Origin of the sequence: Rhodococcus sp. NPDC057135 (genome assembly GCF_042670865.1) — a bacterium.
Lineage (GTDB): Bacteria > Actinomycetota > Actinomycetes > Mycobacteriales > Mycobacteriaceae > Rhodococcus_F.
Genome location: NZ_JBHUUU010000009.1, coordinates 230687 through 288163, shown reverse-complemented (window position 1 = coordinate 288163; position 57477 = coordinate 230687). Strand labels below are relative to the sequence as shown.

The 57477-nt window shown below is 61.8% G+C and carries 56 protein-coding genes (2 of these 56 only partly in view); 23 read left to right on the top strand and 33 right to left on the bottom strand.

What is annotated here, in order from left to right; translation table 11 throughout:
- Positions 1–638, bottom strand: partial view of a 3-hydroxy-9,10-secoandrosta-1,3,5(10)-triene-9,17-dione monooxygenase oxygenase subunit gene (gene hsaA / locus ACFT1A_RS19220; protein ID WP_039973406.1) — the 5' portion only. It extends 538 nt beyond the left edge of the window; the window shows 638 of its 1176 coding nt (coding positions 1–638); its start codon is at positions 636–638; its stop codon lies off the left edge, out of view.
- 195 nt (positions 639–833) lie between these two features.
- Here hsaA and ACFT1A_RS19215 point away from each other — a divergent pair, with 195 nt between their 5' ends.
- Together ACFT1A_RS19215 and ACFT1A_RS19210 are read left to right on the top strand one after the other, a co-directional pair.
- Positions 834–1994 (top strand): Rieske 2Fe-2S domain-containing protein, encoded by a 1161-nt coding sequence (locus tag ACFT1A_RS19215; RefSeq protein ID WP_378448259.1) that lies wholly within the window; start codon positions 834–836, stop codon positions 1992–1994.
- Between the two features lie 2 nt (positions 1995–1996).
- Positions 1997–2368: a hypothetical protein gene (locus ACFT1A_RS19210; RefSeq protein WP_007734099.1), complete on the top strand. Its 372-nt coding sequence runs from the start codon at positions 1997–1999 to the stop codon at positions 2366–2368.
- A 73-nt stretch (positions 2369–2441) separates the two neighbouring features.
- On the opposite strand, the gene ACFT1A_RS19205 is transcribed toward ACFT1A_RS19210, so the two are convergent.
- The 6 genes from ACFT1A_RS19205 to ACFT1A_RS19180 form a co-directional block, all read right to left on the bottom strand.
- Positions 2442–3275, bottom strand: coding sequence for a hypothetical protein (locus ACFT1A_RS19205; protein ID WP_378448258.1), 834 nt, complete (start codon positions 3273–3275; stop codon positions 2442–2444).
- A gap of 197 nt (positions 3276–3472) precedes the next feature.
- Entirely contained in the window at positions 3473–4099 is a 627-nt protein-coding gene (locus tag ACFT1A_RS19200; RefSeq protein WP_162113961.1) for a TetR/AcrR family transcriptional regulator, read from the bottom strand.
- Positions 4100–4173: 74 nt separating this feature from the next.
- On the bottom strand, positions 4174–5430 hold the full coding sequence (locus ACFT1A_RS19195; RefSeq protein ID WP_378448257.1) for an NAD(P)/FAD-dependent oxidoreductase: 1257 nt from the start codon (positions 5428–5430) through the stop codon (positions 4174–4176).
- The gene (locus ACFT1A_RS19190) at positions 5430–5621 is read right to left on the bottom strand and encodes a rubredoxin (RefSeq protein WP_007734094.1); all 192 of its coding nucleotides are present in this window, start codon (positions 5619–5621) and stop codon (positions 5430–5432) included. The genes ACFT1A_RS19195 and ACFT1A_RS19190 overlap by 1 nt, the downstream gene beginning before the upstream one ends.
- A gap of 30 nt (positions 5622–5651) precedes the next feature.
- Positions 5652–5822: a rubredoxin gene (locus ACFT1A_RS19185; RefSeq protein WP_314673806.1), complete on the bottom strand. Its 171-nt coding sequence runs from the start codon at positions 5820–5822 to the stop codon at positions 5652–5654.
- A complete protein-coding gene (locus tag ACFT1A_RS19180) occupies positions 5819–6994 on the bottom strand; it encodes an alkane 1-monooxygenase (protein ID WP_378448256.1) in 1176 nt (391 codons plus the stop codon). Before ACFT1A_RS19180 ends, ACFT1A_RS19185 begins: the two co-directional genes overlap by 4 nt.
- 220 nt (positions 6995–7214) lie before the next feature.
- Here ACFT1A_RS19180 and ACFT1A_RS19175 point away from each other — a divergent pair, with 220 nt between their 5' ends.
- Both ACFT1A_RS19175 and ACFT1A_RS19170 read left to right on the top strand, forming a co-directional pair.
- Positions 7215–7667, top strand: a complete 453-nt coding sequence (locus ACFT1A_RS19175; RefSeq protein WP_050655892.1) for an HIT family protein — start codon at positions 7215–7217, stop codon at positions 7665–7667.
- A 139-nt stretch (positions 7668–7806) separates the two neighbouring features.
- Complete coding sequence (locus ACFT1A_RS19170) at positions 7807–9414, top strand: FAD-dependent monooxygenase (RefSeq protein WP_378448276.1); 1608 nt, start codon at positions 7807–7809, stop codon at positions 9412–9414.
- Here ACFT1A_RS19170 and ACFT1A_RS19165 read toward each other — a convergent pair.
- Genes ACFT1A_RS19165 through ACFT1A_RS19140 form a run of 6 tightly spaced genes read right to left on the bottom strand, consistent with a single transcriptional unit; the run spans position 9401 to position 14980 of the window.
- A complete protein-coding gene (locus ACFT1A_RS19165) occupies positions 9401–9889 on the bottom strand; it encodes a VOC family protein (RefSeq protein WP_378448255.1) in 489 nt (162 codons plus the stop codon). The two genes, ACFT1A_RS19170 and ACFT1A_RS19165, sit on opposite strands and share 14 nt — an antisense overlap.
- Positions 9886–10638 (bottom strand): SDR family NAD(P)-dependent oxidoreductase, encoded by a 753-nt coding sequence (locus tag ACFT1A_RS19160; RefSeq protein ID WP_378448254.1) that lies wholly within the window; start codon positions 10636–10638, stop codon positions 9886–9888. Before ACFT1A_RS19160 ends, ACFT1A_RS19165 begins: the two co-directional genes overlap by 4 nt.
- Positions 10639–10641: 3 nt before the next feature.
- Positions 10642–11676, bottom strand: a complete 1035-nt coding sequence (gene dmpG / locus ACFT1A_RS19155) for a 4-hydroxy-2-oxovalerate aldolase (RefSeq protein ID WP_378448275.1) — start codon at positions 11674–11676, stop codon at positions 10642–10644.
- A gap of 5 nt (positions 11677–11681) precedes the next feature.
- Positions 11682–12584, bottom strand: a complete 903-nt coding sequence (locus ACFT1A_RS19150) for an acetaldehyde dehydrogenase (acetylating) (RefSeq protein ID WP_378448253.1) — start codon at positions 12582–12584, stop codon at positions 11682–11684.
- Positions 12585–12592: 8 nt separating this feature from the next.
- Complete coding sequence (locus tag ACFT1A_RS19145; protein ID WP_378448252.1) at positions 12593–13378, bottom strand: 2-keto-4-pentenoate hydratase; 786 nt, start codon at positions 13376–13378, stop codon at positions 12593–12595.
- Positions 13379–13381: 3 nt separating this feature from the next.
- The gene (locus tag ACFT1A_RS19140; RefSeq protein WP_378448251.1) at positions 13382–14980 is read right to left on the bottom strand and encodes an FAD-binding protein; all 1599 of its coding nucleotides are present in this window, start codon (positions 14978–14980) and stop codon (positions 13382–13384) included.
- A gap of 115 nt (positions 14981–15095) precedes the next feature.
- On the opposite strand from ACFT1A_RS19140, the gene kstD reads away from it, so the two are divergent.
- The 9 genes from kstD (at position 15096) to ACFT1A_RS19095 (ending at position 24987) form a co-directional block, all read left to right on the top strand.
- Positions 15096–16820, top strand: a complete 1725-nt coding sequence (gene kstD / locus ACFT1A_RS19135) for a 3-oxosteroid 1-dehydrogenase (protein ID WP_378448250.1) — start codon at positions 15096–15098, stop codon at positions 16818–16820.
- The gene (locus tag ACFT1A_RS19130) at positions 16810–17667 is read left to right on the top strand and encodes a MaoC/PaaZ C-terminal domain-containing protein (RefSeq protein ID WP_378448249.1); all 858 of its coding nucleotides are present in this window, start codon (positions 16810–16812) and stop codon (positions 17665–17667) included. The genes kstD and ACFT1A_RS19130 overlap by 11 nt, the downstream gene beginning before the upstream one ends.
- Before the next feature lie 69 nt (positions 17668–17736).
- On the top strand, positions 17737–19500 hold the full coding sequence (locus ACFT1A_RS19125) for a cholesterol oxidase substrate-binding domain-containing protein (RefSeq protein ID WP_378448248.1): 1764 nt from the start codon (positions 17737–17739) through the stop codon (positions 19498–19500).
- A 163-nt stretch (positions 19501–19663) separates the two neighbouring features.
- Entirely contained in the window at positions 19664–19972 is a 309-nt protein-coding gene (locus ACFT1A_RS19120) for a hypothetical protein (RefSeq protein WP_378448247.1), read from the top strand.
- Between the two features lie 381 nt (positions 19973–20353).
- Positions 20354–20641 carry a MerR family transcriptional regulator gene (locus ACFT1A_RS19115; protein WP_378448246.1) on the top strand — a complete coding sequence of 96 codons (288 nt, stop codon included), beginning with the start codon at positions 20354–20356 and terminating at the stop codon, positions 20639–20641.
- Between the two features lie 134 nt (positions 20642–20775).
- Positions 20776–21963, top strand: a complete 1188-nt coding sequence (locus ACFT1A_RS19110; RefSeq protein ID WP_378448245.1) for a serine hydrolase domain-containing protein — start codon at positions 20776–20778, stop codon at positions 21961–21963.
- Positions 21964–22199: 236 nt separating this feature from the next.
- The gene (locus ACFT1A_RS19105; protein WP_378448244.1) at positions 22200–22961 is read left to right on the top strand and encodes a PE-PPE domain-containing protein; all 762 of its coding nucleotides are present in this window, start codon (positions 22200–22202) and stop codon (positions 22959–22961) included.
- 32 nt (positions 22962–22993) lie between these two features.
- Positions 22994–24079 (top strand): hypothetical protein, encoded by a 1086-nt coding sequence (locus ACFT1A_RS19100; protein WP_378448243.1) that lies wholly within the window; start codon positions 22994–22996, stop codon positions 24077–24079.
- 59 nt (positions 24080–24138) lie between these two features.
- Complete coding sequence (locus ACFT1A_RS19095) at positions 24139–24987, top strand: sterol desaturase family protein (protein WP_378448242.1); 849 nt, start codon at positions 24139–24141, stop codon at positions 24985–24987.
- A gap of 18 nt (positions 24988–25005) precedes the next feature.
- Here the strand turns inward: ACFT1A_RS19095 and ACFT1A_RS19090 are convergent, their stop codons facing one another.
- Positions 25006–26313 carry an FtsX-like permease family protein gene (locus ACFT1A_RS19090; protein WP_378448241.1) on the bottom strand — a complete coding sequence of 436 codons (1308 nt, stop codon included), beginning with the start codon at positions 26311–26313 and terminating at the stop codon, positions 25006–25008.
- Positions 26310–27155: an ABC transporter ATP-binding protein gene (locus tag ACFT1A_RS19085; RefSeq protein WP_378448240.1), complete on the bottom strand. Its 846-nt coding sequence runs from the start codon at positions 27153–27155 to the stop codon at positions 26310–26312. Before ACFT1A_RS19085 ends, ACFT1A_RS19090 begins: the two co-directional genes overlap by 4 nt.
- On the opposite strand from ACFT1A_RS19085, the gene ACFT1A_RS19080 reads away from it, so the two are divergent.
- The gene (locus ACFT1A_RS19080) at positions 27130–27879 is read left to right on the top strand and encodes a helix-turn-helix domain-containing protein (protein WP_378448239.1); all 750 of its coding nucleotides are present in this window, start codon (positions 27130–27132) and stop codon (positions 27877–27879) included. The genes ACFT1A_RS19085 and ACFT1A_RS19080 overlap by 26 nt on opposite strands.
- Before the next feature lie 9 nt (positions 27880–27888).
- Here the strand turns inward: ACFT1A_RS19080 and zapE are convergent, their stop codons facing one another.
- A complete protein-coding gene (zapE, locus tag ACFT1A_RS19075) occupies positions 27889–28836 on the bottom strand; it encodes a cell division protein ZapE (RefSeq protein WP_378448238.1) in 948 nt (315 codons plus the stop codon).
- 127 nt (positions 28837–28963) lie between these two features.
- Between zapE and ACFT1A_RS19070 the strand changes: the two genes are divergently transcribed.
- The gene (locus ACFT1A_RS19070) at positions 28964–29530 is read left to right on the top strand and encodes a TetR/AcrR family transcriptional regulator (protein WP_378448237.1); all 567 of its coding nucleotides are present in this window, start codon (positions 28964–28966) and stop codon (positions 29528–29530) included.
- A 10-nt stretch (positions 29531–29540) separates the two neighbouring features.
- Here the strand turns inward: ACFT1A_RS19070 and ACFT1A_RS19065 are convergent, their stop codons facing one another.
- Entirely contained in the window at positions 29541–30701 is a 1161-nt protein-coding gene (locus ACFT1A_RS19065) for a lipase family protein (RefSeq protein ID WP_378448236.1), read from the bottom strand.
- Positions 30702–30912: 211 nt separating this feature from the next.
- Between ACFT1A_RS19065 and ACFT1A_RS19060 the strand changes: the two genes are divergently transcribed.
- Entirely contained in the window at positions 30913–31707 is a 795-nt protein-coding gene (locus tag ACFT1A_RS19060; protein WP_378448235.1) for a putative protein N(5)-glutamine methyltransferase, read from the top strand.
- A gap of 11 nt (positions 31708–31718) precedes the next feature.
- Here ACFT1A_RS19060 and ACFT1A_RS19055 read toward each other — a convergent pair whose 3' ends face one another.
- From ACFT1A_RS19055 to ACFT1A_RS19045, 3 genes are read right to left on the bottom strand one after another with little or no spacing between them, the layout of a single operon-like run.
- The gene (locus ACFT1A_RS19055; RefSeq protein ID WP_378448234.1) at positions 31719–32330 is read right to left on the bottom strand and encodes a TetR/AcrR family transcriptional regulator; all 612 of its coding nucleotides are present in this window, start codon (positions 32328–32330) and stop codon (positions 31719–31721) included.
- A gap of 30 nt (positions 32331–32360) precedes the next feature.
- Positions 32361–33161 (bottom strand): ABC transporter permease, encoded by an 801-nt coding sequence (locus ACFT1A_RS19050; protein WP_003945537.1) that lies wholly within the window; start codon positions 33159–33161, stop codon positions 32361–32363.
- Positions 33158–34114 (bottom strand): ATP-binding cassette domain-containing protein, encoded by a 957-nt coding sequence (locus tag ACFT1A_RS19045; protein ID WP_230814761.1) that lies wholly within the window; start codon positions 34112–34114, stop codon positions 33158–33160. Before ACFT1A_RS19045 ends, ACFT1A_RS19050 begins: the two co-directional genes overlap by 4 nt.
- A gap of 525 nt (positions 34115–34639) precedes the next feature.
- Between ACFT1A_RS19045 and ACFT1A_RS19040 the strand changes: the two genes are divergently transcribed.
- On the top strand, positions 34640–36115 hold the full coding sequence (locus tag ACFT1A_RS19040) for a glycoside hydrolase family 71 protein (protein ID WP_378448233.1): 1476 nt from the start codon (positions 34640–34642) through the stop codon (positions 36113–36115).
- A 30-nt stretch (positions 36116–36145) separates the two neighbouring features.
- On the opposite strand, the gene ACFT1A_RS19035 is transcribed toward ACFT1A_RS19040, so the two are convergent.
- The 6 genes from ACFT1A_RS19035 to ACFT1A_RS19010 form a co-directional block, all read right to left on the bottom strand.
- Positions 36146–37606, bottom strand: coding sequence for an MFS transporter (locus ACFT1A_RS19035; RefSeq protein WP_378448232.1), 1461 nt, complete (start codon positions 37604–37606; stop codon positions 36146–36148).
- Positions 37603–38451 carry a mycofactocin-coupled SDR family oxidoreductase gene (locus ACFT1A_RS19030; RefSeq protein ID WP_378448231.1) on the bottom strand — a complete coding sequence of 283 codons (849 nt, stop codon included), beginning with the start codon at positions 38449–38451 and terminating at the stop codon, positions 37603–37605. The genes ACFT1A_RS19035 and ACFT1A_RS19030 overlap by 4 nt, the downstream gene beginning before the upstream one ends.
- A gap of 103 nt (positions 38452–38554) precedes the next feature.
- Entirely contained in the window at positions 38555–39748 is a 1194-nt protein-coding gene (locus tag ACFT1A_RS19025; RefSeq protein ID WP_378448230.1) for a serine hydrolase domain-containing protein, read from the bottom strand.
- A 126-nt stretch (positions 39749–39874) separates the two neighbouring features.
- A complete protein-coding gene (locus ACFT1A_RS19020) occupies positions 39875–40285 on the bottom strand; it encodes a VOC family protein (RefSeq protein WP_047269632.1) in 411 nt (136 codons plus the stop codon).
- Between the two features lie 134 nt (positions 40286–40419).
- The gene (locus ACFT1A_RS19015) at positions 40420–41421 is read right to left on the bottom strand and encodes a helix-turn-helix domain-containing protein (RefSeq protein ID WP_378448229.1); all 1002 of its coding nucleotides are present in this window, start codon (positions 41419–41421) and stop codon (positions 40420–40422) included.
- A 31-nt stretch (positions 41422–41452) separates the two neighbouring features.
- Entirely contained in the window at positions 41453–42004 is a 552-nt protein-coding gene (locus tag ACFT1A_RS19010; protein WP_378448228.1) for a GNAT family N-acetyltransferase, read from the bottom strand.
- 85 nt (positions 42005–42089) lie between these two features.
- Between ACFT1A_RS19010 and ACFT1A_RS19005 the strand changes: the two genes are divergently transcribed.
- Positions 42090–43406: a DUF222 domain-containing protein gene (locus ACFT1A_RS19005; protein WP_378448227.1), complete on the top strand. Its 1317-nt coding sequence runs from the start codon at positions 42090–42092 to the stop codon at positions 43404–43406.
- 122 nt (positions 43407–43528) lie between these two features.
- Here the strand turns inward: ACFT1A_RS19005 and ACFT1A_RS19000 are convergent, their stop codons facing one another.
- The 6 genes from ACFT1A_RS19000 to ACFT1A_RS18975 all read right to left on the bottom strand — a co-directional run bounded on the left by ACFT1A_RS19000 (position 43529) and on the right by ACFT1A_RS18975 (position 50566).
- The gene (locus tag ACFT1A_RS19000) at positions 43529–44698 is read right to left on the bottom strand and encodes a lipid-transfer protein (RefSeq protein WP_317551625.1); all 1170 of its coding nucleotides are present in this window, start codon (positions 44696–44698) and stop codon (positions 43529–43531) included.
- Complete coding sequence (locus ACFT1A_RS18995; RefSeq protein ID WP_378448226.1) at positions 44695–45150, bottom strand: MaoC family dehydratase; 456 nt, start codon at positions 45148–45150, stop codon at positions 44695–44697. Before ACFT1A_RS18995 ends, ACFT1A_RS19000 begins: the two co-directional genes overlap by 4 nt.
- A 2-nt stretch (positions 45151–45152) precedes the next feature.
- A complete protein-coding gene (locus tag ACFT1A_RS18990; RefSeq protein WP_378448225.1) occupies positions 45153–46133 on the bottom strand; it encodes a bifunctional MaoC family dehydratase N-terminal/OB-fold nucleic acid binding domain-containing protein in 981 nt (326 codons plus the stop codon).
- A 10-nt stretch (positions 46134–46143) separates the two neighbouring features.
- Entirely contained in the window at positions 46144–47295 is a 1152-nt protein-coding gene (locus ACFT1A_RS18985; protein ID WP_378448224.1) for an acyl-CoA dehydrogenase family protein, read from the bottom strand.
- Complete coding sequence (locus ACFT1A_RS18980) at positions 47280–48320, bottom strand: acyl-CoA dehydrogenase family protein (protein WP_378448223.1); 1041 nt, start codon at positions 48318–48320, stop codon at positions 47280–47282. The genes ACFT1A_RS18985 and ACFT1A_RS18980 overlap by 16 nt, the downstream gene beginning before the upstream one ends.
- Positions 48321–48403: 83 nt before the next feature.
- Complete coding sequence (locus tag ACFT1A_RS18975) at positions 48404–50566, bottom strand: acyl-CoA dehydrogenase (RefSeq protein ID WP_378448222.1); 2163 nt, start codon at positions 50564–50566, stop codon at positions 48404–48406.
- 94 nt (positions 50567–50660) lie between these two features.
- Here ACFT1A_RS18975 and kstR point away from each other — a divergent pair, with 94 nt between their 5' ends.
- Positions 50661–51299 carry a cholesterol catabolism transcriptional regulator KstR gene (kstR, locus tag ACFT1A_RS18970; RefSeq protein ID WP_003945752.1) on the top strand — a complete coding sequence of 213 codons (639 nt, stop codon included), beginning with the start codon at positions 50661–50663 and terminating at the stop codon, positions 51297–51299.
- An 87-nt stretch (positions 51300–51386) separates the two neighbouring features.
- Positions 51387–53927, top strand: a complete 2541-nt coding sequence (gene otsB / locus ACFT1A_RS18965; protein ID WP_378448221.1) for a trehalose-phosphatase — start codon at positions 51387–51389, stop codon at positions 53925–53927.
- A 17-nt stretch (positions 53928–53944) separates the two neighbouring features.
- Here the strand turns inward: otsB and ACFT1A_RS18960 are convergent, their stop codons facing one another.
- The gene (locus ACFT1A_RS18960; RefSeq protein WP_214879757.1) at positions 53945–55033 is read right to left on the bottom strand and encodes a LacI family DNA-binding transcriptional regulator; all 1089 of its coding nucleotides are present in this window, start codon (positions 55031–55033) and stop codon (positions 53945–53947) included.
- A gap of 139 nt (positions 55034–55172) precedes the next feature.
- On the opposite strand from ACFT1A_RS18960, the gene ACFT1A_RS18955 reads away from it, so the two are divergent.
- The 3 genes from ACFT1A_RS18955 to ACFT1A_RS18945 all read left to right on the top strand — a co-directional run.
- Positions 55173–56123, top strand: coding sequence for a metal ABC transporter solute-binding protein, Zn/Mn family (locus tag ACFT1A_RS18955; RefSeq protein WP_378448220.1), 951 nt, complete (start codon positions 55173–55175; stop codon positions 56121–56123).
- Positions 56124–56242: 119 nt separating this feature from the next.
- Entirely contained in the window at positions 56243–57103 is an 861-nt protein-coding gene (locus ACFT1A_RS18950) for a metal ABC transporter ATP-binding protein (RefSeq protein ID WP_378448219.1), read from the top strand.
- Positions 57100–57477: the 5' end (the start) of a metal ABC transporter permease gene (locus ACFT1A_RS18945; RefSeq protein WP_003945811.1), read on the top strand. It continues 504 nt past the right edge of the window; only the first 378 of its 882 coding nucleotides appear in the window; its start codon is at positions 57100–57102; its stop codon lies beyond the right edge, outside the window. The genes ACFT1A_RS18950 and ACFT1A_RS18945 overlap by 4 nt, the downstream gene beginning before the upstream one ends.

Below are 57477 nucleotides of genomic sequence, written 5' to 3'. Positions count from 1 at the left end.
AGTTCGCTCATCGCCCGGAAGCTCAGAACGCGATGCTTGGGAACAAAAACATCCTTGACCACAACGGTATTGGAGCCGGTTCCACGCAGACCGACCACATTCCACACGTCGTCGATCTGGTAGTCCTCGCGAGGAATCAGGTAGCTCACGAAGTCGACCGCGCGGCCGTCCTTGAACACCGGACCACCGAGAACGGCCCAGCTGGCATGGTCACAACCCGAGGACCAAGCCCACGCACCGTTGACCTTGTATCCGCCCTCGACTACTTCACCCATACCCATCGGGGCGTAAGAGGACGAGATGCGAACGTCAGTGTCGTTGCCCCACACGTCTTCCTGTGCCTGCTGAGAGAAGAGGGCGAGGTGCCAGTTGTGTACGCCGATGATCGACGAGACCCATCCTGTGGAACCACACGCGCTGGCGATCTTCTTGACCGCGGAGTAGAACAGCACCGGATCGGCTTCGTATCCGCCCCACTGCTTCGGCTGCAGCAAGCGGAAGAAGCCTGTTTCCTGAAGAGCCTTGATGGACTCGTCGGGGATACGACGCAGATCCTCGGTCTCCTGTGCGCGCTCGCGCAGTGCCGGCAGTAGTGCGTCGAGCCTCTGCATCACCTCGTGGCTGTCATGGTTACCCACTTCGACGCTCCCGTCTTCCTCGATCGGTTGGTTCACTTACACTTGAGACTAGAACACGTTCTCTTTTCTGTCGAGACGCTGACAAAGGTCCCGTTTGTGGCCGCAATGCTGTAACAAGTGCCCCCAAAATCTGGCGGAACCGGATCGAGTTCTATAACGTGTTCTACTAACAGCTAGAAGGGATGTGAGGTCACAATGGCGCAGATTCGCGAGATCGACGTCGGAACGGTGCAGACTCGTTTCGCCCGCGGTTGGCACTGCCTGGGTCTACTGAAGACCTTCAAGGACGGCAAACCGCACGCGATCGAGGCTTTCGGTACGAAGCTCGTGGTGTTCGCCGACAGCAAGGGCGACATCAAAGTTCTCGACGGATACTGCCGTCACATGGGCGGTGACCTCACACAAGGCGAGGTCAAGGGCGATTCCATCGCCTGCCCCTTCCACGACTGGCGCTGGGGCGGCAACGGCAAGTGCACCGGCATTCCTTATGCCCGTCGCGTGCCCCCGCTCGCACGTACCCGTGCGTGGACGACCCTCGAGCAGAACGCTCAGCTCTTCGTCTGGAACGACCCCGAGGGCAATCCGCCGCCCGAGGAGATCGTGATTCCTCGTATCGAGGGCGCCTACAGCGACGAATGGACCGACTGGACCTGGAACTCCATGGTCATCGAGGGGTCCAATTGCCGCGAGATCATCGACAACGTGGTCGACATGGCGCACTTCTACTACATCCACTACGCCTTCCCGACGTACTTCAAGAACGTCTTCGAAGGTGAGATCGCCACTCAGTACCTCAACACCACCGGCCGTCCCGACATCGGAATGGCCTCCCAGTACGGCGGCGACACGCTGCTTCGCTCCGAAGCTGCGTATTACGGGCCGTCGTACATGGTCAATCCCCTGTGGAACAGCTACAGCGGATACGAGGTCGAGAGTGTTCTCATCAACTGCCACTACCCGATCAGCCCGGACTCGTTCGTGCTGCAGTGGGGTGTGACGGTCAAGAAGCCGACGGGCGTCTCCGACGAGATGGCCGACAAGCTGGCCGGCAAGTTCACCGAGGGCATCAGCGAGGGCTTCCTGCAGGACGTCGCGATCTGGAAGAACAAGACCAAGATCGAGAATCCTCTCCTCTGCGAAGAAGACGGCCCCGTTTACCAGCTACGACGCTGGTACGAGCAGTTCTACGTGGACAAGGCAGACGTCACCGAGAAGATGACGCAGCGCTTCGAGTTCGAGGTGGACACCACCAAGGCAAACGAAGCCTGGCACGCCGAGGTCGAGGAAAACCTCGCACGCCAGAAGGCTGAGAAGGAAGCTGCAGCAGAAGCGGCAAAGAAGGAAGCAGAGGTCTAGTCGTGAGCGCCTCGATCGGAACCGACGCACGGTGGGCTCGTTGGGCCAAGGCACCGGACTTTGCCGGGCAGACGGAACGACTCGAGGCGATCGCGGCCCAGACGATCGAGGACAAGCACGAATACCTCGACTCGGGTCTGCAGGAAGTCGACTGCAAGGCATGCGGCGCGTGCGTACTGGTTCGCAAGAACACGTACAAACACACCAGCGTGCAGTGGACTTCCGACCCGGCGCTGCGTTGCCACACCTTCAAAGAGGCAATTGCTTCCGGTCAGTCGACGGCATTGAAGGACGGATGCCCGAAACTGCACGACAGCATCGCCGACGCAGTCAGGGACGGCACCATCACGGTGCGTGATCCCGAGGTCAGCTGACCTGACTGTGAAGAACGAGGGCCGACCCACCACGGGCCGGTCCTCGTTTTACGTTCCAGCGACTGTGCGTCCGTCAGGCTGGTGGTCGCACCTTTCGTGCAGCCACCGCATAGACGTCGCTCGACGTGGTGAGCGAGTTCTTTCCGCTGACTGCCGGCACTCCCCCGCGGAGATTCACCGCCCAGTTGAGCGCACCCAATGGTCCGCATCCACTGGCTCCCGGCGCCGCAAACACAGGATCCGAATGTGGGACTGCCGGGAACACCGCACCGGGAACCTCGCCGATGGGTTCCGAAGGCGGGTTTCCAGTTGTGGTCAAGTGAAGATTGATCGGATTCGAGACCGAACCGATGTAGCAATCGTCGCCCAGCAACGGATTCGACAGTTTCAAGCGGACCGGCATCGTGAGTTCCTGCTCGAGGACCTTCAGATCGGGGACTCCCACCGATTCGACTGTCGCGCTGATCTGAGTCAGTCCGAGCGGAGTATCGATCCCGAGCGCACCCCCTGGTACCGAAATCGGGTTGGAATAGACCCCGTTGGACCCGTCCGGCTTGGCAACGAACGTCTCGATAAAACTGTTGTCGGGCTGGGTCGCGTATTTCACCCCACCTGCAACCTTGAGACTTCCGTCCGGGATAGGCACCGAAAGTGCGCCCAATTTCATGGTCCCTCCGCGAACTACGACGCTGGCGCACGTCGTCACCTCGAGATCCTCGATCGGGCACGTGCCCCAACCGTCGAAGGTCAACGGATCAATCTCTGCCGCACCGGAGGAACCGAGCGATCCGCTGCCGGAAGACCCTGACGAGGATTCGTCGGCATTTGCCACACCTGCACCGGCCATGACAAATGTTGCAACTAGCGCGACTGTCGACATCACTCGAGACTTATTGCGGCTCTTCATCTTCGAATTCCTCCACCGTTGACGGAAATTCACGAGAGCCACCCCTGCGGATCGCACCTCGATCTACGCCCGGCACGCTACCGAGAAGTGAGACGCGGATTCACACATAACGACGATATTTCCCACCAAAGAACTACGGCGATCACGCTCGATCGAACTTCCGCCCTAGCCCGGAAACCGTATCGATCCCCGTCGCCTCAGTTCTTTTCGGCTGCACCCGAACCGATGACCTGATCGAGGAACGGCCCGAACATCTCCCCCAGGTTCTCGGCGATCTGATCGGGGGTACCGAAAGACAACGTCACGTGACTGATCGCCAGACGCACTATCGTGCTGCCGAACATCTCGGCATGGATGCGGTCGACGTTCGCCCAACTGGTCATGAAGATCTCGGCCAACCTCGCGCTCGCATGTTCGAGCAGCGGAGTCCCGTCAGTGGTGACCAAGCTCAGCAGGTCGTGCTGCGGCCGGGGACCGACAATGCTGACCACCATCGGGTCCCGGGCACCGGCGTCGAAGAAGGCACGGAAGGCTGCCGAGACCGCGCCCCGCGGATCCGAATGATGCAGCGTTACTTCGCGTTCCACTTCTTCGAGAAACTCGTCGACGAAACGGATGAGGTATCCGGACGCCAATCCCTGGCGGGACGTGAACTCCTTGTACAACGTCTGCCGGCTCATACCAGCAGCTTCGGCGATATGCGCCATCGTGATGTCGTTCCACGATTTCTCGGTCAAGAGTTCGCGTGTGGCGTCGAGCGCTGACGCACGGAGGAGTTGACGAGCTGCCTCGTGGTACGGGACACGGGCACGAGCGGTGGACATATCGGGAAGATTTCCATCGCCCGTGCTCGGTGTCAAAACGGTGGACACGCAAGCCACAGAAGTCACGAGCACACTCAGAGCACCGGTGAGGCGACAAGACCCGCCGCAAGTTCGGTCAGATCCCTATTTGTATCGGCGAGTACGTCGACGCTGATGTCCGGAGAGCGTTCGATAAGGGTTCGGACGGCCCGAATATCTTTCGGCCGCCCCACACTCACAGCGCCGACGATCTTCCCCTCGCGCATGCAGATCGCAGTGAAGTCATAGGAGTCCAAGTCTCCTCGGACGATCACGGTGTCGTCGGCACCTGGCCAACCGGCTACCTGGATGTTGCGGCCGAATTGGTTCGACCAACTCCATGGGACGGATTCGAAAGGTTCCGCCTTCCCCACAATGGTTTTGGCAACTGCGACGGCGTGGTCCTGCGCAGTGTTCCAGTGCTCGCCGCGGTGCATGCCGCCGAGAAAACCGTTGGGCACGTTGGCCACATCGCCGATCGCGTACACACCATCGACAGACGTTCTGAGGTATCGGTCTACCGAAATCCCGTTGTCCACCGCAATACCCGCAGCAGCAGCCACATCGGTATCGGGCAAGGATCCGATTGCGACGACGGCCAGGTTCGCTGTCCACTCGCGTCCGTCTCGCCCGTGTGCGGTGACGCCGTCGGCACCCGTCGTGAGCGTCTCGAGGTCGACTCCCGTCTGCAAGGCGACGCCGGCCAAAGTGTGCAGCGCGGCGATCTTCTCCGCTATCGACGGTGGAAGCAGTCTGGACAGGGGCAGCGGTTGCGCTTCGAGAACCTGCACACTGCAACCCAAGTCACGTGCCGTTGATGCCACCTCGGATCCGATCAGACCACCGCCGACCACCAGTAGCGAGGATCCTTCGATCAGCTGAGATTGCAAGCGTCGCATGTCAGCGATATCGCGCAGATAGTGAACGCGCTCGGAATCTTCAGCGGCCAATCGTCGGGACCGTCCACCCGTGGCAAGAATCAGAACGTCGTAGGGGACACTGTCCCCCTCGGCCAAATGTACTGTGTGGGAATCTGTGTCGATACCTGTGACAGTCTCGCCGATGCGAAGGTCGATACCCTGCTCGGTCCAGAAAGTCGACGGACGCAACCGAACCCGATCAATCGACGCTTTCCCGGACAGTAGCTCCTTCGACAGCGCCGGACGACGGTACGGCTCCTCAGGTTCGCTGCCGATCAGGATGATGCTGCCGCCGAACCCTTCCTTGCGCAAAGCCTGCGCCGCACCGGAACCGGCGATGCCCGTGCCCACGATCACGACGGTCCGGGTGTCGGGCTCACTGACCGCTGTCATCAGCGGTCCACCTCCACCATTTCGAAATCGACTTTGGCAGCGCCACAATCAGGGCAGGACCAGTCCTCGGGGATTTCGTCCCAGCGAGTGCCGGGCTCGATACCGTCGTCGGGCCAGCCGATCGCTTCGTCGTATTCGAACCCGCACTGGAGGCAGCGGAACAATTTGTAAGCAGTGGCAGTCTCGGACATCGGTTTTCCTTTCACCGGTGGATATTTCGATCAGGATTGCGTGACGAGGGTGAAGTCGACCTTCTCGCGGACGCCGCAGTCGGGGCAGCACCAGTCGTCCGGAATGCTCGACCACGGCGTGCCGGGCGGAAAGCCCTCTCGCGCAGCGCCTGTCGATTCGGTATAGGTGTAATCGCAGATCGGGCAGGTGTAGGCGTTCATGCGTTCACCCCGTAGGCCGCGAGGATCTTGGCCCGCTTCTTCGGCGCGATGTTGACCTGGGTGATGTCGCCTCGGTAGTGCTCGAGAACGCGATGGTCCATCACCTTGCGCCACAGGGGCGGAACTGTGGCGAGCATGATCATGCTGGCGTAGCCGCTCGGGAGCTGAGGCGCCTCTTCCATACTGCGAAGCGCTTGGTAGCGCCGTGTCGGATTCGCATGATGATCGCTGTGCCGCTGCAAGTGATAAAGGAAGACGTTGGTGCAGATGCGATCACTGTTCCAGCTGTGCGCCGGCGTGCACCGCTCGTACCGCCCGCTCGCGGTCTTCTGCCGCAGAAGTCCGTAGTGCTCGAGGTAGTTGATCGCTTCGAGCAGCGAGAACCCGATGAACGCCTGGACCACGAGGTACGGTGCGATGCCGATCCCGAACACTGCAAGAGCGACACCGAACAGAACAACCGACATGAGCCAGGCGTTGAGCACGTCGTTCTTGATGCTCCAGTGCGTGGTGCCCAAACGCTCGAAGCGGGTCTTCTCGAGATGCCATGCCGACTTCAATCCTCCGCCGACGCTGCGCGGCCAGAAACCGTAGAGGGTCTCACCGAAGCGCGAGGTCGCCGGATCTTCCGGAGTCGACACTCGCACATGGTGGCCACGGTTGTGCTCTAGGTAGAAGTGGCCGTAAGCGCTCTGCGCGAGAACGATTTTGGACAACCAGCGCTCGACGCTCTCCTTCTTGTGCCCGAGTTCATGGGCGGTGTTGATGCCGATTCCGGCCGTCACGCCGATCGTCACGGCCAGTCCGATATTGGAGAGGACGCTCAAATCCCAACGCGCCCAGATGTAGCAGGACAGGAAGAAGGCCGTGTACTGCAGCGGCAGATAGGCGTAGGTGCACCACCGGTAGAAGCGGTCGTTCTCGAGTTCGTCGATCACCTCGTCGGGTGGATTCTTCCCGTCCTCACCCGCCAGGATGTCGATGACGGGAATGAGAGCAAACGCAATCAGTGGGCCGGTCCACCAGAAGACATTCCATCCGGTGGCGGTAACAAGCCCCACTGCGATGAAAGTTGCCGATGACGGAATCAGCGCCAACAGCCACAAGTAGCGTTTCCGGTCTCTCCAAGTTGCGAGCCGACCATCTGGCTCGGTGTACACCAACGCCGCCATCGAATTCTCCAGTTCTCGTTCGGATCAGTGAGTGCGTCCTGCGCGGTAATCCGCGACACGAACAACATCTATGTATAGAGAGTGGACAAATGACGGTGTTTTGTCAACGATTTCAAGGTAAAACTTTTACAAACATGCTGATTTGTACATCGAGATGAACCCTCCGTTCGGGCTGATCGCAAATCTTCCGCCACCGCGCCACACTCGGTACAAAAGTGGAATGGGGACGTCAACGTGCGCAATATGCGCCAAACACCAAGGAACAGGCCCGCTCGTCAGCCCCCGAATATTCGAGGACGACTTCGTCGTTGTCTCCCATCGGCCTCCTCAGCCAGACGGCCGTTCGGTTCCTGGATATGTGTTCGTCGAGACCCGTCGACACGTGTCCGGATTGCCTTCACTATCCGAACCTGAAGCACTCGCCATCGCACACGCGGTCTGGTGCGTCTCACGTGCCCTCGACTCGGAATTGACTCCAGAATTCGTGTTCTCCGCGATCGCCGGGCGAAGCGTCCCCCACTTTCATCAGCACGTTTTCGTCAGGCCCTTCGGCGCTCCGAGTTCAGTGAGTTGGAACGACGTCGATTCATGGGACGACGCGCCACGCGTCGACGAGGTCGAGCTCACGCTTCTGTGCAGGAGAATCGCGCTCGGCTTCGAAGCCGAGCAATAGCGCAAAACAGTCGGTGCGCGGACGGACAGTCGGCGCGAGACACAACCTCTCGATGTCCGATTTGCGCGAATTTCCCCAAAACGAAAGTTCGCTTACCCATACTGAAATGACCGACTGTCCCCGACGTGAGTGGGTCCTCATGGATACCGACGTATTGGTAGCGGGCGCCGGCCCGATCGGTTTGACCACCGCGATCGAACTGCGCAGACGCGGTATCTCCTGTCGAATAGTCGACCCCCTCGACGAACCGCGGCAATACGCGAAAGCCGTCGGGATTCAGCCACGCACTCTCGAACTCTTCGAGAACATGGGGGTGCTCCGCCAGGCACTCGACGCCTCGACATTGATGCGCGGTCAGATCATGTACACGAACGGCGTCGAGGTCGGCCGCGTCGACCTCACCCTCCCCGACGACGTTCCTTACTGGTTTCTCTGCCTGCCTCAGTACTCGACGGAGCACATCCTCACCGAGCGCCTCACCGAGTTGGGAACAACCGTCGAACGCGGAGTCGGCCTCACCGCATTCGAACAATCCGACGACGCCGTCACCTGCACCCTCAGCGACGGCAGCACCGTGACGGCCCAGTACCTGGTGGGTTCCGACGGCGCGCACAGCGTGGTCCGCAAAGAGCTGGGCCTGAGCTTCGAGGGCGGCGCATTTGCCGAAAGCTACATGCTCGGTGACGTCGAAGTCGACTGGTCGATCCCCAGTGGCTACTCCGTCCGCGCCAACCACACCAGCGACGACGGAACCACCGACGACCTACTCGTCTGCATCCCACTTCCCGGACACAAGCGGTACCGCATGTCGATGCTCGTTCCGGACGATTTGATGCCGGACGAATCGTCGAACAAAGCCTCTGTACTACACGGTTTTTCAACCGGCAAGACACCTGAACTCCATCACATCCAGGCCGTGCTCGACAGACTGTCCCCAGAACCGACAACCGCCTCGATGCTGCGATGGTCCTCGGTCTTCCGCATCAGCCACCGCATCGTCGACGCTTACAGTCGCGGACGGGTTTTTGTCGCCGGCGACGCCGCACATATTCATCCCCCAACCGGCGCTCAGGGTATGAACACCGGGATCCAAGACGCCCACAATCTCGCATGGAAGATAGCGCTCGCAGTCAAAGGCGTTGCAACAGCAGATCTTCTCGAGACCTACGACGCCGAAAGACGGCCGGTCGGTGAAGAAGTCGTCGGGATGACCGTCCGAAATGCTCGAGAAGGAATCGGTGCGGGAGAGTCCTCGATCGACACGGCAATGCGGCGCCAGGCTCAATTGTTGATCGACTACTCGGAGAGTCCGCTGAACAGCGGGCGTGATTCTTCGAGTCCGCATGTCCAACCGGGCGAACGCGCACCCGATGCGCGCGGTTTGCGCCGAGACGGTGTTCAGTACCCAATTCGGTTGTTCGACTTACTGTCCGGAGTCGACCACACGTTACTGCTGACTTCGGACGGATCCGCGGAGAGCATCAACGGTCTGGAGAAGGTCGCCGACGCCGCAATTCGATCAGCGCACGGCTTGCTGGACGTCTATGCGATAGTGCCACCGGGAACTGTGCCCGTCGATTCGCTGGTGCCGATCATCGAGGACAACGACTCGCAGCTGTGCGCCGCGTACGGAGTCGAAGGTACGGCGGCGCTGGTCATTCGACCCGACGGCTACCTCGGATTCCGTGGTCATCCGGAGAACGTTTCGGACTACTTCTCGAAAGTGTTTGCCGTCAGTCGGGAATGAGCGAAGCGAACATCAACCGAATCTCCGGTGAAAGCTTCATCAACTCGACATATCCACCCAACGGCCCGGCGTCGAGATAGGAAAATTCCATACCGGCGCCCTCTACCCGACCCTGTTGCACCACCGGCATTCCGCGACGCTCGGCCTCGACCAGCGTCGCCTCGTAATCGTCCGGAACCCAGGCCATGTGATGAACTCCGACGCCGTGAGTCTCCAGGAATTCCGTGTACAGGTTGCGTCCGGACACTGGTTGGATCAGCTCGAGCTGTTGGCTGCCCGCATATCCGATCGACACGTGCACGACATAGTCCGCGGGCTCCCCGCGAAAGGTTGTGGTCTCGGGACCAAAGGCGATGTCTGGCATACGTAGCCACCGCTCCACTCCCCACTGCCGAGTGAACTCCTGTTCGGCAGCCTCGATGTCCTCGACCACCCAGCAGATCTGGAAGATCGGTCCCGAGACCAACGGGGTCATGCCATTTTTCCGTTGTCCACCGAGTAGACGGCCCCGTGTATCGCCGAGGCGTCGTCGGAGGCAACGAAAGCCACCATCTTCGCGACGTCCTCGGCTTCCATCAAGCCACGCGGCGATGCAACCTTCATGACGAGATCGAAGTCGACTCCGTCAGGGAAGGTGAATCCGGTGACTTGAGGAGTCATCATGCCGCCGGGGCAGATTGCGTTGACACGCAGAGACTTTCCGGTGAACTCCATCGCCATCGCCCGGGTCAGTCCGATGAGTCCGTGCTTGGCAGCGCAGTATCCAGCCGAGTACGCCTGCCCTTCCAGCCCCGCGATCGAGGAGACGTTGACGATGTTGCCACCCCGTTCCAACAAGTGCGGCAGTGCTGCGCGGGATAGAAAGAACGGTCCGTTCAGATTGACCGCAAGGTCATGCGCCCATTCGGAATCTGCAATGTCTGCCGTGTGGCGCAACGAGTGCGATCCCGCCACGTTGACGAGGATGTCGATACCACCGAGTTCGTCGACACACGCTTGCACGGCCGCATCACACTGAGCAGAATCCGAGACGTCCGTCGCTGCGTAACGACGCTCACCGTCAGTGCCGACCACCTCGACCATCGACCGCCGCAGCTTTTCCTTGTCACGGGCGATACCGAAAACCTGTGCGCCCCTGCGGTGGAGGATCTCGGTCACCGCGCGCCCCAACCCTGAGGACGCGCCGGTCACCAAGGCCACTTTTCCGGCCAGTACGTCTGCCATGGCCTAGGAAGCCGCTGCTTCGCGCTGGAGTTCCAGCGCGATGTCGATCAACTGATCTTCCTGGCCGCCGACCAACTTGCGCTTACCGGCGCGAACCAACAGCTCGGCGGACGACACTCCGTACCGCTCGGCCTGACGCTCGGCATGCTTGAGGAAGCTCGAGTACACGCCGGCGTAGCCCATCATCAGCGCTTGACGATCGAGCAGGCATTCCTGCGGCATTGCCGGGCGCACAACATCTTCGGCAGCATCGGCGATGGCGAAGAAGTCGATACCGGTCTTGACGCCGATCTTGTCGCAAACACCGACGAAGGCCTCGACCGGGGCGTTGCCGGCGCCGGCACCGAACCGACGGGTACTACCGTCGATCTGCTTGGCTCCGGCACGAACTGCCGCAATGGAATTGGCGACGCCCAGGCCCAAGTTCTCATGTCCGTGGAAGCCGACCTGAGCGTCGTTGCCGAGTTCCTGAACCAGCGCCTCGACGCGATCGGATACCTGCTCGAGTACCAGCGCGCCGGCCGAGTCGACCACGTACACACACTGGCAACCCGCGTCGGCCATGATGCGAGCCTGCCTGGCCAGCTTCTCCGGCGGAATCGAGTGAGCCATCATGAGGAATCCGACTGTTTCGAGTCCGCGCTCACGCGCGAGGCCGAAATGCTGGATGGATACGTCGGCCTCGGTGCAGTGAGTTGCGATGCGGCAGATGGACGCACCGTTGTCCTGCGCGATGACGATGTCGTCCTTGATGCCCAACCCGGGCAGCATCAGGAAGGCGATCTTCGCGTTTGTCGCGGTCTCGACGGCAGCTTTGATGAGTTCCTGCTCGGGAGTCTTCGAGAAGCCGTAATTGAAGGAGGATCCGCCGAGACCGTCGCCGTGAGTGACCTCGATGACCGGCACTCCGGCTCCGTCGAGGGCACCGACGATGGCCCGTACTTCTTCGACGGTGAACTGATGACGCTTGTGGTGGGAGCCGTCGCGCAGCGATGTGTCGGTGACGCGGATGTCCCAGCTCGAATCGAAATGAATCATGTCGCTCACGCCTTCACACTCAGAAGCTTCTGGGCGATTTCTTCGCCCACCTTGGTGGCTGCTGCCGTCATGATGTCGAGGTTGCCCGCGTACGGCGGCAGGAAATCGCCTGCACCTTCGACCTCGACGAATGTTGTGACCGTGGCGTATCCACCGGAAACGACACTCGGTTCGTCGAACTGCGGTTCGTTGAGCAACCGGTAGCCGGGCACGTACTGCTGGATGTCCTTGACGACGCGATGAATGGAGTCGGTGATCGCGGCTCGATCGGCGTCCTCGGGGATGGCGCAGAAAATGGTGTCGCGCATGATCATCGGCGGGTCTGCGGGGTTGAGGATGATGATCGCCTTACCGCGCTTGGCGCCACCGATCGTCTCGATACCGCGGCTGGTGGTCTTGGTGAACTCGTCGATGTTCGCGCGGGTTCCCGGACCGGCGGACAACGATGCAACGGAGGCGACGATCTCGGCGTACGCCACGTCGACGACTCGCGACACCGCGTAGACGATCGGAATGGTTGCCTGCCCACCGCAAGTGATCATGTTGACGTTGGGTGCGTCGAGGTGCTCACGCAGGTTCGCCGGCGGAACCACAGCCGGGCCGACGGCGGCCGGAGTCAGGTCGATGGCACGGATACCCGCGGCCTCGTAGCGGGGTGCTGCCTCGCGGTGCACGTATGCCGACGTCGCCTCGAACACCAGGTCCGGTTTCTCCGCCTGGTTCAGCAACCAGTCGACACCCTCGGCAGAGGTCTCGAGCCCCATCTTGCGAGCGCGAGCCAATCCTTCACTCTCGGGATCGATTCCGATCATCCATCGCGGCTCCAGCCACTCGGAACGCTGCAATTTGTACAACAGATCGGTACTGATGTTTCCCGATCCGACGATCGCCACACTTGCCTTGGTCATGACTACTCCTACGTGAACTGAAGAGAGACGGAGCCGAGGCCGCTGAACTCGGCTCGGAAGTTGTCGCCTGGATGAGCGTCGATCGCTCGCGTGCACGAACCCGGCAGCACGATGTCGCCGGCCTTGAGCCGAACTCCGAAGGTGTCGACCTTCTGCGCCAACCACGCAACCGCGGTGACCGGGTTCCCGAGAACCGCATCGCTGCGCCCCTCCGCAATCCGCTCCCCGTTGCAGGTCAGAACCGCGTCGATGGCCTTGATGTCGATGTCCGACGGGCGAACTCGTTCCTTGCCGAGGATGAACCCCGCGGAGGACGCGTTGTCTGCGATGGTGTCCGAGAGGCCGATCTTCCAGTCCTTGATCCGGCTGTCGATCAACTCGATGGACGGCGCGTAGGCGACAGTGGCGTCGATGACATCCTGTTCGGTGCACCCGGCGCCCGGCAGATCTGCTCCCAGAATGAAGGCGACCTCCACTTCGACGCGCGGGAAGCAGAAGCGCGACGTGTCGACCGGACGGTTCTCGAACTCTTCCATCTCGGCGAGCAGGTGACCGTAATCTGGCTCGTCGACGCCCATCATCTGCTGCATCGCCAGTGACGAGAGTCCGACCTTGTGTCCGACCACCTTTGCGCCACCGGCAACACGACGCCGGATGTTGATGAGCTGGATCTCGTAGGCGTCGACGACGTCGATGTCCGGATAGTCGGCGATCAGCGGGCTGATCGGAGCGCGGTCCCGTTCCGCCGAATCGAGGTGGTCGGCAAGTTCGCCGCGGATCTGCGTCGAGAGCATCGTTCAGGCCTTTCCGACTGTGGTGAATGCGGCTGCGTGCTGACCGGCTCGTCGTCCGGAGAACACGCAGTCGGCGAGCGACAAGCCGCTCACATACGAGTTGGAACAGATACCGACAGCGGTACGGCCGGCGGCATACAGGCCAGGGATACCCTCCCCGGCCTCGTTTTTCACCATGCCGGACGATTCGTCGACCACCAATCCACCGAGCGTGAGCATCGGGCACGGATTCATCATGTTGGGCTTGATCGAGACGTCGTACATCGTGAACGGCGCAGACAGTATCGGCCTGACGAAGTCCGACGGCTTACCCATCGGATCGGGTTGCCCGGCAGCGGCAGCCGAGTTGTGCGCGTCGACTGTGGCTTGAAGGCCTGCGACGTCTATCCCCGCCTTGCGAGCGACCTCGGCAATCGTGTTGCCACGCACCGCGGTACGCATCATGCCGGTGGTCTGCACCCGCTGGAACCACATCGACTGGTCACTGATCTGCGACTTCGCTTCGCGAACAAGCTCGGAATCTGCCAGCAGCCAACCGATTCCGCTGCTCTTCTCCGCCATCGCCTGACCGAGAGCGGCACCGTAACGTGACTCGTCGACGATTCGCGCACCGGATTCCCCCACCAGAACGGAACCGAGAAAAGCACTCGGCGGGACGATGAATCGCCAGGCGGAAACATTGCCGAGCTTGTCGGTGGCTCCCCCGGCTTCGACACCGAGGTTGATGCCTTTGCCGTCGTCGCCCGACGTGCCGAGCGGAATACCGCCCTTGTAGGCAGGAGCATGGGTGCGCATCATCTCGCGATTGGACACGAAGCCGCCGGCGCTGAGGATCACGCCGCCCCGAGCTTGGATGCGAATCCGCTTGGCGTGCTTCTTCTCGATCTTCGCGATGAGTGCGTCGAGAATAGTGCGCAACTGCGGCGCGTAGACGCCGGGCTTGGAGGACAACGATCCGAGCGTCGCGTGACGGCGGCGAACTCCGGCAGGTGCGTCACGCAGCGTCAGTGCTTCGACGCCGATCACCCGGCCGTCCTCGATGATCAGCCGGTCCGCTCGCGTCTGGCCGAGAAGTTGGACGCCCTTGGCCTCCGCGGACTTCGCGAGCGGGCTGTACAGCATCTTCCCCGACGTGCCCCTCCCCTTGGCGCGATGACCGCGCGGAGCAGGTTTTGCGATGTCACGGAACCCGCCGGCCGATTCGCTACCTGAGAAGTAGAGGTAGTGCTTGTTGCTCGGATACGACGTCTTGTACGGACACAGTGAGGCCTCGAACGGCACTCCGTGACTGCGCAGCCAGTCGATCGACGCCGGGCTCTCGTCGACGAACCGGCGCAGCGTCTGCGGCGTCACCGCGTCACCGACCTCGCGGTTCAGGTAGGCGAGCATGGCTTCGGGACTGTCCTCGACACCGGCTTCCTTTTGAATCACGGTGCCGCCGCCGGCGTAGTAGATTCCCCCGGAAATCGTGCTGGCCCCACCGCCGAGCGCTCGGTCGATGGCCAAAACCGACGAACCGGCCGCTACCGCTTCGAGCGCCGCACTGGCGCCCGCCACACCGAACCCGACCACAAGGACGTCAACCGAAGTATCCCAGGTCACACCGCACCATCCTCAATTTCACTGCAACGTGTTTCGTTATCAATGACAACGTCCGGAAATACTTCCTGGCAGAAAGCATGGACTGACACCCCCATCATTCTATAACGTGTTCTACATGAGCAAGCAGGAATACGACATCGTCGTCGTCGGCAGTGGTGCCGCAGGTATGACAGCGGCCTTGACCGCAGCCCACCAGGGCTTGAGTGTGGTCATCGTGGAGAAAGCCGCCCACTACGGCGGATCGACCGCCCGTTCCGGCGGTGGGGTCTGGATCCCCAACAACGAGGCGCTTCAGGCGGACGGTGTCACCGATACACCGGAGGCTGCACGTTCCTACCTGCACAGCATCATCGGCGACGTCGTCGCTCCCGAACGCATCGACACCTACCTCGAACGTGGTCCCGAGATGCTCTCGTTCGTGCTGAAGAACAGCCCGCTCGAACTGCAGTGGGTCCCCGGCTACTCCGATTACTACCCGGAGGCTCCCGGCGGACGCCTCGGTGGCCGCAGTGTCGAGCCCACCCCGTTCGACGGCAACAAGTTGGGCGCCGACCGTAAGAATCTCGAGCCCGATTACGTCAAGGCCCCCAAGAACTTCGTCATCACCCAGGCTGATTACAAGTGGCTCAACCTGCTGATGCGCAATCCGCGCGGACCGCTGCGCGCCATGAAGGTCGGCATGCGATTCCTCGCTGCCAAGGCCACCAAGAAGGATCTGTTGGTTCGTGGCCAGGCACTGGTCGCCGGCATTCGACTCGGGCTTCAATCCGCCGGAGTGCCCATCCTGCTGAACACCCCGCTGACCTCCCTCTACACCGAAGACGGCGCGGTTCGCGGCGTCAACGTCCTCGTCGACGGCGAGGAGCAGGTCATCCGCGCTCGCCACGGAGTCGTGTTGGGATCCGGCGGATTCGAGCACAACAAGGAAATGCGTGAGAAGTACCAGCGTGGGCCCATCGGCACCGAATGGACCGTCGGCGCCAAGGCGAACACCGGCGACGGCATCCGCGCAGGCCAAGAAGTCGGCGCTGCAGTCGATTTCATGGACGACGCCTGGTGGGGCCCGTCCATTCCGTTGACCGGCGGACCGTGGTTCGCTCTCTCCGAGCGCACGCTCCCCGGCTGCATGATGGTCAACATGTCAGGCAAGCGCTTCGGCAACGAGGCTGCTCCGTACGTCGAGGCAACTCATGCGATGTACGGCGGCGAGTACGGCCAGGGCGACGGCCCTGGTGAGAACATCCCGACCTGGATGATCCTCGATCAGCGCTACCGCAACCGCTACACGTTTGCCGGTATCACTCCGCGCTCCCCGTTCCCCGGCCGCTGGCTCAAGGCCGGCATCGTGGTCAAGGCGGGAACAATTGCCGAACTGGCCGAGAAGACAGGACTTCCCGTCGCATCGCTGACCGAAACCGTGGAGCGGTTCAACGGCTTCGCGCGCAACGGCAAGGACGAGGACTTCGGGCGCGGCGACAGTGGATACGACGCGTACTACGGCGATCCCCGACTGAAGAACCCCAGCCTCGCCGAGATCAGCAAGGCTCCGTTCTACGCCATCAAGATGGTTCCGGGCGACCTCGGCACCAAGGGTGGAATCTGCACCGACGTCAACGGCCGAGCACTACGCGAAGACGGAAGCGTCATCGACGGCCTCTACGCCGCGGGCAACGCGAGCGCTCCGGTCATGGGCCACACCTACGCCGGTCCAGGCGCGACCATCGGTCCCGCAATGACTTTCGGCTACCTGGCCGTACTCGACATCGTCGAGCGTGCGAAGAAGGCCGAGACCACCACGGCACCTGCAGCTGAAAAGACGGCGGTCGACCATGCCAATTGATCCGAAGATCGCGCTCGGCGCCGAGCTTGCGCCACAAGAGTTCTCGTGGACCCCGTCGGACGTGCAGCACTACCACTTGGCACTAGGAGCAGGTGCGCGTCCGCTCGATCCGAACGAACTGCGCTACCTCGACGACGAAAAGCCTCAGGTGCTACCCACCTTCGCCACCGTCGCCGCCAATTTCCATGCCACCGAAGCACCGAAGGTGTCGTTCCCCGGCGTCGAAATCGATCTGGCGAAGGTAGTGCACGGAAGCCAGGAAGTCACTGTCCATCAGCCGATCCCGGCAAGCGGTAGTGGACGCACCACCACGCGGATCGCCGAGGTCTGGGACAAGGGCAAGGCCGCGGTGATCGTGCAGGAATCCGTCACGGTCGACGCCGACGGTAACCCGCTCTGGACTGCCCGCTCGTCGATTTTCGCCCGCGGAGAGGGTGGTTTCGGGGGTGAACGTGGTCCGTCGGAGTCGATTTCGCTTCCGGATCGGGAACCAGATGCGACAGTGGTGACACCTGTGCTTCCACAGCAGGCGTTGCTGTATCGGATGTGCGGTGATCGGAATCCGTTGCACTCGGATCCGCAATTCGCCTCCGCGGCAGGCTTTCCAGCGCCTATCCTGCATGGACTGTGTACTTACGGAATGGTCTGCAAGACCGCAGTGGATACCATGCTCGACGGCGACAGCAGTCGGGTAGCCGGATTTCGGGCCCGCTTTGCCGGGGTCGTGTTTCCCGGCGAGAACTTGAGTATCCAGATCTGGAAAGACAATGGGCGACTGCTGATCTCAGCTTCTGTACTGGAGCGTGAAGCTCCTGCCCTGGCTGACGTAGTTCTCACTCTTGTCTGATACCACCCTGTCTGATACCCACCTGTTAGAACTCACCGTAGTTCTCGAACCCGATGGAGTAGCCCGAAGATGACGGCACAAGACGAAAAGTTCCGACTGTCCCGACGAGGTTTCATGGCCGCTGGAGCCGGTGCCGTGGCAGCGACCGCATTCGCCGGCTGGACGCCGGCCTATGCCGTCCCCGCCGGCTCTTCCGGCTCCGCGGGTGGCCCAGTCTCCACCCTCACCCCGCCGCCTGCCTTCCCCGAGGGCATCGCCCTCTACCAGCAGGCATATCAGAACTGGTCCAAAGAGATCATGCTCGACGCGATCTGGACCTGTTCGCCCAAGACGCCCGAAGACGTAGTCCGCCTCGCCAACTGGGGCCATGCCAACGGCTACACCATCCGCCCCCGCGGTGCCATGCACGGTTGGACGCCGCTGACCATCGTCAACGGTGCGCCGATCGACAAGGTCATTCTCGCCGACACCACGGTCCATCTCACCGGCGTCTCCGTCAACGCGGGTGGCAGCCCGGCCACCGTCACCGCAGGACCCGGCGCGACCCTCGACGCCATCACCACGGCGCTGCAGGCGCAGGGACTCGGGTTCGCGAACCTGCCGGCACCTGGTGTGTTGACCATCGCCGGTTGCCTCGCCGTCGACGCTCACGGCGCAGCTCTTCCCGCCGAAGGCGAAGCGCATGTTCCCGGACAGACTTTCGGCTCACTCTCCAACCTCGTCACGTCCCTGACCGCGGTGGTCTGGAACGGTAGTGAATACGCGCTGAAGACGTATGCACGTAGCGACGCGGCGATCAAGCCGCTGCTGACTCACCTCGGACGCACCTTCCTCACCTCCGTCACCTTGCAGGCCGCCCCCAACTACCGCATGCGCTGTGTCAGCCACACCGACATCGGTTGGCAGGAACTCTTCGGTGCCCGCGGCGCTTCCGGACGTACCTTCGAGAAGTTCGTCCGCGAAAACGGTCGCGCAGAAGCAATCTGGTACCCCTTCACGGAACGTCCCTGGATGAAGGTGTGGTCACTTGCCCCCACCAAACCGCCGTTCGCGCGTGAGGTGACCGGGCCGTACAACTACATCTTCTCCGACAACCTTCCCGAACCTGTCACCGACATGATCGGCCAGATCAACGCCGGAAACCCAGGCATCGCACCGGCATTCGGTCAGATCATGTACGCCACCACCGTTGCCGGACTCGCCGCGACGTTCTCCAACGACCTGTGGGGATGGTCCAAGGACGTCCAGTTCTACATCCGGGCCACTACCCTGCGCCTGACCGAGGGCGGCGGAGCCGTCATCACCTCTCGCGCCAACATCGGCCAGGTCATCCACGACTTCACCCAGTGGTTCAACGGCCGCATGGAGTACTACCGCTCCATCGGACAGTTCCCCCTCAACGGCCCCGTCGAAATCCGCTGCTGCGGCCTCGATCAACCGTCCGAGGTCGAGGTCGACTCGGCAGGCGCCCCCACCATCTCGGCCATGCGCCCCCGCCCCGACCATCCGGAATGGGACACCGCCATCTGGCTCAACGTCCTCGGCGTCCCCGGAACCCCCGGCATGTTCGCGTTCTACCGCGAAATGGAACAGTGGATGCGCAATCACTACAACAACAACGACGCCACCTTCCGCCCCGAGTGGTCCAAGGGCTGGGCGTTCGGCCCCGACAAGCCGTACACCGACACCCCGATCATCACCCAGGGCCTCCCCCAGACCTACCGCGAGGGCGTTCCCTCGAGCGACAACTGGGACACCGCCAACGCCGCCTACAACGCGTTGGATCCGCACAAGGTCTTCAGCAACACCTTCCTGGACCAGTTGCTGCCTTGAGGTTCATGTACTGAGCGCACACTCTGACAACTCGACGGTCGTCGCCACTCCTCTGTTCGGGAGTGCGGCGGCCGTCGTGCGTTGCGGCGAGCAACATGACGGAGTACCCCGCATCCCGACTGAGCATCCGACTCAATCGCGATCTGGATGCATCGCCTCGTGCATGCTTTCCACCGCCCGGGCGTGGGTCGAGAGCTCTGACCGAGCAGACCGAATCGAGGCACTACTGCTGCGTGCCCCCGGCTCGGACGACGCCGAGTCCTCTCCGTCGTTCGAGGTAACACCTGCGGGGTGCTCGGAGGTGCTGCTGTGCTCTTCCCTCTCCGCGCGGGCACGCAACAACGACTCGGACTTCGGGGTATTTCGCATCGGAACATTGTCCCAGATCCACCTCGTACCTCTCACACCGAGCGCCCTCACCCCCGATGACCAGGCCGTTCCCGAACAGCAATACCTGGAAAGTTCGCAATAAAATATCTACAGCGGTCAGGGTAGACATTCTCACGATGGTGTTGTATCTTTTTTCTCGTAGCAAGGAACGAATCAAGAGATGCGGGAGAGATGAACTACCCGCAAGCAGTACCGCAGGGCAGGGACGTGCCGGGGCCGAATTCGTGTGTGAGTGTGTAGTCGGACCCGGCACCCCCCTTCAAAGCGGCTACCGGATGTCTTGTGCGAGTCCGGAAGTTCGAAAGAATGCAGTTATGTAAGTAAGTTCAACCCCATCCGGCCCCCGGCGCACCTCGCGCCGGGGGCCCCGTCCGTTAAGCGAAAGAAGCGAGCCATTTCGGCAGATACACCTCCGGGTGACCCGTCCGGCAGATTCGACGACGAAAACTACCCGGCATACAGCATGGGACACGCCGCCGAGATCCTCGGCGTCCGACAAGCTTTCCTTCGCAGCCTCGACGCCGCGAAACTGCTCACCCCGCAACGCTCCGAGGGCGGGCACCGCCGCTACTCCCGCTACCAGCTTCGCATCGCGGCACGCGCGCACGACCTTGTAGCCAACGGCACGCCTCTCGACGCGGCTTGCCGCATCATCATCCTCGAAGACCAACTCACCGAAGCCCGTCGCATCAACGCCGAGCTTCAGCAAGCGCAGGACCTGCGAGAGGAACCGGACGCGGCACCCGAATGACGACTGCGCTGGGAACAGCCGTTGCGCCTATACGGTCGATCTGATCCCTCTTCCTTCCGACTGCGGTAAATTCGGCCAATTGGGACATTGCTAGGCGTCGGTTGCTCGATTTCCACATCGAAGGGATCGCAGGCATGACTTCCTCCCACCACCGCACTCGGGTGCGGCTATCAGCTCTGTCGATCGCCTTGACCGTTGCCGTCGCAACCGCTGCGTGCAGTTCCGGCGATGACTCCGCAACAAACACGGGCAGCGCACCTCCCAGCACCTCGAGCAGTCGGGAATCGACCGAGATCGCGGATATCGTCCGCCGCCAAGTGGCCGACTTAGGCCTCAGTGCCGCTGTGTTCGGGGTGTGGCGAGGCGACGACGAAGTTGCTCTCGGCGCCGTCGGAGAGTCCCCTGTCGGAGTTCCGGCGACAACCGACATGCAGTTGCGCGTCGGCCAACCGATGGAACCGATGCTCTCGACCGTCCTGCTGCAACTCGACGAAGAAGGCACGCTGCCACTCGATCAACCGATCGCGAAGTGGGAACCGAACTTTCCACGCGCAGACACGATCACTCCACGAATGCTGGCCAACAGCACGTCAGGCATCTCCGACTACGTGACCGATCCGCAGTTCCTGAAACTCTTCACGGACAACCCGATGAAGGGCTGGACTGCTCAGGAGATCCTCGATCTAGCCAACTCCCGCCCACCGCTGTTCGAACCCGGCACCAGTTGGGCGTACGCGCACAGCGACCTGACGCTGCTCGGTGACGTCATGGAGAAGGCGACCGGAAAGCCGCTGGGCGAACTACTTCAGCAGCGCGTCTTCGATCCGCTCGGGATGGATCACAGCAGCGTTGTGCTCACGTCGCAGATGGACGAGCCGATCCTGCACGGCTACACCAATGAACGCGGAGTGTTCGAAGACTCCACTTTCTGGAATCCGACGGCATTCCTGCACAGCGGAAACATGAACGCACCTGTCGCCGACGTCGGAAAGTGGGTACGCGCGCTGGGAACGGGAGAGTTACTCTCCGACAAGGCTTTCGATCAACAGATGGCGCCGACGACCGCGGGCTTGGGAAGTATGACGGCGGACAAGTTCTTTTCCTTCGGGACCGGGCACCTCGACGGTTGGCTGGTGATGAACCCGTCGTACGGCGGCTACAACGGCCTTGCGCTCTACTACCCCGACTCGAAGACCACGATCGTCGTCTACGCGACTCTCGGGCCGACAACCAACGCGGATCTCAACAACGCCGTGCCGATGGGCAAGGCGATCGGCACCCTCCTCGAGCCGGATCACCCACCGCAGGTCCCGACACCGTGACACGCCCCACACGCTGGTAGGAAACAGCGTCGGCCTGCAACTTCCTGTTTACGCACGGATTACCTCCAGGACTTATCGCCCCATCACCATTCTCTTCAGTACCGAACGAATCGCGTCGGACCGCGGGTTGTCTCGCCAGTGAACGAGAACGTAGATAGATGGGGACAGGCCCGATGAGGAAATACGCGATGTCAGTGGCATGCACGGTTGCAGTCACAGCGGGGGTGACTCTAGTGATGTCGGTACCTGCCGGAGCGGCTCCGAATGATGGTGGGTCGTGCCCGGCCGGTGCGGTATTCGCAGTTGGCGGGACGTGGGATCCGACGGGACAAACTACGCAACCCGTCACCGACCGCTACGTGGCACAGGGTTACACCTCCAAGCCGGTGACCTACCCGGCGAGCTTCTGGCCGCTCGGCGATCAGACGTACGACCAGAGTGTTGCCGCGGGTGCCCAGACGCTGCGCAGCGAAGTCAACGCTTTTCACGCACAGTGCCCCGGCAGCGAGATCGTCGTCACCGGGTACTCACAGGGTGCTCGGATTGCGGGCGACGTGCTCGGTGACATCGCGCGCGACGGATCCATTCCGCAGTCGCAAGTCGAAGGTGTGCTCTACGCCGACCCCCGCAACTCGGCCGGAGGCATCGAAACCGTAGTGCCCAATGTTGTTCCAGGAGCGACGATGTCCGGAGCACGCGGCGGATTCGGTGACATCGCAGTGCAGGAAGTCTGCATCGAGGGTGACGGCATCTGCAACATGCCCAAGCCCCGTGATGCCCCCGAGGTGTTCGTCGACTCGGTATTCGGATACTTCACGAAGCACAACACATATACGCCGATGATGTCTCAGCCCGCTCCGCCTGCTCCCCCGGCACTGCCGCAGACGCCTTCGGTACCCCTGCAACCCGCTGACGTTGCCACCGCGATCGTGACGCGGGTCGTCGAGAACATCACTCCGTATCTGAGCGCTGCACTTGCCACCGTGCTGACGAAGTAGGTCTGCACGGGCGACTCGTGCATGATCGAAGAGTGGCTGCTTCTCGTGCGATTCGTGTACCGCTGTGGACGGTGGCCGCCCTGCTCGTCTCGACGGCCGCCGCCTGCTCCAGTGAACAGGCCGGACCGATCAGCGTCGAGTGGCTCGCTGATCCAACTCCCGGCGTGCGGGCAGCGGTGTACCAGGAGCACCCGACTGCGATAACTCTGGCTGGTGGCGCCGAAGGACGTGACACCGAGGAACTTCGAGCAGTGGCGTACTTCCCGAAGGACGCCACTGGAAATGAACACCTCATCTTCCTCCAGCACGGTGGACGTCAGCCGTGCTCAGACCCGGGCGATTCGTGGCCTTGCCGTTCGGAAAACGAACGGACGCCGTCGTTTCTCGGTTTCGGTTACCTCGGTGCGGCATTGGCGGCTCAGGGCAACGTCGTAGTCTCGATTTCAGCCAATTCGACTGTCGCCAGTGCTGATACCGATCATTCCGGAGCCGTGTTCAATCGTCACACCGAGTTGTGGCGCGACTGGAACCGCGAAGACTCGGGCCCCTTCGGTGAGGTTTTCACCGATCAACTCGATCTTTCGTCGATCGGGTTGATCGGCCATTCACGAGGTGGCGACGCCGTCGCGCGGTACGCCTCGGGTGACGCGGGATCGTCGCCACTACTTCCGATTTCCGCGATGCTCCTTTTGGCTCCCGTCCTACCCATCACAGGTCAACTGCCGGCACTGCCGGACATTCCCACCGTCATCACCGAAGGCACCTGCGACGGAGACGTCGGCAGGGACCCGAGTGGGTACGTCGAGGGCAGACGCCCCGCACCACAGGACAACACCGTCCTCATCACCATTGCGGGCGCAAATCACAACTTCTTCAACACCGAATGGTCACCGTCGAACGGACGCTCCGACAGTATCGACGACGCAGACCCCTCGAAGAATCCCCACTCGCCGTGCGCAACACCAACTCCCCGACTCGACGAAAACGATCAACGCACGTTGGCCATCGACATCGCTACAACAACCTTCCGCGCGGTCGAGACCGACTCACTAGTTGCGACGGCGTTGACAGATGACCTCTCGGACCGCCCGGACGTAGATCTGGCAGTTTTCGACTGACTGAAAGTCGACCGATTCGTACAAGTCGAGGACCATCCGCGCCGTGCACCATCGAATACATGCTCACGTTCATCGTCAGATACGGGTACGTCCCATTCATGCTCTTGGGAATCAACGGAGCGGCAATTGCGCTCGCGGCATCCGGTGCGCCGAAATGGTCGCTGGTGGCACTGATTGTCTTCGCCGTGGTCTGCTCTTTCGCGGCCGAACGCGCACTTCCTTACGAATCTTCGTGGAATGCCCCGGGAGCGGACAGGTTTCGCGACGCAATCCACGCGTTTGTCAACGAATCACTCATCCTGGTAAGTGTCGCCGTCATTCCTTTGATGGCAGCGGTGATTCCGTTCGACGGGTTGTGGCCGAGCAATCTTCCGTTTGTCGTTCAGGTTGTGTTCGCAGTACTGGTTGCGGATTTCGGTATCACCGTCGTGCATCTGATCAGCCACAAGGTTGGATGGTTGTGGCGTTTTCACGCGGTCCATCACAGCCTCGAGCGGTTCTACGGCATGAACGGACTCATGAAACATCCCGTGCATCAGACTTTCGAAACCGCAGGTGGCGTCCTGCCGCTGATCCTTCTCGGGATGCCCGTCCCGGTTGCGTCGGCACTCGCGGTGTGTGTCGCTGTCCAACTCCTGCTTCAGCATTCGAATGCCGACTACCGCATCGGCCCCCTGCGTCCGATACTCGCCCTCAACGCCGGCCACCGATTCCATCACCTGAAGTGGGCTGGAATCGGTGACGTCAACTTCGGTTTGTTCACTCTCATCTGGGATCACCTGTTCCGTACCTACTCTTTCGATCCGGAAAAGCGATTCAGCAGTGACGATCTCGGTATGGCGGCCAAGCCCGACTACCCGGACGACTATCTCGGCCAGTTGGCGGAACCGTTCCGGAGACAGAACTGACGGACGACGGGTTGAGATTCAGCCGGCGAGCACCCGACGCATGACGGGCCTGGCTGCGAATGCACTGGCCAACACCAACGCGATCCCCGCTGCCAGGGTGACGGCCAACTGAACCAGCGCCATCGGAGTGGTCAGCACGGCTGCCCCTGCCAGTGGGAAGAGGAACAGCAGTGCGGCGCCGGCACCGGCCAGTGCCATGACGACGACGGGAGTTCGAACGTGCCGCATGCGTGCGCTGTCCATCACCTCGACGGGTGTACCGGCCAGGGTCAGGCTTCGATACAGTTCGCGGTTGTCGAGGATCCCGGATACCTGGGTGAGCGCGGACGAGATGGCGGCCAACGTGAATGTTGCTCCGAGAGTGAACAGCACACCGGTTCGCATGTCCGCGAACAGGAACTCCTGTCCTGGTTCCAGATCCTGCCCTTCTCCGTTGCCGATCGCGGCGAGCAAAGAGGTTCCGGCGGCAACAAAACTTGCCATAGTCACACCGCTGACCGTGCGCCACACTGCCTTCGGGTTGTCCAGGACCCGACGGGCCGCAATCAACGACGCACCGTCTTTGGCGCATTTGAGCATGATTTTTCCGAGCACCAAGATGACAAACGGACCGACCAGCGCAACAACGCCGAAACAGACACCAAGGCCCACCAGTATTGCCGCGATGCTTGCTGCGGAACCACCGAATGCACTCCATCCCAACAGAACCCCGACGCCCGCAAGAGCAAAGATCATCTTCGGTGCGGCGCTGGGATTACCCGCCGTGACGCCCAACGGGCTCACGAATACCTGACGCATCCCGAGCATCGACGTCAAAGCAGCCAGGACGGTCATACCGAATACGATGCCCACCAGAGGAAGTGCGCCTACCCAGAGCTCACTCCACTCGAAGGTCCGGCCTTGAAATCGCAAGAGGGCTACGAGTGGCAGCACGAGGAAATACCCCAACACGCCGATCAGCGCGCCGGCAAAACCCTGGATACCCGATTCCGCAGCGCACAGCGCAACAATCTGACGGGGCGTGGATCCGATGAGTCGCAGCGCCGCCAGGCGTTCGTCTCGACGACGGGCACCCAAGCGGGCCGCCGCCAGACCGAGAGTGATTGCCGGGACGATCATCAACACGGAGGCAACCCCGGCGAGCGCGAGATATGCCTCTGACTCGGGTTCGCTCGATCGGCCCGCAAAGGCACCGTAGCCACCGAGAACCGTGAGCAACAGGGTAGTTGACGCAGCGAAGGCCGATACCGGGAGCGCGAAGGTACTCAACGCCTTTCTGCCTTCACCTCGCACCGTCATCAGGGCGACACGCGCGGTGGCTTTCATGCCGCCACCTGTGTCCCGACGAGCGAGCCGGCCTGCATCATCATCGTGCGATCACACCAGCGAGCAACTTCGGCGTCGTGAGTGACGACGACCAACGCCGAACCGATCTGTTGTGCAGAATCACGCAACACCCTCATCACTTCCCAGCTTGTCTGTGCGTCGAGCGCACCGGTCGGCTCGTCTGCAAACAGGACTGCGGGTTTGGTCACCAACGCTCGGGCAATCGCGACACGTTGGGATTGCCCACCCGACATCTGACCCGGGCGACGGTCCTGCAGCCCGTCCAGTCCCAAAGGCGCGAAGAAACCGTGTGCCGTCCGCTTGGCTTCCGCGATGGACAACCCGTTGAGCACCAAGGGCAAAGCGACGTTCTCGATCGCCGGAAGCTCCGGCAGCAGCTGACCCGATTGAAAGACGAAACCGTAGGATTCTCGCCGAAGTCGACTCCGATCGTTCTCCCCGAGGTTCTCGATATGCCTACCGCTCAACAGGATCGCGCCCGAATCAGGCTTCACGATTCCCGACATGCAGTGCAGCAGAGTCGACTTCCCCGATCCTGACGGACCCATGATCGCCGTGGCCGTGCCCGCACGGACTTCCAGCGACACACCGCGGAGCACTGGAACGTCGCCGTACGACTTGCCCAGCGAGTGGACCGACAGGACTGCGGGTGATTGTGCGTTGTTCATGAGTACAGCCTCTCGCGTACCCCTCGCATACACATCGGCCCAGCGCACGATCTTCGAACTCACCTCGGTCCTACCGGAGGATGACCGGACCCCGAGCTCTGTCAGGGTCGTCACTATCATCGCTGACATGACCTGGTCCGGCGCCGTCCACATGCAGCCCGGAATTCTCATGTTCACCGGCGCCGTCGGATCGGCGCACACGCATGCTCACGCCGCTGTTCAGATCTTGATCGTCGACGACGGGTCAGTCACGGTCACCGACGGAGAGGGCCACAGTGAAATCGTGGGAGCCGTGATCGTTCCCTCCGGAGCAGTGCACTCGTTGTCCGCCTCAGAGGGCGCGCGGGGGCGGGCGATCTATGTCGATTCCACCACCGGAATGGGCCGGCGCATCAGGCCGCCTGAATCCGACCACGGTGGTGTGCCCGAATGGTCAACTCGTGGACGGACTGCCGTAGAGATGACGGACCGTGGCGCTGATTCGGATCTGGAATACGCAGCGAGGCTGATCGATTCACTGTCCGAAAGTAAGCAGCCGTCGAGCGTACGCGCTCTTCACCCTGCACTCGAGCATGCTCTGACGATACTGCCCGAGCGACTTTCGGGGCCGGTAACGCTGACGGACACCGCCGCGCTGGTCTCCATCTCGCCCGGCCGATTAGGGAGAATCTTCAACGATCAACTGCAGATGAGCTTTTCGACCTACATCCGCTGGTTGCGGCTACGACGTGCCATGGAGGTGATGAGCGGTGGCGCAAGCCTGACAACCAGTGCCCACGAGGCCGGTTTCACCGACAGCGCCCATCTCAACCGTATCTGCCACAGTATGTTCGGGCTCACGCCCAGCGCCGCGACCGGTGATCTCACCTGGAATTGACGCTGGGCCTCAACTGACGCTGTCCAACTCCGACCGCGCCAGTAGCGACAGTCGGCTGTAGAGGCGCGCCAATCCGGGAACGCCCCGAAGACTGCCCGCCACTTCCTCCACACCGGCAGCGGCATACACGGTCAGCCGCGCATCGACGTCGTACAGAACATCGACGACGTTACCGAAGCGGCGGACGGCAAATTCCGAAGCTTCAGCGAGCGCCGGCACCCCGAAGATTACCCAGTCGCCGAAGCGGGAGGCGAGCTCGAGGTAGTCGGCGGCCGAGGTCGAACCGCCGCACAGCACCTCGAAGTCGAACCAGACGACGCCGTCTCGAATCGCCGAGCATGCCAATGTGCGTGTGCCGATCGTCAATTCGACGCCCTCGCCCGAAGGCCTCACGATTTCCGAGTCGACGAGGAATTCCCCTGTCGCAAACCGGTAGTCCCCGGCACTTGGTTGTCCCGCTGTCCGGTAGTCGACGGAGCCACCCAACTCGATCACCTCGAGCCTCTGCTCCATCAACTCGATGGACGGCACGAACTGTTCGTGAAAGAGCGGATTCGGAAGAAGCTCGGTCGGCGGGACATTGGACGTGGCAACAACAGTCACACCTTTCGCGACGATCGTATCGAGAACCCTTGCCATGAACATCGCGTCGGCGACGTCGTCGATGTGGAACTCGTCGAAACAGAGCACGCGGATTCCGTCCACCACGTGGTCCAGCGCCGAACCCATCGATCCGAGTTCGTACGCCCGGGCGTGCAGGTTTGCAAAGAACCGATGAAAGTGAATGCGCCGCTTGCCGACCGAGAGCTCGTCGTAGAACTCGTCCATGAGCATCGTCTTCCCGCGACCGACGCTTCCCCAGAGATAGATCCCACCCCCGACCTCACCGTCGGAGATCCGAACCCGCAGTGCATCGAGGGCTTCACGTGCCGCCGACTGCTCTTCGTCCAGTAACATGAGGCTCCTCTACATCTGTAGAGTCGAGCCTAGTGACCGAATACAAATCGAGTCAATGTGACCCTCACGACGCACCATCGGCAGCATGCAACTCCGGCAGCATGAAACATCGACAGCAAGGAACGACATGAAGCCTGATCGCAGAGCCCTCATCGCGGCATCGGCCGTCACGATCATCGCCGAGCAGGGTCCGCGTGCGCTCACCCATCGGGCGGTTGATCAGTCCCTGGAACTTCCTGCCGGTTCGACGTCGTACTATTTCCGCACTCGCGAGGCACTTCTCGAAGCAACTGCATTGCACATCGTGCACCGGTCACGTTCGACTTTCGACGAACTCCGAGAAGGGCCCGGAAATCCTGCCGCCCTGACGGCCGAGTATCTCGACGATCTTCTCTCGCACCGCAGAAACGAATTGATCGCTCGATACGCACTGCTCGTGGAAACTCCCCGAGATTCGGCATTGCACCAACTCCTCGAAGGCAGCCTGTTTTCACAGGAGAAGGCAAGACCTATCTTCGACACCATTGGCGTTGACGATCCTGACGTCGCCGCCGCAAATTTCCTGAGCCTTCTGGAGGGCTTGATCTTCGACTACTGCCTCGGAGCACGTAGCCGAGATCCTCGCTCCTCCGAAACCGTTCGGCAACTTCGGATCCCGATCGACATCTTTCTGCGCGGAGTTGGCGCCACCTGAAAGACGTTGGTCAGCAGAGGCTTCCGGTGCAGGGCCGTTGACCAGAAAACAGTGCCGCGACAAACGGGGTGCTGTCTGGAACCGAAGCCGGAACGGTTCCCAGGTGATCTGTGGGATAGGTATGGAATGCAAAGTCCACGTCGTTGGCAGCAAGGTCAGCAGCAAACTTCAAAGTCAGTGGCGCCGGAACATCGATGTCCGAGAGTCCCTGACCGATGAAGAACGGGCGGTTGTATCCCGAAGTCGGTACCGTGAGCAGTTCGCGCGCAGCGTCCATGAACGTTGGATTGTCCAGCGACTTCGACAGCACCTGACCGAGCGTGACGGTTCCGTATTTGGTGCGCGCCTCGGTGTAACACATGTTGTTCTCGACGTCGTCGAGGATGGTCTTGCCGAGCGGGGTCAGATACGAGTCGATGTCGATGTCCGGACGCGAAGCACGCAATCCGTCAAGAACATTCGCAATGTAGACCGTCGTACCCTTGAGTGGAAGTGCCGGGAAAGCGGGCCCACCGAGCGGTAGAAGATTTTCGATGTTCGAGGGAACACCAGTGGCGACAGCGCCGCGGTAGTCCAACTCCGGCGCGTAATCGGTGGCGAGAGAAGCAGTGAACATAGTCGCCTGTCCACCCTGTGACTGCCCCATCGCTACCCAGGCGCTCGACAGGTCGTCGTCGACCGCACGAGCGGCACGCACCATGTCGACAACGCTGTGCGCAGCGGAACGACCGTCGAGATACGGATGAACACCGGGTGTTCCGAGCCCCACGTAGTCGGTGGTCACCACCGCATATCCCTGCTCCAGCCAATGCCCGAGATGCGTCGCGGTCCGCTCGAGTGGAACGCTACTGCTCGGCGCACACTGATCCGCGACACCCACCGTTCCGTGCGCGTAGGAAATGACTGGCCAGCCACCCTCGGGCGGAGCCCCCTCGGGGCGGTACACCACACCGGTACTCGTCATCGGCGCATCCTTCGGGCCCGTCGACCAGTACGTCACCTTTGTTGCGCTCACAGCGCCGGGGATCACCCGATCGGGGCCGAGCGACTCATGGCTCACCACGGAGCCCGGAAGATCGTTCTCTTCCGCCGCGGCCGGCGCTGTGACGGTCAACGCCACCAATGCGCTCGCACCCAATCCGACGAGCGTCCTACACAGCCGCTTGCTCACGTGCCTTCTCCTACCGATTGCGTTGACAGTGCCGTATGTGGTGATCAGCCCCACATCAGCCGATCGAGTTCAGACCCTAGAACAGCCCTACCAATTGGTCAACCTAGATTCCCGCTGCACATTCCCCGTCGTCACGCGCCTGCTCCGGTAAGGTGGCGGTGTTCAATACATGCAGGTCCCCCGCGAGATCAGGAGGCCGAAAGGCTCTCTCATGTCAGCGCCTGATCTCCCGACCTCTCCCCCTTCGCAGCAGAATTCGGTGGCCGCGATCCTCCGGGCAGCAGGTTGCGTGTTCGCCGAGGACGAAGCTCGCTTACTCCTCCACGCCGCACGCTCGCGCGACGAACTCGCTGCGATGATCGATCGACGAGTTGCCGGCGAGCCCCTCGAGCCTGTCATCGGGTGGGCCGAATTTTGTGGCTTGCGCATCCACATCGACCCTGGAGTATTCGTCCCCCGCCGACGCACCGAGCTCCTCGCTCGACAGGCCTGCACACTCGTCGACTCGGGAAGCGTCGTCATCGACATGTGTTGTGGTTCAGGAGCTGTCGGGGCTGTCGTGCAGGCGAAGATCGATACTGTCGATCTCTACGCGGTAGACATCGAACCGGCAGCGATTCGGTGCGCTCGCCAGAACATCGCACCGCCCGAGCGTGTACTCGAAGGCGATCTGTACGGCCCACTGCCGACGAAGTTACGAGGTCGTGTTGACGTCGTCGTCGCCAATGCGCCCTACGTCCCCACCGATTCAATCCGACTCATGCCGCCCGAAGCACGACTTCACGAACCGCGAGTCTCGTTGGACGGCGGCCCCGACGGCCTGGACCTGCAGCGTCGCATCATCGCCGATGCTGCGCCGTGGCTACGGCCGGGCGGCCATCTACTCGTCGAGACGAGCACGGAGCAGGTCGAGATGACCGTCGAAACATTCACTCGGGGAGGGTTTCTCACTCGTGTGGCAACCTACGATGAAACCGCGTCAACCGTCGTGATCGGTCAGCGTTGACGGCGATCGAATCATGAAGGCACAGACCAGTTCCGAGCGTGGGCGGCAAAGCCGTCGACAAAAAGCCCGAACGCGCGATCGACGCGAGCCCGGTCCCCCGTGGCCAGAAGATCCATCGACAAACCCCGCATTTGCGAAAGCAACAAGGTAGCGACCGACGAAACATCCTCCTCGGGACAGCCCGCTTGCCGTAGTCCGGTTTCCAGAGCTTCGATCCAATCGCCCACGAAACGGTCCAAAAACCGTCCGTAGCGTTCGCGATCGCCGAGCGCGAGGGCGTAGATCTCGACCATCACTCGGAATCGGGGCAGGACCTCCGGTGTCGTACGTTCGGCCCACCACGCGGTCAGCACTGTCGCCGGATCGATCCCCGCTTCCATCGGGACCGCAATCGGAATGGACTCGCTACGCATGTTCTCGATTACCTCGGAGAGCAGATTCTCCTTGCTCTCGAAATGGTTGAGCAACGACGCATGCGACACACCCACGGCCCTGGCGAGCTGCCTCACCGTCAGTTCCCCGACACCGTTGTCGATGACGTACCGGGTCAGCGCGTCGAGCAACTCCTCACGTCGCCCGGCGTATCTCAGGCTGCGTTTGTCGATGCGTTCAGACTCCGGCACATACCTACCCTACCGGCCGGAACCACCAGGTCAGCGGCTGACTGCCTTCTGATAGCGACGAATAGCGAACGGTACGAAGACGATCAGCAAACCGAAAGTCCACAACAACGACGCGATGACCGGGTTCTGCAGTGGCCACGCATCCGGAACTGTCATCGCAGGGTTGGTATTGCCGAACAATTCACGCACCGCCTGAGTCACCGCCGACACCGGATTCCATTCGGCGATCACTTTGAGCGGCCCGGGAAGATTGGTGGTCTCGACAAAAGTGTTCGCGATGAACGACAGCGGAAAGATGACGATGAAGCTCGCGTTGTTGAATACCTCCGGCGTCCGGATCCAAAGCCCGACAACAGCCATGACCCACGACAACGCGTACGCGAAGAACAGAAGTAGCGCATAACCCGCCACCGCTTCGAGGAAGCTGGAATGGATGCGCCACCCCACCAGAAGACCGGTCAACGACATGACCACCAAACTGATGACGTTGATCAACACGTCACTTGATGTTCGGCCGGTCAGCACGGCGGACGGAGCCATAGGGAGCGATCGAAATCTGTCGATGATTCCTTTCTGAATGTCTTCGACCATCCCCAGACCAGTCCACGTAGCACCGAAAATCACTGTTTGCGTGAAGATTCCGGCGATCAGGAATTCTCGATACGACGTGCCCGGGACCGAGATCGCACTGCCGAACACGTATGCGAACAAGAGCACGAACATGATCGGAGACAAAGTGGTGAACACCAGCAGATCCGGAACACGCTTGATCTTGATCAAGTTTCGCCTGGCGATGGTCAAACCGTCTTCGAGCGCCATCTGCACGGTCATTTCTGATCCTCCAGTTCAGCCTGGTGCCCGGTCAGTGTGAGGAAGACATCGTCGAGAGTAGGTCTGCGCAGACCGACGTCGAACACCCGGATTCCGCGTGCCGACAGAAGATTCAGCGCTGCGACCAACGCATCGGTGCCGTCGTCGACAGGAACGGTGACACGACGGACATTCTCTTGAACCTGAATGTCCCCGACGGCAAGCGAGCGCAATTCCTCTCGGACGATGTCGAGATGTTCGACCTCGTGCACACTCAATTCGATGCGTTCACCCCCGACCCGCGCCTTCAACTGATCTGCAGTACCGCGTGCGATGACCGAACCGCGGTCGATGACGGCGATCTGGTCGGCCAATCTCTCGGCTTCTTCCATGTATTGCGTCGTGAGCAGCAGCGTGGTTCCCTGCGCCACCAACCCTTCGATGACATCCCAGAGACCGAGTCGCGCCCGAGGATCGAGGCCGGTGGTCGGCTCGTCGAGAAACAACACCTGCGGGCGAGCAACCAATGCGCCGGCGAGATCGAGACGGCGTCGCATTCCACCGGAGTAGCCCTTGACCGGCCGATCGCCGGCCTCCACCAGATCGAACTGCTCGAGCAATTCCCGGGCTCTGGCCTTACTGCTTCGTGCACCGAGGTGATACAGCCTCCCGACCATGTCCAGATTCTCGTAACCCGTCAGGTACTCGTCGACCGCGGCGTACTGACCCGAAGCTCCGATCTTGGATCGCAACGCCCGCGCATCCTTGACCACGTCCAGCCCGGCAACCTCGGCGCGACCACCGTCCGGAATGAGCAGCGTCGTGAAAATCCTTACCGCAGTGGTTTTTCCGGCACCGTTGGGACCCAGCAGAGCCATCACCGAACCCTCGCGCACTTCCAGGTCGATGCCGTCCAATGCCGTGACGTCGCCGTACTTCTTGACCAGCCCCTCGGCCACAATCGCTTCGGTCATGAGCCCTCCCGCATCGGTAATCCGTCGGTAGTCCGTTCCCCAGTGTGACCTAGAGGGCCGACACATTCCAGGAAATTTTGTCAGTTGACGAGCTGCCATCACCTCCCCGGTTTCGCCGGTGCCTTTCGGCCACGAGGTACGGAACAGGCCGCAGGTCCCCGTCCTGTCCAATACAGCCGATTAATTTCACCGACCTTTCGACGGATATATACCGGAAAGAAAACTCGAAATTCTTGAACAAAAAGCACTTTCGGGTATTCATGACAGACAAGGCAGCGTTACACTCGTATCGCAAGTGACACTCGGCCCGATTGCAGTTTGTTATCTGGTGTCGAATCTCGAAATGAATCAAGCAGAGGCCGAAAAGAATTGAATCACCGATTCAGTGCACGCGGGGAAGACTCACACTTCGGGGGATCGAGAAAGGCTGACTACGTCATGAGCGTCCGAACTCGATGCATCCGAACTCCATGGATCCGAAAAACGGCGAAATATTCCTTCGAGACGATCTGCTTCACACTAGCCGTGATTGCCGTGGCCGCGCTGATCGCCGCGTACAACACACAACCGCGCTCCGCGCCGACGTACACGCCGGTCTCGTTCTCTGCGAATCCTGAATCTGCAGCGCTGCCCTTCGACATACCGCCGAAGTCAGCACTCAACGGGAAGTTGGTTTTCGCCCACTACTTCCCGCCGTATCCGGTATCGATCGACAATGCGAATCCGTCCGGTGATTACTATGCGACACAATATCTTTCGGTCAACGGCGAAAATAACAAGCACGTCCGGTACGGTGGTTTTCTCCGTGATCGGCCGACTCCGCGGCCACCCATCGCCGATACTCAGTGGCGCCAGCGTGACCTCGAAAACGAAGTTCGTTCGGCGATCGCCGCGGGCATCGACGGTTTCTCCGTCGACATCATCGCCAAGGCGACCGACACCAGTTGGTGGGGTTCCACCGTGCCCACCGCCCTGATCAAGGCGGCCGCAGCAGTCGATCCGAATTTCAAGATCATGCTCATGCCTGATATGAACGGCGCGTTCAAAAACATGACCGCAGCTCAAATGGCAGCAGAGATGAAGCCGTATTCGACCATGGCTTCATCGTTCAAATTGAATGATGGACGACTTGTGATATCGCCCTTCCTTGCCGAAAACAAAACTGCGGGCTGGTGGTCTGAGTTCATCACTATCATGAAGAATTCTTACGGCATAAATGTCGCATTTGTTCCGGTTTTCCTCAACGCTGCGGCCAACCGGAATTCTTTTGCAGCGATCAGCTACGGGATGTCGAATTGGGGTAATCGAAACCCGGCAGGAAATCCGCTCTCGGCCTCGAATCCGAACTCTCCGATGGGACTTGCCGCTGCCGCTCACTCCTTGGGGAAGATATGGATGCAGCCAGTCGCCTTCCAAGACGTTCGTCCGAGTCAGTCGATCTACGACGAGGCACAGAATTCACAGAATCTGCAGAACATGTGGCAGATCGCGATTGCGTCCAACAGCGAATGGGTACAGCTCGTCACCTGGAACGACTACAGCGAGGGAACGTCGTTCGCGCCCAGCGCCGGTCATGGACGTGCGTTGCTCGACATGAGTTCCTACGGGTTGTACAGCTTCCGCACCGGCGCCTCACCCGCGATAGTTCGCGACACCGCCTATCTCATCTATCGCAATCAGTCGGTCTCCGCGGTCCCCACCAACCGTTCTGCCGCCCCTATGACACTGCGCCAATGGTCATCTCCCGCTCGCGATACCGTCGAAGTTCTTTCCTTCTTGACCGCGCCTGCGGTCGTCAAAGTGACAGTGGGAAGCACAACAACCACCTGTAATGCTCCGGCCGGGATGAGCAGCTGCATCGCACCGTTGAAGGTAGGTGCTATCAAAGCCACGGTCGTTCGAGGCTCGACCGAGGTGTCCCGGGTGAGTTCACACGCTGCGGTAACGGCCACACCGTACAACCAGAATCTCGAATACCTGGTCGATTCCAGTAGGAGATAGCGGTGACGAGGATCGGGTGAGTACCTCGGCTCACCCGATCCTCGTTGCACCGTCGGTTTCTGCTGCAGTAGGCAACTCGGACACAGATACCGCACCCGTCCGATCCACCCTCACTGCCAACGTCACGGCTGCGGCCAATGCCGATACACCCGCTCCGATCCAGTACAAAACCGCGAACGAATGCAGGGTCGGTACAGCGGTCGCACCGATCACCACCGTCGAACTGGCCAATACCGCTGCCGCAACAGCGCTTCCGGTGGAGGTACCGACCGAGCGGAGCAAGCTGTTGAATCCGTTGGCCGACGCAGTCTGATGGATGGGTGCAGATTCAGTGATCAGCGTCGGCATGGCTGCAAGAGCAAATGCCACACCGGCGGACACCACGGCAGCGCCGATCACGATATTGACCAACGTCGGCGTCAACAGCACACGCAAGACGTATCCGATTGCAATGACGATCGCACCTGACGCCAACGTGGCCTTCGCTCCCCATCGCCTCGTCACCTTCGACGACACCGGCGCCAATCCGATCATCAGAACTCCGCCCGGCATCATCGCCAATCCGGCTTCGGCGGCTGAGAGTCCGAGACCGTCCGCCGACGCGAGAGGCAACTGAAGTTCCTGCGTTGCCGCCAATGCGCTGATGAACATGGCAAATCCGAGTAACACCGCGCAGACGTTCGAGACGAGAATCGGGGCGCGCAGGGAAGTCCGCAGATCCACCAACGGTGCCGGCGTGTGCAGTTCCCACGGAATCCATCCACAGAGCAAGACAACTCCGGACGCGACCAGAACGAGAACCTGGAGGCTTCCCCAGCCCCATTCGGTTCCCTTCGAAACGGCCAGCAGCAGTGCAGTCATAGCAAGTGTGAGAACTGTGGCTCCCAGAAAGTCGAAGCGCCCGCGACTCTTCACAGCCGATTCCGGCACCACCAGCGGCAAGACGACTATCAGTACGATCCCGAATCCACCGGTGACCCAGAAAAGCGCGGGTAGTCCCCAGTGCGCCGAGATCACCCCCGCCATCGGCATACCGAACATGCCACCGATCCCCAGCGTCGCACTCATGAGAGCTACTGCACCACTGAGCTTTTCCGAAGGAAGGACATCGCGCATGATGCTGATTCCGACGGGCAGAAGTGCCGTCGCGAACCCCTGCAACGAGCGCCCGAGGATCAGTAACCAGAAACTCTGGCTGAGCGCAGCAACCGTGCAGCCGACGATCATCACGGCAAGACAGACGAGCATCATCGCGCGCTTGCCGAACATGTCGGCAAGTCGGCCGATGAGAGGGGTCGCGACGGCACCGGTCAGCAACGTCGAGGTCACCAGCCAGGAAGCGGTGGACGACGATACTCCCGATGCCGTCGCGAACTCGGGCAGGACCGGCACCACCAAGGTCTGTTGCAGCGCGACCACCACACCGCTCAGACTCAGGACGCCGACGACCCACCCGGTCCGCGCGTTCGCGCGAACAGTCTTGTCCGTCAAGCGTTCGAGCGAGCGGCTACTCCGGCGTCGACAGGAACCACGATGCCACTCATGTGGGCACTCGCGTCGGCGGCGAGGAACAGGACGACTCGGGTGACCTCGAAGGGATCCAGCCAACCGATCGGCTGCGCGTGCAAGGTTGCGTACACAGGTTCGACGTCGTCTGCCGTAGGCGATTCGAGGTCCGGCCGCATCATTGCGTACATCATGTCGTTGTGAATCATCGGCGTCGAGATATTGCCCGGTGCAATAGCATTCACGGTCACACCCGAGTTGGCCAGTTCGAGTGACACACTCTTCGTCAAACCGATGACACCCCACTTGGAGGCGCCGTACGCCGCCATCTGGGTGCCACCGGATCGACCCATCATCGAGGAGATCGTGATGATGCGACCGTAACCACGTTCCGCCATTCCGCCCGACACGGCTGCCACGGTATTGAACACACCGGTCAGGTTCGACGAGATGACCTCGTTCCACTGGGCCGACGTCATCGACGTGATCGGAGCGGGCACGGACACGCCGGCGTTCGCGACGGCGATGTCGACGCGGCCGAACTCGGCTTCAGCGCGGGCAACGAGCGCATCCATTGCCTCCCGATCAGCTGTGTCAGCCTTGACTGCAATACACCGACGACCGGTGGCCTCCACCAACCTGACGGTTTCCTTCAGGTCCTCCTCGGTTGCGAGGGGGTAGGCGACGACATCACTGTTCTCGCACCGATCGCAGATCACGATGTCCGCGCCACGCTCCGCGAATGCGATAGCGTGGGCGCGCCCCTGACCGCGTGCGGCACCGGTGATCAGTGCAACTTTTCCTTCGAAGCTGCCTTCGAGGCTGTTCATGCCGTCTCCTAGTTCGTCGTATGCCAGCGTGCGCTGTACTGCATGCGTACTCCGAACCCGCCCGAAAGAAACTGTCGATCCCGGACAGCGGGAATCTAGCCGATCACTGGTAGACGGCGGTCTCGAATTCCAGGTATCCGTTGATGGATCCAGCGTCCGCGAACGGCAGAATCTGCGTTGCCCAGAACCCGCCGACGCCGGTGTGCCGGTCGATCCAGTAATAGAGGTTTGCAAGACCCGCCCAAGCCAGTGATCCGGCCGGCCGGCCGGTGGGCGCCACCTCTTCATTTGTCATGAAGGAGTATGCCCATCCCTTTGGTACGCCGGGGAAGAATTCCGCATCGTTGGACAGTGTCGGAAGAACTCCGGGCAACAACCCGACGTGCTGGCCTTCGAGTCCGTTCCGTACGGCTGCAGCGACCGTCTCCGGCGCCAACACGCGGCCCGCAGTACCCGCGCCGTCGTTCAGCCACATACGGATGAACTTCATGTAATCGCCGACAGTGCCGTGCAAACCGTGACCACCCATGTGCACCTCGGGCTCAGCCGGAAGCTCGAACCCTATGAGCGGAGTGAGGCTTCCGACGCTCTCGCGCTGATGGATCGGCGCAAGTCGATTCTTCATCGACGGGCTCATCGTGAATGCCGTATCCGCCATCTCGAGAGGTTCGAAGATGCGCTCGCGCATGACATCGCCGAGCCGCTGACCTCGGATCGACTCGACGACCTGTCCGGCCCAGTCGATGTTGGTGCCGTACTCCCACTTCTCACCCGGGTCGAAGAGCAGCGGCGTCGTGAGCGCGGCTTTGCTACACGTGATCACGCTGGGCTGCCCATGTTCCTGCGAGAGCCGGTTGTACGACTCGTTGAAGAAGTCGTAACCGAACCCTGCAGTGTGAAGTAGCAGCATGCGAGTGGTGATGTTGCGCTTGGGTTCCCGAAGAACGGGGGTGCCGCCGGCGTCGAATCCGTCCAGGACCTTCAGCTCACCAATTTCGGGGATATAGGTCGCAGCGGGCGCATCGAGATCGAGCAACCCCTCCTCCACACATTGCAGGACAGCGGTACCGGTGATCGCCTTGGTCGTGGAGAAGAGCGCAAAAGTTGTATCAAGGGTCATCGGTTCGCCGAGACCGAGAGTCCGCTCACCGGCTGCACCCTCGTAGATGTTGCCTTCTCGATCCGTGATCATCGCGACGACACCCGGGACACGGTCAGCCCCTTGCGTTGCTCGCGCCAGCACGTCGTCGAGGCGGGGCTTCGAAAGAGGTTTCCGCGCAATATCTTCGATCGTCACTGCATTTCTCCATCCGACTCGCAACTTGTCTTGTCGAACAGAATGTAACGGTGATCACATACCCGGTTCTGCCTCGAAACGGCAGGAAAACTGTCTCGTTTCGGCAGAACCGGGCAGAGCTTGGAGTCAGCTCTGGGGCGCTCCGATATTCACCAGCCAGGAAATGCCGAATTTGTCTGTACAGGCGCCGAATTCGTCGCCCCACATCTGCTTCTCGAGTGGAACGCTCACCGTCCCCGTTCCCGACAACTGCTCCCAGTACCCGCGCAGCACGTCACCGTCGTCGCCGCTGAGGCTGACCGTGATGTTGTCACCTGGGTTGTACGGCATGCCGGGCGGAGTGTCGGCACCCATCAGGGTGTATCCCTGATCGGTTTCGAGCATTCCGTGCATGATCTTGTCGCCGCCTTCACCGGGATTGCCGAATTCACCGAACGTGCTCAGCGCCAGCGTGCCACCGAAGATTTCTTTGTAGAACTCCAACGCCTCACGGGCATTGCCGTTGAAGCTGATGTACGGATTGAGTCGAGTTGCCATGACGTACTCCTAGCTCGTGGGATTGCTGTCACGTTCGATTTCAATCCTTGCAGAACGCTCCGACACGAAACAACGGATCATCGCAGTTCATCGAGTGCGTAAACCGATCGTCATGACCGTTCAAACAGCTGCCCTCAGAATCGGTTCCGAGTCTCGGAAGGTAGCTCCCCGAACCGTTTCCGGTATGCCGCCGCAAACATCCCCAGATTGACGTAACCCCAGGCGTTGGCGATTTCGGAGACGGTTCTCCCATCGGAACGCAACAGTTCGCTGCGTACTCCCTCCAGTCGACGAGTGCGCAGTCGTTGACCCGGCGTGGTGTCTCGGTACCGTCGAAATCCCGCAGTGAGCGCTCGGACGCTGACGCCCACTGCAGCCGCGATCTCGGACGCCGTCGGCACCGAGCGCGCGAAAGTGTCGATGTACTCCTCCGCCGATCGCACGTAGGCCGGTTCGGCGGAGGCGACGTCGACGCCGAGTTGCAACCCGGCCTGCGTCGCCCACTCGTCGAGAAGCTGAGCCGTGACGAGTTCTTGAACCCTGACACCCAACCTTTCACCCGACATCGCGTCGGGTGACTCTGCAATTGCGCGAACGACGTAGTCCATCAATGCCAGCCAACTCGAGCCACGCCCGCCGATCGTGCACTTGTGCCGCCACAGGCGGTCATCGGGAACCACCCCGTACCACTGTTGGGCGTGATCGGCGACAAGCTGATGCGGCACAGTGAGATTCAGCTGCAGATGATCCTCGTCGAATTCGACGAAGTAGTCGGTCCGGCTGCAGTCTGCGACAAAGGTCTCCCCCACTCCGGTATTCGCCGCAGCGCCCCGTCCGAGAGCATGTCGACCGTTGCCCCTGATCGTCGTCAGGACCAGAATGTTTCCGGCTTCAGGCGAACATTCACCGACGGAGACCGGAATCCCGTAACAGAATCTGGTGACGTCGATCTTGCCGACTGCCGCCGAGTACATGTCCGAAGCCGGCTTCAACCGACTTCCGATCGGCGTCACCGTATAGGGCATGTAGATGTTGTCGGACCACTCCTTGATGCGGTCCCAGTCCTGAGAAAAGGCCTGATGATGCTGCATGGTGGGCCGACCGGCCACATCGATGAGCAAGGCGTCCTCGAACATGGTTCGAGTATCGCACCAGGGCCGGGGAAGGTCACGCAAAGTCAGGTGGCGTGATCTCTGCTCGTACGGCGGCAAAAAGCAGCGAATCGACCACGGTCCCCCGGATCACCATGTGCGCCCGCATCAGTCCCTCCTCCACCATGCCGGTTTTGGCGAGCACCGACGCCGACGCCGAGTTCTCCGGACGACACGTTGCCTGCACTCGCTGCGCTCCAAGGCGGGAACAGGCGAGTTCCAGAACCGCGCGCGCTGCCTCGGACGCATAACCCTGCCCCTGAAACTTCGGGTTCACGACAAAACCGAGTTCGGCCCGACGGTGCGCGGCGGATACTTCCCAAGCAGCTACCGACCCGATCACTGCTCCGTCAGCCTTCGACGTGATCGCCAGGGTGAACGAGCGACGTTCGACGAGCGCAGCTTCGAGCGCCGCATCGGTAAGGAACGCCCTGGTCATCGCGGGAGTGTTCGGACCCCAATCAACATGTCTACAGACGGCAGGGTCGGACGCGTACTGATGGACGGCCTCTTCATCCTCGGGCGTGAAATCTCGCAGAACAAGGCGTTCCGTAGTCAACGTGAACATCCAGCGATCCTAGATTGGGTTCGAAATATTCCTTGACTCGAACGTGTGTTCGAGTACAATTTGAGGAGGGGATCGGGGGGATTCTATGAGTGTCTTGTTGTCGGACGTGGTGTCTGGCTCGGCGGTGGGGTTACGCGGACGCCTGTGGCGGTTGTCTGCCGCGGAGTTGCGCGCTGTTGCTGTGTCGGCGAGTGCGGAGATTCTGCGGCTGGAAGCCGTGCGGGTGGCGGTAGTGGACGAACTGTCGATGCGTCCCGACGATCAGGTGATTGCCAGCCGCGGCGTGGGTGCGTGGTTGGCAGCGAACACCATGCTGCAGGTTCGGGACGGGAAGAAGATCGCCGCCCTGGGCGCCGCGTTGCGCCCGTTCCCGGCCGTGGCGGCAGGCTTCGATGATGGGGATTGCTCGTTCGAGCACGCCGTCTTGATCGTGACGTTCTGCGAATCACCGCCGAAGGGGATGCCGGAGGAAGCGCTCCCTCGCTGCATCGACCTCTTGCTTGCGGCTGCGTCGGGGGTGGAGGCGACGACGACGAAGGTGCGGCACGTCATCGCGACCTTGGAGCGCGTTTTCGAATCCGATGAGATTCCGCCCGCCGAAGACGTCGACCGGAACGAACTGCGGATCGCCTCGACCTTGAACGGTCGGGTGGTGGTGCGCGGCGATTTCGACGCCCTCACCGGCGAAATGTTGCTGTCGGCCCTGTCGAATTTGACGATGCCGACCCCGGCGCCCGATGGAACCCCTGATGCCCGGTCCGCAGCAAAGCGGACCGCGGACGGGTTCACCGAACTGATCCGCCGGTATCTGGATTACGCCGAGACCGGAACCGACGGCGGCCAACGACCGCACGTGAACGTGCACATCAATGCTCGCGATCTTGCCGAGCATCGGGACTGCGCCGCGGCACCTTCTGATGTGGACGACGAAGGCTCGCCCGATCTGGACCTGTCAGATCTTGATGTCGGGCACATGCCGTGGCTCGGGCCGCTGTCGGTGTCGCAGACCAGGCTTCTCGGGTGCGACTGCTTCCTGTCGACCGTCCTACTCGACGATCACGGCGCGCCGCTCGATGCGAAACCCGGAAAACGATTGGTCAACGCCGAACAGCGCGTCGCCCTCATTGCCCGCGACAAAGGCTGCGCCTTCCCCGGCTGCACATGCGTACCGGCCTGGACGGACGCGCACCATATCCGGCACTGGGCGAACGGTGGTCCGACGGTGATGAACAACCTTGTCCTACTGTGCCGTTCACACCACCGACTGATGCACCGGAAAACGGGGTTCGTCGGAAAATGGGAAATCCGAATCGGCGTCGACAACAAACCGTGGTTCATCCCGCCGCCATCGATCGACCCCGGGCAGCACCCCAGGCCGGCGAACACCACCTTCAAAACCTGACGACGAACCTCAGGCACAACAGAACACAGCCCAGCACCGCATCGAAGGGATCCCCCCGATGCGGTGCCAGCAGGCCGTGACGCTTGATGAAGCCGTGCCCACGAATCAATCAGCGTGATCAATCAGCGAGTCAGCACAAGCCCCGATGTCGGAACGCCCGTTCCCGCAGTCACAAGTACATTTTCGACGGAGTCGACCTGGTTGACCGAAGTACCGCGGATCTGCCGAACTCCCTCGGCGATACCGTTCATCCCGTGAATGTATGCCTCACCGAGCTGTCCGCCATGGGTGTTGATCGGAAGCTTGCCGCCGAGTTCGATTGCGCCACCGGCGATGAAGTCCTTTGCCTCTCCCCTGCCACAGAAACCGAGTTCCTCGAGCTGCATCAATACGTAGGGCGTGAAGTGGTCGTAGAAGACCGCCGTCTGCATGTCCGACGGGCGCAGCCCACTTTGTGACCAGAGTTGATCGCCGACAAGGCCCATCTCCGGTAGGCCGGTCAAACCGTCACGGTAGTAGCTGGTCATGATGTATTGATCTGCCCCGCTGCCCTGTGCGGCGGCTGCGATAACGGCAGGGGTGTTCTTCAGATCCTTGGCTCGTTCTGCCGAGGTGACGACGATGGCGATGCCGCCGTCGGACTCCTGGCAGCAGTCGAGGAGATGCAATGGTTCGGCGATGAATCGCGAATTCTGATGGTCCTCGAGGGTGATCGGTTTTCCGTAGAAGAATGCCTTCGGATTGGTGGCCGCATGCTTACGGTCCGCGACGGCGATTCGGCCGAAGTCCTCGCTGGACGCTCCGTAGACGTGCATGTATCGCTGCGCGACCATCGCAACAAACGATGCGGGCGTGCCCAATCCGTGAGGATAGGAAAAGGCGTTGTCTGTGCCCGACGAATTGACCTGCGCCACAAGACCGGAGTTCACCTGACCGAAACGCGCACCCGACCGCTCGTTGAACGCACGGTAGGCGACGACGACGTCCGCGACGCCAGTGGCAACAGCCATGGCTGCCTGCTGAATCGTCGCCGCAGCGGCACCGCCCCCGTAGTGGATTCGGCTGAAGAACTTGAGGTTCGGGATACCCACCGAACGAGCCACTGCCACTTCGGTGTTGGTGTCCATGGTGAACGAGGTAAGACCGTCGACGTCGGCGGGTGTCAGACCGGCGTCGTCCAACGCGGCTTGGACAGCCTCGGCGGCCAGTCGCAGTTCACTGCGACCGGAGTCCTTCGAGAAATCCGTGGCGCCGATTCCGACGATCGCGGCCTTGCCGGACAATGCGCTCATTCAATGTCTCCGTTTTCAATGTCTCCGTTTTCAATGTCTCCGTTCGAGCCCGACGCCGGAAAGGCCAGTGTGACCTGCGCGGTGATGTGATCTCCGAGACTGTTCTTGCCGACCACTGCGAGCGATACGAGATCCTCGTCGTAGGAGGTCACCGTTCCGGAGAGCGTCAAGGTGTCGTAGGCGTACCAGGGGACCCCGAGGCGGAGTTTGATCGACGTGAGTACGGCCCGTGGTCCTGCCCAATCGGTCACGAATCGCTGCACCAGGCCGGTGTCGGTGAGGATGTTGACGAAGATGTCTTTCGAGCCGCGTTTCTGTGCGAGGTCGCGGTCGTGGTGAACATCTTGAAAGTCTCGGGTAGCGAGCGCCGCCGAGACGACAAAAGTCGGGTCGCCGTAAATCGAGAGCTGCGGAAGAATCTCTCCCACAGTGATGTCCGTCGTCGAAGTCATCATCACTCCTTCACCGCAGACACAGAAACCGGCTGCCAGGCGTACAGAGTCCAGGGCGTGCCGCCTGTCTCGTCGTCACCGGGGAAGTCGAGGTAGATCGCCTCCACCTCCATTCCGATCGATACGTTCGAGGGATCGACACCGCGCAATTCGCCGAGCATCCGCACACCCTCCGGCAGTTCGACCAGGGCCACGACAAACGGCAACGACCGACCAGGAACCTTGGGGGCGTGGTGAACGACAAAGCTGAAGACCGTTCCTCGACCGGACGCGACCACGTAGTCGGTCTGCTGCGACTTGTCCTTCCAGATCGCGGGCACCGGCGGGTGCTGCACCGAACCGTCCGCACGCAGTTGGATACGCAACTCGTGTGCGGCAACACCGTCCCAGAAGAACTGCGTGTCGAGAGATGCTGTCGGACGCAGCATCCGAGATGCGTCCAGGTCCGCAGGCACGTCGGTGGAGGGGCTCTCGCTGACTGGCGGCGCGAACTTCAAGATCCGGAACATCATCTCCGAGACCAGTTCTTCACCGACCCGCCAGTAGCTGCGGGTAGTGAAGAACCACCCTTCACCGAGACCTGTCTTCTTCGGCCCCACAACATCTTCCAACACCGACGAGATGGTGACTTCTTCACCCGGCTTCAGATAGCGGTGGTAGATCTGATCGCAGTTGGTCGCGACGACGGACGTGAATCCGGCCTCGTCGAGTATATCCGTCATCCGGCCCAACGGATCGTCAGCTTCTCGAACCGCACCCAGGCCGCGCATCGTCCATACCTGCGCCATCGCCGGCGGCGCGACTATGCCGTCGTGTCCGGCGGCGCGGGCAGCCGATTCGTCGACGTAGATCGGGTTCTCGTCTCCGATCGCCTCGACCCAGTTGCGGATCATCGGCAGGTTCACGGGGTCCCGGCCGGCGCGAGGAGCGCTTGGCCCGTCCTCCCGAACCCGTTCGGCAGCAGTGAGAATGGGATCTGACACGGTTTGTTTCCTATCTCGGAACGCGGGGAAGCTTCAGGCCGGCAGTCGCAATCAATTCGCGCATCACCTCGTTGACTCCACCGCCGAAGGTGATCACCAGGTTGCGCTTGATCTGCATGTCCAGCCACTCCATGAGATCAGCAGTTTCGGGATCGATCGGATTTCCGTACCGCCCGACGATCTCTTCCGCCAGTCGACCGACCCGCTGGATGCGCTCGGTCGCAAACACTTTGGTTGCCGAAGCGTCAGCGATATCCACCGAATCCGAATCACTCGACGCCACTTGCCAGTTGAGCAGTTCGTTGAGCCGGTACGTCGCATGAATTTCGCCGAGCGCGCGCCGTACGTCAACGTGATCAAGGAGGTTTTCACGCTTGGCCCAGTCGAAGACGTGGTCGTAAATCCCTGCGACACGACCTGCCGGGCCGAGCATGACGCGTTCGTGATTGAGCTGCGTCGTGATCAAACGCCAGCCCTGATTCTCTTCACCCACAAGCATGTTCGCCGGAACGCGAACGTCCTCGTAGTAGGTGGCGTTGACGTGATGCGCGCCGTCGCAGGTGATGATCGGGGTCCAGGTGTAACCGGGATCTTTGGTGTCCATGATGAGGATGGAGATGCCGCGGTGCCGTGAATCGGCAGAACCTGTCCGCACGGCGAGCCACACGTAATCGGCGTCGTGCCCGCCGGTGGTGAAGATCTTCTGGCCGTTGACGACGTACTCGTCACCATTGAGTGCCGCTGAGGTACGCAGTGCTGCAAGGTCGGTGCCGGCTTCCGGTTCGGTGTAGCCGATCGCGAAGTGCACTTCACCGGCGAGGATCGCAGGCAGGAATTTCTGCTTCTGCTCCTCGCTACCGTACTTCTGCAAAGTCGGACCGACGGTCTGCAGAGTGACCGAAGGCAGTGGGACATCCGCCCGCACAGCCTCGTTGACAAAAATCTGCTGCTCGACTTCTCCGAACCCACGTCCGCCGTACTCCACCGGCCAGCCGACGCCGAGCCAGCCGTCCTTGCCCATACGACGGATGACCTCGCGATAGGTAGGGCCATGCCGCTCCACGCGCATGATCTTGGCCTCTTCGGGCGAAATCAGCGTCGAGAAGTAGCGTCGAAGTTCAGCTTGCAATGCGCGCTGACTGTCGGTCAGATCGATGAACACCGGGCCCCCACGAGGTCGAGTCGCTGCGAAGCGCCGCCGAGCAGGCGCGCCAAGTCTTTTGCCGTCGAGTAGTAACGATGAAGCGGATAGGTGACGTCGACGCCCAGACCGCCGTGCAAGTGGTGAAGCACCTGCATCGTGGCAGGAACTTCCTGGGCGATCCAGTACGCCATGACGTCGAGGTCCGACTGGGCATCCAGGCCCTCCGACACGCGCCAGGACGCCGACAACGCCGCGACGTGAAGGGTCCGGGAGGTGACGTAGGCGTCGGCTATCTGTTGTGAAACTGCCTGGAAGGTGGCGAGCGGCTTGCCGAATTGCTCACGCGAGCCGACGTGTGTCGCAGTGAGATCGACGGCGCCGGATACCAAACCGTCGGCGACGGCTCCGATACTCGCCGTGGCGATCCGGTACAGCGTCTGGACGGCTTCCTGACCCGCTCCGAGAAGTTCACCGACTGCCTCGTCCATGGTGACTGCGAACTCCGGACTGCCGGACGAAGTGGGAGTCGGTGTCAGTGCGACGCCGGCGGCAGTTGGATCGACAAGAACGACTCCGGCGTCGGTGGGCACGAGAATTCTGTGTGCGCTCGCCGCGAAGGGCACGGCAAGGACTGTCCCGCTGACGCGATACCAGTCGCCTGACTGCTGCGCGGTAGTCGACGGCTGCGCCGGGAACTGCTGCCCCGGCTCACCGAGTGCCGCGGTGAAGACCCGTCCGGCGCCGACTCCGGTGAGCAACTCGTCCTGCTGCGCGTCGGTCCCTAGAGCAACGATGGGGAGTACGCCGAAGCCGAGGGTCGCGAGAGCCGGAATGGGAGCGGCGGCCCGGCCGACCTCGACGAGAAGAGAGCCGACGTCGGTGACCGAGAGGCCCTCGCCGCCCAGACGCTCGGGCAGTGCCAACGTGAGCAGGTCGGCTTCGGCGAATGCCGCCCAGAGCGCGTCCGGCTCCAGTTCGCGGGCAAGGAGCGCGGTAGCCACCTCGGCGACCGCTTCCTGGGTTTCATCGGGAGTGAAGTCCACGCTGGCAATCCTGTCTCTGATGTAGAACGTGTTCTAGTTGTATCACCAACGTGGACATTTCTAAAGGCCTCTACTCACGCCGTCTAATCACGGGGCAGGCCCAGAATTCTCTCCGCGGCGACGGTCAACAGAATCTGCGTGGTTCCGCCGGCAATCGACAGGCATCGCGTGTTGAGGAACTCACGCGAGAGCGGACCCTCCACCCATCCGGCCGGGCCACCCAATTCCATGGCGAACTCTGCGACATTCTGACGCTGGCGCACGCCCACCAGCTTGCGGACGCTCGACGCCGGGCCCGGATCCTGACCATCCAATTGCCGCAGTGTCGTACGCAATTCCAGCAACGAGCCCACCATGGCGGTTCCGATCAGCCCACCGAGCTTGTCTGCAACCACAGGATCGGGATCGCCTGCCAACTCGAGCAATTCCTCCATCGCACCGCCGAGCGAAGAGCCACCGCTCATCGCGACTCGCTCGTTGGCGAGGGTCGTGCGGGCCAGCTTCCAGCCTCCACCGAGTTGGCCGACGACGCACTCGTCCGGCACGAAGACGTCGTCGAGGAAGACTTCGTTGAACAGGGCGTCTCCGGTGATCTCACGCAGCGGCGAGATCCGAATCCCAGCCGTCTTCATGTCGAGTAGGAAGTACGTGATGCCCTTGTGCTTGGGAACATCGCGATCGGTTCTGGCGAGGCAGATAGCCCAGTCAGCTTCACGTGCAAGCGAAGTCCAGACTTTCTGACCATTCAGCTTCCAACCGCCGTCGACCTTTTCCGCGGTCGTACGCAGCGCGGCAAGATCCGAACCTGCGCCAGGTTCGCTGAAGAGCTGGCACCAGGTGATCTCGCCCTTGAGCGTCGGAGTCGCGAATCTTTCGATCTGCTCCGCACTGCCGTGCTCGAGGATGGTGGGAACTGCCCACCACCCGATCACGAGATCGGGCCGGCCGATACCGACGGCCGCCAACTCTTCCTCGATCAAAATCTGTTGCGCGGCCTTGGCGCCCCGGCCGTACGGCTTCGGCCAGTGCGGTGCGAGGTAGCCCGATTCGGCCAAAGCGTTGCGCTGTTCGGATTCGGGCAGCGCCACCAATTGCGCTACCTCTTCGCGAATGTCGGACCGGTCGGATTCGAGCTCACTCAAGTCGATCTGAAGGTGACGCCGTGCGCCGCCGATCGTCAATTCAGCGACGCGTGCGCGCCAGTGAGACGATCCGCCCAGAATCTGCCGGAGCGACAGCGCTCGACGAAGGTAGAAGTGCGCCTCGTGCTCCCAGGTGAATCCGATACCGCCGAGCACTTGAATGCAGTCTTTTGCCGTGTCGACTGCGGCGTCCAGCGACACCGCGGCCGCCACTGCTGCGGCGATCGGAAGTTCGTCGCCCGACTCGGCAGCGACCGCGGCGTCCCAGGCGACAGCTCCGGCATTTTCCACTCGGCACAGCATTTCGGCACAGATATGTTTGATCGCCTGGAACGAACCGATGGGTTTTCCGAATTGTTCGCGAATCTTCGCGTACTCCACCGCAGTACGCAGACTCCACGCCGCAATTCCGGCAGCTTCGGCAGCCCCAAGTACCGCCGCTAGGTCGGAAACCGATCCTGGCGCAATGTCATCGAGGATTCGGTCGGCGTCGACCGTCACTCGATCGAAGGAGACTCGCGCCAGTGGTCGCGACTTGTCGATCGTGTCGACCGCTTCGTAGGTCACACCTTCGCTGTCTCCGTCGACGAGAGCCCAGACGACACGCGAGCCTTCACCTTCCGACACCACGCCCGCCGACACGAGGACCGATACGCCCGAGTCTCCACCCCAGGCGTAACCTCCTTCGCCATGAAGCTCGATGCCGCCGGACGCATTCGCCGTTGCCGCAACTGGACTTTCGTCCAATACGACGGCGCACGGCAGCGCACCGTCGGCGAGCGTTTCGGACCAACGCTTGGCAGCGGGCGACGAACTACGCCCCACCACCAGCGCTGCGAGTGCAGTCGTGAGAACAGGACCCGGCACGAGTTCGATTGCCGCCTGTTCGAGCATTGCTGCGAGATCGACGATTTCGGCTCCGGCTCCGCCTACCGCTTCGGGAACGGCGACCGAAAATATCCCGAGAGACGCGAACTCGGACCATTTCTCCCGCCACGAAACTGCTGGTCCACGGCGTACCATGTCCATCGGCGTGGCCGAGCGAGCCCAGGCCTCTATCGATTCCTGGACCGCCCGCTGTTCATCGGTCGTGGCGATTGTCACAACTGGTTCCCGCCTCTCGATAAGTGACACAATTGTTTAGAACGTGTTCTAATATGACACCTGGCCAAGAGTCAAGGCGCGAAGGAATTTGTCGATGACCACAACATCCCGATCCCGCTCCAACGCGGTTGCTTCTGCAACGCTCGGGGACGACGATCTCAGCTCCAACGCGCAACGCGAACGCCGCAAGCGGATTCTCGACGCAACCCTCGCCTTGGCGTCCAAGGGTGGCTACGAGGCTGTCCAGATGCGCGCCGTGGCCGAGCGCGCCGACGTCGCGGTCGGAACGCTCTATCGTTACTTCCCGTCCAAGGTTCACCTGTTGGTGTCCGCTCTGGCACGCGAATTCGAGAAGATCGATTCCAAGGGCAAGATCCCACCCGGAACCAGCCCGCTCGAGCGGATGCAGCTGATCCTCAGCCTCATCACCCGCGCGATGCAGCGCGATCCACTCCTGACCGAAGCCATGACTCGCGCGTTCATGTTCGCCGACGCCTCCGCAGCGGCCGAGGTCGATCAAGTGGGCCAGTTGATGGACCGCCTCTTCGCACGAGCGATGACCGAAGAGGAGCCAACCGAAGAGCAGCTGGCGATCGCGCGCGTGATCTCGGATGTGTGGCTGTCCAATTTGGTGGCATGGCTCACGCGACGTTCTTCGGCTACCGATGTCGCCAATCGACTGGAATTGACGGTTGAACTGCTGCTCGGTGACGGAACTCGGAAACCCGAATAGACGTCCTTTGTCGCATCTGTCATTTTTGCACTGATCGGCCGGAAACGTATCGAGCCAGGAGTCGCTGCATCACCTAGATTTGAAGAGGTGAGCGCACAAGATCTGTCCATCGAACTCCGCCGAGCGCTGTCGGGCGTGGCACGCACCCCGCGTCTGCTCGTAGCCTCCGACTACGACGGGACGATGGCACCCATCGTCGCCAACCCGGACAAGGCGTATCCCCGTGCGGAAACGGTGCGTGCGCTCCGCTCCCTCGCCAGCCTGGCTTCGACGACGGCTGCCGTGATCTCCGGTCGCGCCCTCAAGGATCTGGCTGCGCTGTCCCGACTTCCCGCCGAAGTGCAGTTGGTCGGAAGCCACGGCTCCGAGTTCGACATCGGATTCGTTCACGCGATCGACGCCGACGCCAGGAAACTGCTCGACGAGATCGTCACCGAGTTGGGCCGGATCGCCGCCGACACCCCTGGGGCAACGGTGGAGAAGAAGCCCGCCAGCGTCGCCTTGCACGTACGCAACACCAGCGCCGATGACGCCGAGAAGGCGCTCATCGCCGTTCGGACCGAATCGGCGCTCTGGCCGGGTGTTCAGGTCACCGAGGGCAAATCGGTGGTCGAGTTGGCCGTCATCGCCACCGACAAGGGCCACGCACTCGACTTGATTCGCCATCAGGACGGCGCTACCGCTGCCGTCTTCATCGGGGACGACGTGACCGACGAAAAGGCGTTCAGCAGGCTTCAGGGGCCGGACATCGGAATCAAGGTCGGCAGTGGGGACACCGTCGCCGACTATCGCGTCGACAGCACCGAGGACGTCGCTGCCGCTCTGGCGTTCCTGCTCGACGAGCGTCGTACGTGGCTTTCCGGTGCCGACGCTCCGCCCATCGAGCGGCTCTCGATGCTCGCCAGTCCGCGCACCGTCGCTTTGGTGACCCCGGATGCGACGCTGACCTGGTTGTGTCACCCGGAACCGGATTCCGCAGCAGTCTTCGCGCACCTTCTCGGCGGAACCGGGGCGGGCCACTTCTCAGTCGGGCCTCGCCGAACAGCCTTGCCGCTGAGCCAGAAGTACATCGACAGCACGATGACCGTTCAGACCCGCTGGGCGAGCCTGTCCGTCACCGACTACCTCCCCCACGACGTCCCGCAGGGACGAACCGACCTGACCCGCATCATTTCCGGCCAGGCCGACGCGATCGTCTCGTTCGCACCCCGTCCCGAGTTCGGCCAAGGCCAGGTCACCCTCGAGGTCGTCGACGAGGGCATTCGGGTCCTCGGCACCAACGAGCCGTACGTGCTCCGCTCCCCCGGCGTGCTGTGGAACATCGCCACCGACGGAAACCAGCAGACCGCGCACGCCATCGTCGAGCCGTCCAAGGGTGACGTCGTCCTCGAATTGCGCTGCGGAACAGAAGAAATCGGCCCCTCGGAGATTCCGGAGATCGAACGCCGAGCAACTTCGGAGGCATACTGGTCCGATTGGGCCAAGACGCTCGAACTGCCGAAGCTGAAGCCGGACTTGATGAAACGCTCTGCGCTGACCTTGCGCGGGCTGGTTCACGCCGATTCCGGTTCCATCATGGCCGCCGCTACGACATCCCTGCCGGAAGAGATCGGCGGAGTCCGCAACTGGGACTACCGCTATTGCTGGTTGCGCGACGCCGCCCTCACCGCAACAGCTCTCGTGAGCGTCGGATCCACCGACGAAGCCGAGAACTACCTCGACTGGGTCCACCGCGTGCTCGAAACGCTGCCGGGACCCGAGCGCCTGCACCCCCTCTACACGCTGTACGGGACTTCGCTACCGCCCGAGGCCGTCATCGACTCACTGCCCGGGTACGCCGGTTCCCGGCCGGTCCGCGTCGGAAACGCCGCGAATCAGCAGGTTCAACTGGACGTGTTCGGCCCGATCGTCGAGCTGATCGTCGAACTGGCCAATGCACGCGAAAAGGCCGGTGCTGCTGACCCTTTGAGTGACCGCGACTGGGAACTGGTGTGCGCCATGGTCGAAGCAGTGCAGCGACGCTGGTTCGAACCCGACCACGGTATCTGGGAAATTCGCGACAACCCGCGCCACCACGTCTATTCCAAGGTGATGGGTTGGGTCACCGTCGACCGCGCTGTCGATCTTGCCGCCCGCTTTTCTCGTGAGGCTCTGCCCGAGTGGGTGGAACTACGTGACCAGATCGCCGACGAAGTACGCCACAAGGGATGGAAGGACGACGTCCAGTCGTACACAGCTGCCTACGACGGTACCGATCTCGACGCCGCTACTCTGCACATCGGACTGTCGGGACTGATCGATCCCACGGATCCACGCTTCGCCGCAACCGTCGTAGCCACAGAGGCTGAACTACGCAGCGGCTCAACGGTATACCGCTACCACCACGACGACGGCCTGCCCGGCATCGAAGGTGGATTCCATCTCTGTGCAGCCTGGCTCGTCGAGGCCTACCTACTGATCGGTCAACGCCTGCAAGCAGAGGCACTGTTCGACCAGTTGGTCGCGGCAGCGGGTCCCACCGGACTGCTCGCGGAGGAGTACGACCCCATCGCGGAACGCTCGCTGGGCAACCACCCCCAGGCATACAGCCATCTGGGATTGTTGCGCTGCGCCCAACTCCTGGCGTGACAACTACCCCGTGACAGCTACACCCTGATCCGACCTGATGTTCGCCCGGCCAGTAGCTCGGTGTCGAGCATCTCGACTATCGGAACGCCGGATCCCGACGGCGACATCAGGAGCGCACCGGCACGCCGGCCCTTCTCTTCCTGTGGCTGGCGCACCGTTGTCAGTGATTCGCGCAGCGCCTCGTCGACGCCGTCGAATCCGGTGATCGACAGTTGGCCAGGTACATCGATGCCCTGCCAGCGCGCCCAGTCCAAGGCGCCGAGGGCCAGCACGTCGGTGGTGCAGACCAGTGCGGTGATCTCGGGGTTGGTCGCGAGAGCTTCCGCCGCCGCCGAGTGGCCGGACTGCGAAGTGTGGACGTACCGCTCGATCACCGTGAGTGAGAGTGGGTCCATGTCAGCCGCCACCATTGCGTCGCGGACTCCTTCGATGCGCTCACGCTGGACGTGGAAGTGGGGGGACTTGAGTCGTTCCTGGCTGACGACGCCGTCCATCCGGTCGCGCCCCAGCCTCATGCAGAGCACGCCGATGTCACGGTGGCCGAGACCGATGAGGTAGTCGGCGACCTTGCGCATGGCAGCGCGGTCGTCGATGCCCACGAGAGACGCACCGGGAATCTCGCGCGGCTGGTCGCACACCACGATCGGAATGTGACGCTCGAGCACGGCGGCAAGATACGGGTCGTCGTCGGCCACCGAGTAGACGACAAAGCCGTCGACACCCGCTTGTTGGACCACAGCCGCAGCATCCACCTCGTCGCGCCCGGGCCCGGCCGGGATGAGCAGCAAGCCCTGGCCGGCGTCCTCACATGATTCCGAGAGACCGGCCAGAAAGCTCATGGCGGCCGGGTCACGGAACGAATAACTGAGTGCTTCGGTGAGCAGAAGACCGACGGCGCCGGCTTTGCGAGTTCGCAAGGAGCGGGCGACCGGATCAGGTCCGGGGTATCCGCGTCGCTTGGCCGCTTGGAGCACTCGATCCCGCAGCTCGACGGAGAGCTGATCGGGTCGGTTGTACGCGTTCGAGACTGTAGTTCTCGACACATTGAGCTCGGCGGCAAGCGACGCCAAAGTGGCTTGACGGCGTGGCTGACGGGACCGGGGCATAAACGGACGTTAGCCGTAGTGCCCGCAGACGGCGCGTTGGGGCTGAACCGAAGGTGAACTACCAGCGACTATGCGCTAATGTGTAACGGTAACGGTTTCCAATAGCATTTAGCCCAGCCTTTGTTCAGGAGAAAAGCACGTGCGTTCGTCGTCGAAATTCCGCACCGCCACCGCCCTCGCGGCCGTCTCGGTCGCCGCAGCATTCGCGCTCACCGCGTGCAGCTCCACCTCTTCGAAAGACGAAGGCATCACCGTCGTCGCATCGACGAACGTGTGGGGCGACGTCGCGCAGGCCGTCGCAGGCGACAAGCTGACCGTGACGTCGATCATCAACGAGCCGTCCGCGGACCCACACTCGTTCGAGGCGACTCCCGCCGATGCCGCCAAGATCACCGACGCATCGCTTGTCGTCTACAACGGCGGCGGTTACGACCAGTTCATCACCGACGTCCTCGATGCAGGCAAGGGTGAGCAGAAGTCGGTCAACGCCTACAACCTGCTCGACGGCGGCATCCATGCCGGCGAAACCGCGGGCGAATCGCATGACGGTCACACCCACGGCGCAGTCAACGAACACGTCTGGTTCGACATCCCGACCGTCGACGCCGTCGCACATTCGGTTGCCGATCAACTGAGCGCACTCGATCCGGACAACGCGGCAACCTACGAGGACAACGCGAAGGCATACAGCCAGAAGCTCGCCGGCGTCACGGCCATCACCGACTCCATCGCCGCTGCCCACGCGGGCACACCGGTGGCTCAGACCGAGCCGATCGCGCACTACCTCCTGGTCGCAGCTGAACTGAAGGACGCAACTCCCGAAGAGTTCACCAGCGCCATCGAAGACGGCAACGATCCGTCACCGGCCGCAATCGCCGCAACCCGCCAGCTCCTCTCGGACAAGCAGGCCCGCGCATTGGTCTACAACATCCAGACGCAGGACAAAGTGACCCAGGACATGCGCACCACCGCCGAAACCGCCGGAGTGCCCGTCGTCGAGGTTACGGAGACTCTCCCCGAGGGCCTGGACTACATTCAGTGGCAGACGCAGACCGCGGAGTCGCTCGCAAACGCCCTCTCTGCCCAGTAATTTTTGCCCCACCATTTCCGAGAAGAACCGATCGGCTTGTGACAGATACTTCCGCGAATACTCCTGTGCCCTCTGGTAACACCGTGCCTTCTGGAAACACCGTGCCTTCAGGAAACACCGTGCCTTCAGGAAACACCGTGCCCGCTGTGACGCTGAAGGATGCTCGACTGTCCTTCGGCGCCCGCACCCTCTGGGACGGACTCGACCTCGAGGTACAGCCAGGTGAGTTCATCGCCGTACTCGGACCGAACGGGTCTGGCAAGACCTCGCTCCTGAAGATTCTTCTGGGTCAACTGCAGCTCAGCGGTGGTAGTGCTCAGATCGTCGGCACGCCGGCACGGGCCGGGAACTCACATGTCGGGTACATCCCGCAGCAGAAGTCGATCGACGACGGCCTCCCGCTCCGCGGCCGCGACCTGGTCGGCCTCGGCGTCGACGGTCACCAGTGGGGCACGGGGCTACTCCGCCGGGGTCGTCGACGCAGGATCGTCGACGACGCCATCGCGCAGGTCAGCGCCCAGTCGTTTGCCGACGCCCCCATCGGCTCCATGTCCGGCGGCGAGCAGCAGCGACTGCGGATCGCTCAGGCTTTGGTCGGCGACCCGCGGATCCTGCTGTGCGACGAGCCGCTGCTCAGCCTCGACCTCGCCAACCAGCACCTGGTCTCGACGCTGATCGACAAGCGTCGACGCAGCCATGACACTGCGGTGCTGTTCGTGACGCACGAGATCAATCCGATCCTGCCGTTGGTGGATCGAGTGCTCTATCTGGTGGACGGCAAATTCCGGATCGGGACGCCGGCCGAAGTGATGACGTCCGAGGTTCTCTCGGATCTGTACAACACCGACGTCGAGGTGCTGCAGGTTCGTGGTCGCCTCGTCGTGATCGGCACCGGAGATGCCATCGACGCGCTCGGCAGCGCCGGCGGACTGCGTCCAGGCGAAGGCGTTCACCATTCTGATGAGGATCACCACCAGTGAGTAACAAGTTCACCGACGCGATGTCGCGGATGTTCGACGTGTCCGCCACCGTCGATCTACTGCAGTACGACTTCGTCCAACAGGCGTTGATCGCCGGCGCCATCCTCGGATTGCTGGCGGGCATCATCGGGCCGCTGATCGTGAGCCGTCAGATGTCGTTCTCGGTGCACGGTACGAGTGAGCTGTCACTGACCGGTGCATCCGCCGCACTTCTTGTCGGAGTGGGCGTCGGCTTCGGCGCCATCGTCGGATCCGTGGTCGCCGCGGTTCTGTTCGGGCTACTCGGAGCCAAAGCGCGGGACCGGGATTCGGTGATCGGTGTGATCATGGCTTTCGGCCTCGGCCTGTCGGTGTTGTTCCTCTGGGCGTACGAC

Coding starts and splice junctions, on each gene's coding strand:
- ACFT1A_RS19185 (WP_314673806.1), bottom strand. CDS start 5,822: ATGAACGCCTACACCTGCCCGATCTGCGATTACACCTATACCGAATCG.
- ACFT1A_RS19015 (WP_378448229.1), bottom strand. CDS start 41,421: ATGTTCGAGGACGCCTTGCTCATCGATGTGGCCGGTCGGCCCACCATG.
- ACFT1A_RS19060 (WP_378448235.1), top strand. CDS start 30,913: ATGTCAGCGCCTGATCTCCCGACCTCTCCCCCTTCGCAGCAGAATTCG.
- ACFT1A_RS19030 (WP_378448231.1), bottom strand. CDS start 38,451: ATGAACAGCCTCGAAGGCAGCTTCGAAGGAAAAGTTGCACTGATCACC.
- ACFT1A_RS19050 (WP_003945537.1), bottom strand. CDS start 33,161: ATGACCGTGCAGATGGCGCTCGAAGACGGTTTGACCATCGCCAGGCGA.
- kstD (WP_378448250.1), top strand. CDS start 15,096: ATGAGCAAGCAGGAATACGACATCGTCGTCGTCGGCAGTGGTGCCGCA.
- ACFT1A_RS19175 (WP_050655892.1), top strand. CDS start 7,215: ATGGGGACGTCAACGTGCGCAATATGCGCCAAACACCAAGGAACAGGC.
- ACFT1A_RS19205 (WP_378448258.1), bottom strand. CDS start 3,275: ATGAAGAGCCGCAATAAGTCTCGAGTGATGTCGACAGTCGCGCTAGTT.
- ACFT1A_RS19020 (WP_047269632.1), bottom strand. CDS start 40,285: ATGGCAACTCGACTCAATCCGTACATCAGCTTCAACGGCAATGCCCGT.
- ACFT1A_RS18960 (WP_214879757.1), bottom strand. CDS start 55,033: ATGCCCCGGTCCCGTCAGCCACGCCGTCAAGCCACTTTGGCGTCGCTT.
- ACFT1A_RS19215 (WP_378448259.1), top strand. CDS start 834: ATGGCGCAGATTCGCGAGATCGACGTCGGAACGGTGCAGACTCGTTTC.
- ACFT1A_RS19200 (WP_162113961.1), bottom strand. CDS start 4,099: ATGTCCACCGCTCGTGCCCGTGTCCCGTACCACGAGGCAGCTCGTCAA.
- ACFT1A_RS19110 (WP_378448245.1), top strand. CDS start 20,776: ATGACTTCCTCCCACCACCGCACTCGGGTGCGGCTATCAGCTCTGTCG.
- ACFT1A_RS19000 (WP_317551625.1), bottom strand. CDS start 44,698: ATGAGCGCATTGTCCGGCAAGGCCGCGATCGTCGGAATCGGCGCCACG.
- ACFT1A_RS19190 (WP_007734094.1), bottom strand. CDS start 5,621: ATGTCCGAGACTGCCACTGCTTACAAATTGTTCCGCTGCCTCCAGTGC.
- ACFT1A_RS19180 (WP_378448256.1), bottom strand. CDS start 6,994: ATGGCGGCGTTGGTGTACACCGAGCCAGATGGTCGGCTCGCAACTTGG.
- ACFT1A_RS19115 (WP_378448246.1), top strand. CDS start 20,354: ATGGGACACGCCGCCGAGATCCTCGGCGTCCGACAAGCTTTCCTTCGC.
- ACFT1A_RS19165 (WP_378448255.1), bottom strand. CDS start 9,889: ATGACCCCGTTGGTCTCGGGACCGATCTTCCAGATCTGCTGGGTGGTC.
- ACFT1A_RS19170 (WP_378448276.1), top strand. CDS start 7,807: ATGGATACCGACGTATTGGTAGCGGGCGCCGGCCCGATCGGTTTGACC.
- ACFT1A_RS19195 (WP_378448257.1), bottom strand. CDS start 5,430: ATGACAGCGGTCAGTGAGCCCGACACCCGGACCGTCGTGATCGTGGGC.
- ACFT1A_RS19070 (WP_378448237.1), top strand. CDS start 28,964: ATGAAGCCTGATCGCAGAGCCCTCATCGCGGCATCGGCCGTCACGATC.
- dmpG (WP_378448275.1), bottom strand. CDS start 11,676: ATGATTCATTTCGATTCGAGCTGGGACATCCGCGTCACCGACACATCG.
- ACFT1A_RS19085 (WP_378448240.1), bottom strand. CDS start 27,155: ATGTGGACGGCGCCGGACCAGGTCATGTCAGCGATGATAGTGACGACC.
- kstR (WP_003945752.1), top strand. CDS start 50,661: ATGACCACAACATCCCGATCCCGCTCCAACGCGGTTGCTTCTGCAACG.
- ACFT1A_RS19080 (WP_378448239.1), top strand. CDS start 27,130: ATGACCTGGTCCGGCGCCGTCCACATGCAGCCCGGAATTCTCATGTTC.
- ACFT1A_RS19105 (WP_378448244.1), top strand. CDS start 22,200: ATGTCGGTACCTGCCGGAGCGGCTCCGAATGATGGTGGGTCGTGCCCG.
- ACFT1A_RS19010 (WP_378448228.1), bottom strand. CDS start 42,004: ATGTTCACGTTGACTACGGAACGCCTTGTTCTGCGAGATTTCACGCCC.
- ACFT1A_RS19160 (WP_378448254.1), bottom strand. CDS start 10,638: ATGGCAGACGTACTGGCCGGAAAAGTGGCCTTGGTGACCGGCGCGTCC.
- ACFT1A_RS19090 (WP_378448241.1), bottom strand. CDS start 26,313: ATGAAAGCCACCGCGCGTGTCGCCCTGATGACGGTGCGAGGTGAAGGC.
- ACFT1A_RS19095 (WP_378448242.1), top strand. CDS start 24,139: ATGCTCACGTTCATCGTCAGATACGGGTACGTCCCATTCATGCTCTTG.
- ACFT1A_RS19120 (WP_378448247.1), top strand. CDS start 19,664: ATGCTTTCCACCGCCCGGGCGTGGGTCGAGAGCTCTGACCGAGCAGAC.
- zapE (WP_378448238.1), bottom strand. CDS start 28,836: ATGTTACTGGACGAAGAGCAGTCGGCGGCACGTGAAGCCCTCGATGCA.
- ACFT1A_RS18995 (WP_378448226.1), bottom strand. CDS start 45,150: ATGACTTCGACGACGGACATCACTGTGGGAGAGATTCTTCCGCAGCTC.
- ACFT1A_RS19005 (WP_378448227.1), top strand. CDS start 42,090: ATGAGTGTCTTGTTGTCGGACGTGGTGTCTGGCTCGGCGGTGGGGTTA.
- ACFT1A_RS19045 (WP_230814761.1), bottom strand. CDS start 34,114: ATGACCGAAGCGATTGTGGCCGAGGGGCTGGTCAAGAAGTACGGCGAC.
- ACFT1A_RS19130 (WP_378448249.1), top strand. CDS start 16,810: ATGCCAATTGATCCGAAGATCGCGCTCGGCGCCGAGCTTGCGCCACAA.
- ACFT1A_RS19145 (WP_378448252.1), bottom strand. CDS start 13,378: ATGCTCTCGACGCAGATCCGCGGCGAACTTGCCGACCACCTCGATTCG.
- ACFT1A_RS19150 (WP_378448253.1), bottom strand. CDS start 12,584: ATGACCAAGGCAAGTGTGGCGATCGTCGGATCGGGAAACATCAGTACC.
- ACFT1A_RS19125 (WP_378448248.1), top strand. CDS start 17,737: ATGACGGCACAAGACGAAAAGTTCCGACTGTCCCGACGAGGTTTCATG.